General features: G+C 69.7%; 45 protein-coding genes, 6 pseudogenes and 1 riboswitch. Of the genes and pseudogenes, 29 read left to right on the top strand and 22 right to left on the bottom strand.

Annotated features, from left to right (window positions below):
* A partial coding sequence (locus BBK14_RS26185) for an NAD-dependent epimerase/dehydratase family protein (protein ID WP_116430158.1) occupies positions 1-520 on the bottom strand: 520 nt, incomplete at its 3' end.
* Positions 521-658: 138 nt separating this feature from the next.
* Here BBK14_RS26185 and BBK14_RS26190 point away from each other — a divergent pair.
* Positions 659-1,633, top strand: coding sequence for an AraC family transcriptional regulator (locus BBK14_RS26190; RefSeq protein ID WP_071065913.1), 975 nt, complete (start codon positions 659-661; stop codon positions 1,631-1,633).
* 9 nt (positions 1,634-1,642) lie between these two features.
* Here the strand turns inward: BBK14_RS26190 and BBK14_RS26195 are convergent, their stop codons facing one another.
* Positions 1,643-2,863, bottom strand: coding sequence for an ABC transporter substrate-binding protein (locus BBK14_RS26195; RefSeq protein WP_071065914.1), 1,221 nt, complete (start codon positions 2,861-2,863; stop codon positions 1,643-1,645).
* A 566-nt stretch (positions 2,864-3,429) separates the two neighbouring features.
* Positions 3,430-4,089 carry a choice-of-anchor K domain-containing protein gene (locus BBK14_RS41775; RefSeq protein ID WP_198541445.1) on the bottom strand — a complete coding sequence of 220 codons (660 nt, stop codon included), beginning with the start codon at positions 4,087-4,089 and terminating at the stop codon, positions 3,430-3,432.
* A 92-nt stretch (positions 4,090-4,181) separates the two neighbouring features.
* Between BBK14_RS41775 and BBK14_RS42425 the strand changes: the two genes are divergently transcribed.
* Positions 4,182-4,352 (top strand): LmrA/YxaF family transcription factor, encoded by a 171-nt coding sequence (locus BBK14_RS42425; protein ID WP_420849194.1) that lies wholly within the window; start codon positions 4,182-4,184, stop codon positions 4,350-4,352.
* Here the strand turns inward: BBK14_RS42425 and BBK14_RS26205 are convergent.
* Both BBK14_RS26205 and BBK14_RS26210 read right to left on the bottom strand, forming a co-directional pair.
* Positions 4,327-4,773, bottom strand: a complete 447-nt coding sequence (locus BBK14_RS26205; protein WP_071065916.1) for a DUF1003 domain-containing protein — start codon at positions 4,771-4,773, stop codon at positions 4,327-4,329. The genes BBK14_RS42425 and BBK14_RS26205 overlap by 26 nt on opposite strands.
* A gap of 171 nt (positions 4,774-4,944) precedes the next feature.
* The gene (locus BBK14_RS26210; protein WP_071065917.1) at positions 4,945-6,207 is read right to left on the bottom strand and encodes a serine hydroxymethyltransferase; all 1,263 of its coding nucleotides are present in this window, start codon (positions 6,205-6,207) and stop codon (positions 4,945-4,947) included.
* A 30-nt stretch (positions 6,208-6,237) separates the two neighbouring features.
* Positions 6,238-6,326: riboswitch (ZMP/ZTP riboswitch) on the bottom strand.
* Positions 6,327-7,014: 688 nt separating this feature from the next.
* Between BBK14_RS26210 and BBK14_RS26215 the strand changes: the two genes are divergently transcribed.
* Genes BBK14_RS26215 through BBK14_RS26245 form a run of 7 tightly spaced genes read left to right on the top strand, consistent with a single transcriptional unit; the run spans position 7,015 to position 16,255 of the window.
* Positions 7,015-8,574, top strand: coding sequence for an ABC transporter substrate-binding protein (locus BBK14_RS26215; protein WP_241831858.1), 1,560 nt, complete (start codon positions 7,015-7,017; stop codon positions 8,572-8,574).
* Positions 8,575-8,602: 28 nt separating this feature from the next.
* On the top strand, positions 8,603-9,643 hold the full coding sequence (locus BBK14_RS26220) for an ABC transporter permease (RefSeq protein WP_071065919.1): 1,041 nt from the start codon (positions 8,603-8,605) through the stop codon (positions 9,641-9,643).
* Complete coding sequence (locus tag BBK14_RS26225) at positions 9,640-10,575, top strand: ABC transporter permease (RefSeq protein WP_071065920.1); 936 nt, start codon at positions 9,640-9,642, stop codon at positions 10,573-10,575. The genes BBK14_RS26220 and BBK14_RS26225 overlap by 4 nt, the downstream gene beginning before the upstream one ends.
* Positions 10,568-11,596 (top strand): ABC transporter ATP-binding protein, encoded by a 1,029-nt coding sequence (locus BBK14_RS26230; RefSeq protein WP_071065921.1) that lies wholly within the window; start codon positions 10,568-10,570, stop codon positions 11,594-11,596. The genes BBK14_RS26225 and BBK14_RS26230 overlap by 8 nt, the downstream gene beginning before the upstream one ends.
* A complete protein-coding gene (locus BBK14_RS26235; protein WP_071065922.1) occupies positions 11,593-12,801 on the top strand; it encodes an ABC transporter ATP-binding protein in 1,209 nt (402 codons plus the stop codon). The genes BBK14_RS26230 and BBK14_RS26235 overlap by 4 nt, the downstream gene beginning before the upstream one ends.
* On the top strand, positions 12,798-13,877 hold the full coding sequence (locus tag BBK14_RS26240; RefSeq protein WP_071065923.1) for an LLM class flavin-dependent oxidoreductase: 1,080 nt from the start codon (positions 12,798-12,800) through the stop codon (positions 13,875-13,877). Before BBK14_RS26235 ends, BBK14_RS26240 begins: the two co-directional genes overlap by 4 nt.
* A 20-nt stretch (positions 13,878-13,897) precedes the next feature.
* Positions 13,898-16,255, top strand: a complete 2,358-nt coding sequence (locus tag BBK14_RS26245; RefSeq protein WP_071065924.1) for a molybdopterin-dependent oxidoreductase — start codon at positions 13,898-13,900, stop codon at positions 16,253-16,255.
* Positions 16,256-16,259: 4 nt separating this feature from the next.
* On the opposite strand, the gene BBK14_RS26250 is transcribed toward BBK14_RS26245, so the two are convergent.
* The 4 genes from BBK14_RS26250 to BBK14_RS26265 are packed head-to-tail and all read right to left on the bottom strand — an operon-like array spanning position 16,260 to position 20,415.
* Positions 16,260-17,156, bottom strand: coding sequence for a class II aldolase/adducin family protein (locus BBK14_RS26250; protein WP_071065925.1), 897 nt, complete (start codon positions 17,154-17,156; stop codon positions 16,260-16,262).
* A gap of 28 nt (positions 17,157-17,184) precedes the next feature.
* Positions 17,185-18,492, bottom strand: coding sequence for an acyl-CoA dehydrogenase family protein (locus BBK14_RS26255; RefSeq protein WP_241831859.1), 1,308 nt, complete (start codon positions 18,490-18,492; stop codon positions 17,185-17,187).
* A 58-nt stretch (positions 18,493-18,550) separates the two neighbouring features.
* Positions 18,551-19,231, bottom strand: coding sequence for a peroxiredoxin-like family protein (locus BBK14_RS26260; RefSeq protein WP_071065927.1), 681 nt, complete (start codon positions 19,229-19,231; stop codon positions 18,551-18,553).
* Positions 19,232-19,272: 41 nt separating this feature from the next.
* Positions 19,273-20,415: an LLM class flavin-dependent oxidoreductase gene (locus BBK14_RS26265; RefSeq protein ID WP_071065928.1), complete on the bottom strand. Its 1,143-nt coding sequence runs from the start codon at positions 20,413-20,415 to the stop codon at positions 19,273-19,275.
* Positions 20,416-21,585: 1,170 nt separating this feature from the next.
* Here BBK14_RS26265 and BBK14_RS26270 point away from each other — a divergent pair.
* The 8 genes from BBK14_RS26270 (at position 21,586) to BBK14_RS26305 (ending at position 30,495) form a co-directional block, all read left to right on the top strand.
* Complete coding sequence (locus BBK14_RS26270; RefSeq protein ID WP_071065929.1) at positions 21,586-22,365, top strand: SDR family NAD(P)-dependent oxidoreductase; 780 nt, start codon at positions 21,586-21,588, stop codon at positions 22,363-22,365.
* Positions 22,366-22,422: 57 nt separating this feature from the next.
* The gene (locus BBK14_RS26275; RefSeq protein ID WP_071065930.1) at positions 22,423-23,289 is read left to right on the top strand and encodes a TauD/TfdA dioxygenase family protein; all 867 of its coding nucleotides are present in this window, start codon (positions 22,423-22,425) and stop codon (positions 23,287-23,289) included.
* A 146-nt stretch (positions 23,290-23,435) separates the two neighbouring features.
* Positions 23,436-24,584 (top strand): MFS transporter, encoded by a 1,149-nt coding sequence (locus BBK14_RS26280; RefSeq protein WP_241831860.1) that lies wholly within the window; start codon positions 23,436-23,438, stop codon positions 24,582-24,584.
* Positions 24,585-25,102: 518 nt separating this feature from the next.
* Positions 25,103-26,041, top strand: coding sequence for an ABC transporter ATP-binding protein (locus BBK14_RS26285; protein ID WP_071065931.1), 939 nt, complete (start codon positions 25,103-25,105; stop codon positions 26,039-26,041).
* Between the two features lie 87 nt (positions 26,042-26,128).
* On the top strand, positions 26,129-26,962 hold the full coding sequence (locus tag BBK14_RS26290; RefSeq protein ID WP_083391269.1) for an ABC transporter ATP-binding protein: 834 nt from the start codon (positions 26,129-26,131) through the stop codon (positions 26,960-26,962).
* 48 nt (positions 26,963-27,010) lie between these two features.
* Positions 27,011-27,901, top strand: a complete 891-nt coding sequence (locus BBK14_RS26295) for a branched-chain amino acid ABC transporter permease (RefSeq protein WP_071065932.1) — start codon at positions 27,011-27,013, stop codon at positions 27,899-27,901.
* Positions 27,902-28,093: 192 nt separating this feature from the next.
* A complete protein-coding gene (locus BBK14_RS26300; RefSeq protein WP_071065933.1) occupies positions 28,094-29,077 on the top strand; it encodes a branched-chain amino acid ABC transporter permease in 984 nt (327 codons plus the stop codon).
* A gap of 173 nt (positions 29,078-29,250) precedes the next feature.
* Positions 29,251-30,495 carry an ABC transporter substrate-binding protein gene (locus tag BBK14_RS26305; RefSeq protein ID WP_071065934.1) on the top strand — a complete coding sequence of 415 codons (1,245 nt, stop codon included), beginning with the start codon at positions 29,251-29,253 and terminating at the stop codon, positions 30,493-30,495.
* 74 nt (positions 30,496-30,569) lie between these two features.
* Here BBK14_RS26305 and BBK14_RS40655 read toward each other — a convergent pair whose 3' ends face one another.
* On the bottom strand, positions 30,570-30,938 hold the full coding sequence (locus BBK14_RS40655; RefSeq protein WP_241831861.1) for a transposase: 369 nt from the start codon (positions 30,936-30,938) through the stop codon (positions 30,570-30,572).
* 4 nt (positions 30,939-30,942) lie between these two features.
* Positions 30,943-31,782, bottom strand: a pseudogene (locus tag BBK14_RS35920) (IS701 family transposase); the annotation flags it as partial.
* A 466-nt stretch (positions 31,783-32,248) separates the two neighbouring features.
* Between BBK14_RS35920 and BBK14_RS26315 the strand changes: the two are divergent.
* Positions 32,249-32,655: pseudogene (locus BBK14_RS26315) on the top strand (integrase core domain-containing protein); the annotation flags it as partial.
* Positions 32,656-32,831: 176 nt separating this feature from the next.
* Positions 32,832-33,944: a CapA family protein gene (locus tag BBK14_RS26320; protein ID WP_071065936.1), complete on the top strand. Its 1,113-nt coding sequence runs from the start codon at positions 32,832-32,834 to the stop codon at positions 33,942-33,944.
* Positions 33,945-34,014: 70 nt separating this feature from the next.
* Here BBK14_RS26320 and BBK14_RS40660 read toward each other — a convergent pair whose 3' ends face one another.
* Positions 34,015-34,284, bottom strand: a complete 270-nt coding sequence (locus BBK14_RS40660; protein WP_235014827.1) for a hypothetical protein — start codon at positions 34,282-34,284, stop codon at positions 34,015-34,017.
* A gap of 943 nt (positions 34,285-35,227) precedes the next feature.
* Between BBK14_RS40660 and BBK14_RS42430 the strand changes: the two genes are divergently transcribed.
* Together BBK14_RS42430 and BBK14_RS26330 are read left to right on the top strand one after the other, a co-directional pair.
* Entirely contained in the window at positions 35,228-35,428 is a 201-nt protein-coding gene (locus BBK14_RS42430) for a hypothetical protein (protein ID WP_083391265.1), read from the top strand.
* A gap of 102 nt (positions 35,429-35,530) precedes the next feature.
* Positions 35,531-37,441, top strand: a complete 1,911-nt coding sequence (locus tag BBK14_RS26330; protein ID WP_071065937.1) for an acyl-CoA dehydrogenase family protein — start codon at positions 35,531-35,533, stop codon at positions 37,439-37,441.
* Positions 37,442-37,552: 111 nt separating this feature from the next.
* On the opposite strand, the gene BBK14_RS38550 is transcribed toward BBK14_RS26330, so the two are convergent.
* Together BBK14_RS38550 and BBK14_RS26335 are read right to left on the bottom strand one after the other, a co-directional pair.
* Entirely contained in the window at positions 37,553-37,729 is a 177-nt protein-coding gene (locus BBK14_RS38550) for a hypothetical protein (protein ID WP_157904348.1), read from the bottom strand.
* 333 nt (positions 37,730-38,062) lie between these two features.
* Entirely contained in the window at positions 38,063-39,331 is a 1,269-nt protein-coding gene (locus BBK14_RS26335; protein ID WP_071065938.1) for an EAL domain-containing protein, read from the bottom strand.
* Positions 39,332-39,656: 325 nt separating this feature from the next.
* On the opposite strand from BBK14_RS26335, the pseudogene BBK14_RS41780 reads away from it, so the two are divergent.
* The 4 genes and pseudogenes from BBK14_RS41780 to BBK14_RS40665 form a co-directional block, all read left to right on the top strand.
* Positions 39,657-39,875: pseudogene (locus BBK14_RS41780) on the top strand (hypothetical protein); the annotation flags it as partial.
* A 411-nt stretch (positions 39,876-40,286) separates the two neighbouring features.
* The gene (locus BBK14_RS26340) at positions 40,287-40,514 is read left to right on the top strand and encodes a hypothetical protein (protein ID WP_198541444.1); all 228 of its coding nucleotides are present in this window, start codon (positions 40,287-40,289) and stop codon (positions 40,512-40,514) included.
* A 426-nt stretch (positions 40,515-40,940) separates the two neighbouring features.
* On the top strand, positions 40,941-42,227 hold the full coding sequence (locus BBK14_RS26345) for a cytochrome P450 (protein ID WP_071065940.1): 1,287 nt from the start codon (positions 40,941-40,943) through the stop codon (positions 42,225-42,227).
* 200 nt (positions 42,228-42,427) lie between these two features.
* Positions 42,428-42,813 (top strand): annotated as a pseudogene (locus BBK14_RS40665) (IS1634 family transposase); the annotation flags it as partial.
* Positions 42,814-42,903: 90 nt separating this feature from the next.
* Here BBK14_RS40665 and pspAB read toward each other — a convergent pair.
* Genes pspAB through BBK14_RS26365 form a run of 4 tightly spaced genes read right to left on the bottom strand, consistent with a single transcriptional unit; the run spans position 42,904 to position 45,491 of the window.
* On the bottom strand, positions 42,904-43,482 hold the full coding sequence (pspAB, locus tag BBK14_RS26350; protein WP_071065941.1) for a PspA-associated protein PspAB: 579 nt from the start codon (positions 43,480-43,482) through the stop codon (positions 42,904-42,906).
* Positions 43,483-43,493: 11 nt separating this feature from the next.
* Entirely contained in the window at positions 43,494-44,429 is a 936-nt protein-coding gene (gene htpX, locus BBK14_RS26355) for a zinc metalloprotease HtpX (protein ID WP_241831862.1), read from the bottom strand.
* A 7-nt stretch (positions 44,430-44,436) separates the two neighbouring features.
* Positions 44,437-44,715 (bottom strand): PspA-associated protein PspAA, encoded by a 279-nt coding sequence (pspAA, locus tag BBK14_RS26360; protein ID WP_071065942.1) that lies wholly within the window; start codon positions 44,713-44,715, stop codon positions 44,437-44,439.
* The gene (locus BBK14_RS26365) at positions 44,712-45,491 is read right to left on the bottom strand and encodes a PspA/IM30 family protein (RefSeq protein WP_083391266.1); all 780 of its coding nucleotides are present in this window, start codon (positions 45,489-45,491) and stop codon (positions 44,712-44,714) included. Before BBK14_RS26365 ends, pspAA begins: the two co-directional genes overlap by 4 nt.
* Positions 45,492-46,193: 702 nt before the next feature.
* On the opposite strand from BBK14_RS26365, the gene BBK14_RS26370 reads away from it, so the two are divergent.
* Together BBK14_RS26370 and BBK14_RS35945 are read left to right on the top strand one after the other, a co-directional pair.
* A complete protein-coding gene (locus BBK14_RS26370; RefSeq protein WP_071065944.1) occupies positions 46,194-46,406 on the top strand; it encodes a hypothetical protein in 213 nt (70 codons plus the stop codon).
* 67 nt (positions 46,407-46,473) lie between these two features.
* Positions 46,474-46,820: pseudogene (locus BBK14_RS35945) on the top strand (DDE-type integrase/transposase/recombinase); the annotation flags it as partial.
* A 302-nt stretch (positions 46,821-47,122) separates the two neighbouring features.
* On the opposite strand, the gene BBK14_RS26375 reads toward BBK14_RS35945, so the two are convergent.
* From BBK14_RS26375 to hpnR, 3 genes and pseudogenes are all read right to left on the bottom strand, one after another.
* Positions 47,123-47,326, bottom strand: a complete 204-nt coding sequence (locus BBK14_RS26375; RefSeq protein ID WP_007507818.1) for a cold-shock protein — start codon at positions 47,324-47,326, stop codon at positions 47,123-47,125.
* Between the two features lie 931 nt (positions 47,327-48,257).
* A pseudogene (locus tag BBK14_RS26380) lies at positions 48,258-48,875 on the bottom strand (SAM-dependent methyltransferase); the annotation flags it as partial.
* 33 nt (positions 48,876-48,908) lie between these two features.
* On the bottom strand, positions 48,909-50,393 hold the full coding sequence (hpnR, locus tag BBK14_RS26385) for a hopanoid C-3 methylase HpnR (protein ID WP_071065945.1): 1,485 nt from the start codon (positions 50,391-50,393) through the stop codon (positions 48,909-48,911).
* Between the two features lie 479 nt (positions 50,394-50,872).
* On the opposite strand from hpnR, the gene BBK14_RS26390 reads away from it, so the two are divergent.
* Positions 50,873-51,394, top strand: coding sequence for a DUF6191 domain-containing protein (locus BBK14_RS26390; protein WP_131802431.1), 522 nt, complete (start codon positions 50,873-50,875; stop codon positions 51,392-51,394).
* Positions 51,395-51,717: 323 nt separating this feature from the next.
* On the opposite strand, the gene BBK14_RS26395 is transcribed toward BBK14_RS26390, so the two are convergent.
* Complete coding sequence (locus BBK14_RS26395) at positions 51,718-52,359, bottom strand: DUF6328 family protein (protein ID WP_420849196.1); 642 nt, start codon at positions 52,357-52,359, stop codon at positions 51,718-51,720.
* A gap of 378 nt (positions 52,360-52,737) precedes the next feature.
* Between BBK14_RS26395 and BBK14_RS26400 the strand changes: the two genes are divergently transcribed.
* Positions 52,738-52,900: transposase (locus BBK14_RS26400; RefSeq protein ID WP_131802432.1), on the top strand; the 163-nt coding region annotated here is incomplete at its 3' end.

The raw sequence follows: 52,900 nt of genomic DNA on the forward strand, positions 1-52,900 counted from the left end.
GAACAGACGGCGCGACCATCAGGTTGAACATCGACACCGATCCGGGGCCGATGAAGTCGCCGGGTCGTACCTCGGCGAAACGGATCCGCCCCTGCTCGTGGGCGGTGATGGCGTCCTGCCACATCTGTGCCCGAACCCGGCCCTTGATGGTGGTCGGCGACAGGGGAAGGTCCTCGGTCATCGCCCCGACGACGGGGCCGTACCCGTAGATGTTGCTGAGRTTGACGTAGCGCGCGCCGCTGCGTTCGGCCGCGGCCAGCAGTGCGGCTGCCAACGCCGGAGTCTCTGTCGGCAACCTGTTGTAGGCCGGCGATGCGCAGTTGAAGAGCGTGGCRGCGCCCTGGGTCAGCCTGGTCAGGAGGGCGGCATCGCTGGCGTCCGCGGCGATCCGTTCGATCAGCGGGTGCTCTGGCCCGCCGCCGCGCCGGCTGAGTATGCGCACCCGGTCACCGGACTCGGCGAGCAGGCGCGCGGTGGCTGTTCCGGAGTGGCTGGCTCCGACGACAACGTGGAGTGACATCGAGATCCGATCGTGAGGCGCGGGCGATCCGCGGTCGGCCTGGACTTCGACCGTACGTTTCCCGCTGAAGACAGTGAATAGCTTGCTGTCTACAATTCATGTCCAATCATCTATGCAGGCTGCAGATAGGGTCTGAGCATGGATCTGCTCAGCGACCTGCTCTCCGCCATGCGCACCGGGCAGCCGTACGCGGGGCGGACCACGTGCAGGGCCCCCTGGGGAGTGCGCTTTCCGGTCGGCGACACGGCGGGGTGTCACGTGGTCCTGCAGGGTTCGTGCTGGCTCATCCCCCAGCACGGCGCCCCGGTGGCGCTCGGCGTCGGCGATGTGGTGTTCACTCCGCACGGAGACGCGCACGCACTGGTCGACCAGCCGGGCAGTCCCACGGTCGACTTTCACCCCGATCCCGGCGACGAGTCGCCGATCAGCAAGATGATCATCCCCGGTGCGGGCGCCACCACGGAGCTGCTCTGCGCCTCCTACAGCTTCGACCAGACCCGCCCGCACCCGCTGCTCCACGGCCTGCCCCAGGTCGTCCACCTACCCGCCCGGGTAGGGCACCACTCCGATCTTCGTGCCGCCGTCGATCTCCTGGGCAACGAGCTGCGACGGCCCCGCGCCGGTACGGAGGCCATCGTGCCCGCGCTCATCGACATGCTGCTGCTCTACGTCCTGCGCGCCTGGCTCGAAGAACAGTCCGGACATGCCCTGACCGGCTGGGTCATGGCGCTGAACGACCCGGCCATCTCGACGGCGCTGCACCACATCCATCGCTACCCCGGGCGCCCGTGGAGCGTCGAGGATCTGGCCAGGGAGGCCGGACTGTCACGCGCGGCCTTCGCCAAACGGTTCGCCAGCACCGTCGGTCAGCCCCCACTGGCGTACCTGACGTGGTGGCGGATGACGACTGCCGCGCGACTGCTGCGCGAGTCCAAGGCCCCRCTGAGCGCGGTCGCCGAACGTTGTGGCTACCGCTCGGAATTCGCGTTCGCCAAGGCGTTCAAACGTGAATTCGGCGCCGCACCCGGCAGGTACCGGCGCCAGGCACAGCCGCCTTCGGGAGAAAAACCCGTCCTGCCGGGACGACAGGACGGCAGGGGAGCAAGGGGCTGAACGACCGGCTCAGTTGCCTGTGCCGTCGGCGCAGAGGCGTTCGTGGACGACCTGGAATGCGTTTCCGGCCGGGTTGATCTTGACGAAGGCGTAGCAGTTGAGCGGCTGGCTGGCGTTGTTGCCGAGGTTTATCGGCGCGATCAGGCCGCCCGCGTCGTAGTTGGAGACCTTCCGTAGTGCGCTGATGAATCCCTCGCGGGTGGGGCAGGGACCGGCCAGTTCGAGGCCGCGAAGGAACATGTCGGTGTAGATGTAGGCGTGCATGGCGAACTGCTGTTCGGGGACGAACGTCTCCGGCGCAAAGCGGGTCATCGCCGCGCGGTAGCGGTCGATGGCCGCGCCCCCGGCCTCGAAGGGCCGGAAGTAGACGGGGAACGAGACACCGGAAAGTGCCGGGCCCAGCGTCGGCAGCAGGCCGTGATCGTACCCGGTGAGCGCGACACTGCTGGAGAGGTCCAGGTGCGCTGCGCGGGCGGCCTGCGCGATCGCGGCGAAGTCCCCCGAGGTCGTGAAACCAATCATGGAGTCGGCGCCGGCGGCCGATATCTGCTGGACCACCCGGGCCGGGCTGTCCGTGCTGCTCGCATAGGAGATCGCGTCGGTCGTACCGAGCCCGATCGCCCGGAAGGCGGCCTGGTATCGCGCCATGACCTGCAGCGTGAAGGCCGACGTCCCCGTGGTCACGAAGGCGACCTTTGTTCCACCGCTGGCCTGGATGTAGCGGCCGATGGTGTCGGGCGACGCCGCGTACAGATAGGTGAAGAAGTTCTGGTATTTACCCCAGTCCGGCTGGGCGAAGCCGACAACGGGGACCTGCTGCGCGGCAAGGCGGTCCAACGAGTCCCCGAGCGCGGCGGTGACCGTCAGCAGCCCGAAGACCGAGTCCTGCTGGACGAGGCTCGTGGTGACGTTGGCATTCTGAGAGGGGGAGTTCGCGTCGTCCCGCCACTCGTAGACGATCTGACGGCCGTGTATGCCGCCTTCCTGATTGGCCAACCCGATCCTGGCGTCAACACCGGAGCGGGCCGAGTCGAACGCGGCGCTGCCGGGACCCGAGTCGGTGACCACGAGGCCAATCTTCACCTGGTCGGCGGTGACGCCGGGGCTGTCGCAGGCGGCGGCCTCCGTCGTGCTGCCGCCTCCCGACGCCGAACAGCCGGTCACGGCAACCGCGAGAGCGGCGGCCGCCACGCCCCCCCACAACCTCGCCGATAATCTACCCAGGAACATCTGTTTCTCCACAGAAAATAAAGAGGCTGGTGGTGGGGTCGGCGATGTGCCAATCAGACTGGATCGCTCCCGGATCCGCCGCCATGCAAACCTTCGTTTCTCGTAGATCTTCTACTCAAACGCGATAAGTCCGGGTAGTCTACCTAATGAGTTTCGTCTAACGGATGTGCTGCCGCGGAACCGCAAGACGACACTGCCAGTCCTCGCCGAGCGCATTTCCCGCACACTGCCCGCGCGGATGAACCGTTCGCTGCCCCGACTTCTCCGCAGGCGCAGGCGCGGTCGACCGGGGAGCGCCACGACCCTTGCCGGACAGCCGTCGCGGCGCGGGCGCGCCGGTCGTGCCCGCCGGCGGGCGCGACCCGTCATCTGTCCTCGGCGATCTCGCTGCCGACCGTCCCCGACGGGCCCAGCCGCGCGCCCGTCTCGATCTCCCGGTGTCAGCCGCGGACCGCGTCGCCGGACGACGTCTGGCGGGTGGTGGTCACGCCGTTGAGCACGTACATCTCGGCGTCGGTGGCGTCGGCACCTCGGCCGGATGGACCACCCCACCCGCCCCGGGAGTATCAGGACCCGGGCGGGCTGGTCCGCTCGAAGCGCGCGGAGATTCCGGCGCTGATCGAACTGCCCTCGGGGACGTTGAAGGTGGAAACCCGCCTTCTCCGCGGCCCCTGGCCCAGCAGGAAACCGGTGATCGTCGCCCGGTACTCGACGCCGTCGACATGCACGAGGTCGTTCTCGTGGACCTTCGGGAGCCGGATCACGTCGTTCGGGTGCGTGCCCTGGTTCGGTCTCTCCTCGTGCCGGAAACGCAGGGCGAGGTCGTGCTCGATCCCCACGTCCTCGAAGTACACGCTGACCGTGAGGTACACCGAGAACTGCCACTGGGTAGGCAGCTGGATCGTCTGGTTGTGGGTGGGCGAACCTGCCCAGCAGGAAGTCCGTTCCGTCGAGGAGCGCGTCGGTGGTGTATCCCTCGAAGTCGTAGCCGCTCCTGGCGCCGCCGTCGAGCGGTTCGTCCCAGCGGACCTCGCTCCTGTTCTCAGTCTCCTGGTTGAACGTGAGGCTGGGCAGGTCGTCCACGCTGACGCGCGTCCACGTGCCGTTGGTTCTGACTGTGCCCACAGTGGAAGTACTCCGTTCCCCCGGCGCCGAACGATTCCCCTGTCTGTGGCCGTCGAATTCGGGAGCGCATCCCTCCGCGCGGCTCCGAAAACATTGCACAGTGGAAGGGGTTGAGTGCGGAGAACGTCTGGAGAGCCAGGTGAACGATGTGATTGGTGCTTTACGTATCTGCTGACCCACTAATCGGTGTCGATTGGCCGTCGGTCAGCCGCCGGCGGCAACCGGTCTGGCCACGCTGCTCATCGCCGCCGCGGAAGGAGCCGTGGTGATGAGCCGTGCGCAACAGAGCTCCGCGCCGTTCGACGCGGTGTACGCCCAGCTGCGCGCGCTCGCCGGAGCTACCGGCCCCCTGCCGGGGCGGTGACCTGCCGGGTGGACGTCTCCCCGCGGCTGATCGCCGCCCTGCTCTCGACGATGGCCTCGGCGGCGTGCTGTTCGATGGCCTCCGCGTCCAGACCCAGTGCCTTACCGATGTGCACCGACCACACCTCGGAGCGCAGGTTCGTCTCGAAGTCGACTTCGGCCCGGATGTCCTCGCGGGCGGCCTGCCGGTTCTGACTGATCATCACGAAGGTCGAGAGGAAGATCGCCTCCAGGCTGACAATCATCGTGAGCAGGCCGAACGGGTAGGGGTCGAAGACGGCCGCATCACCGAACACCCCTTTGTCGAGCAGAATCCAGATCGTGAACCACGCGGCGTGCAGGTAGACGAAGGGCAGTGACCCGGCGAACGCCGTGGTCGCGTCCGAGACCCTGTCCTGGGACGTCCGTGCCCGAGCGGCCAAGGCCCGCTCGTTGCGGACCCGAGGGTGCGGGCGCGGGCGTGGCCGCGGGGGCTGCGCCGGGTGCGGCTCGGCCCGGGTGCGGCGGGCGCGCCCGGGCCGAGCGGAGCGAGCCGTGGCGGCGCTGGGCCGGCCGGCTGGCTGGTGGTGCTGTGGGGTCTGGTGCCGGGTCGGTCAGACCCAGCCGGGCATCGGGTAGGCCGACATCAGGTCCCTGACCTCGCCCGCGATCCGCTCGATGGTCGCCTCGTCCGCGTCGCCGGCGGCCTTGACGGCCTCGTCGATCCAGGCAGCGAGGGTGGGCATCTGCTCCGGACGTAGCCCGCGGGTCGTGATCGCGGCGGTTCCCAGGCGCACCCCGGACGGGTCGAACGGCTTGCGCGGGTCGAACGGCACCGTGTTGTAGTTCAGCTCGATCCCGGCCCGGTCGAGTGCCTTCGCCGCCGGCTTCCCGGCGACTCCGCGACTCGTCAGATCAATGAGGATGAGATGGTTGTCGGTGCCGCCGGTGATGAGATCGAAACCGCGTCCGGAAAGCGCCTCGGCGAGCGCCTTCGCATTCGCGACGACCCGGTGCGCGTACTCCCGGAAATCTGGTGTCGCGGCCTCCCGCAGGGCGACCGCGACGGCGGCGGTGGTGTGGTTGTGCGGGCCGCCCTGAAGGCCCGGGAAAACGGCCTTGTCGAGTGCCGTCGCGTGCGCGGCGTCCGACATGATCATGGCGCCGCGCGGGCCGCGCAGCGTCTTGTGCGTGGTCGTCGTGATGACCGGAGCGTGCCCGACCGGCGATGGGTGGGCGCCGCCGGCGATCAGCCCGGCGATGTGGGAGATGTCCGCGACGAGCACGGCGTCGATCTCGCGGGCGATCGCCGCGAACCCGGGAAAGTCGATGGTGCGGGGGATCGCCGTCCCGCCACAGAAGATCACCTTCGGCCGGTTCTCGAGGGCGAGGTCGCGGACCTCGTCCAGGTCGACCCGCCCGGTGTCCTGGCGGACCCCGTACCGGACCCCGCGGAACCAGCGGCCGGTCGCCGACACCGTCCAGCCGTGGGTCAGGTGGCCGCCGGAAGGCAGGCCCATTCCCATCACCGGGTCGCCGGGCTGCAGGAAGGCCAGGTAGACCGCGAGGTTGGCGGGGGAGCCGGAATACGGCTGGACGTTCGCGTGCTCGACGCCGAACAGCGACTTCGCCCGGTCGATCGCCAGCGTCTCGATCGGGTCGATGACCTGCTGGCCCTCGTAGTAGCGCTTGCCGGGGTAGCCCTCGGAGTACTTGTTCGTCAGCACCGAGCCGGACGCCTCCAGCACGGCGGTGGAGACGTAGTTCTCGGACGCGATCAGGCGGATCTTCTCGTACTGCCGCCGGGCCTCGGCCTCGACGAGGCCGCCGATCTCCGGATCGGCGGCGGTCAGGTGGGTCATCGCGGGCTCATGCATGTGTACCTCCACGCGGACAGACGTCTACGTCGGAGGCGCCCAGGCGCACGGCGCCGCCAGCAGCTTCGTCGCTTCCCGGTGGTTGCTTCCACCCGAGCGCGCCAGTCACGACCCTTCGCCCGCCATCGTAGTGGCTCGGTCCCGCTTCCCGTCGGCGGGTGATCGGCGGCCCCTCCTCGGGCGCGCCGGCCCGCAATGGTGACGTTCGTCACGTCTGGGCTGTCGCTTCGGTTACGGATGGCATCCGAGCTGGCGGTTGAAGTCACCGGGATCGCTGCGCCGCCGCGGTGGTTAATGGCCGAAATGCCTGCCATCAAAAGGAATCTTTGGGAATCGGACATACCCGACAGATGGGATGGGGGCGGCTCCTTGCGGGTCATCGTCCCTGGTCAGCTGTTGACGCCGCCCCGGCCAATCGGGCATTGTCCACCTATGCGGTCGAGATTCCTCCCCGTGGCGTGTCGCTACGTGGACTACCGGCGGACGTCCAGCGCACTCTGTCGCTGACATTTCCGCTTCCGTATCGACCCCTCCGGCGGAAAGGTCCCAGCGGGAGACGCCGACCGCAGCCTGACCGTGCCATGTGATCGCGACCGCCGCTGCGGGTTTGCGGGGTCCAGCGTCACTGGCCAGGTCTCTCATCCCCGTTTCCACCCCACCCCTATCCATGTCTACCGAAGACATGTCCCAGGCGGAGCCCGAATTCAGGGCGTCGGTGACCGCTGATTGCGGCCTGCCTACGCATCGCTACGGGCCACGCCTGCTATTCCGCGCGCCCACTTTTCTGTGAAAGGACGACCGTCCCCCGTGAACGCACCTCTCCGAGCCGATTCGACGCTAATGGGCCGCCGTGGCTTCCTCGGTCTCGGCGTACTCGCTGGCTCCTCCCTGCTGCTCGCCGCCTGCGGCGACGACAGCGGTTCGGTCTCGTCCGCCGGCAAGGAGGGCGGGACGTTGCGCTGGGGCTGGTCGACCGTCACCTCCTGGGACCCGGTGACCTCGTCCGCGGGCTGGGACGTGCACGCGCTTTCATTGGCCTACGCCGCCCTCACCAAGCTCGACGAGAAGGGCAACCCGGTACCGGCGCTGGCCGAGTCGTGGAAGTACAACGCGGACGGGACCCAGGTGGCCTTCACCCTGCGGGACGGCCTGACGTTCAGCGACGGCACACCGCTGAACGCGACCGCGGTCAAGAAGAGTCTCGAGCGGGGCAAGAGCTTCCCGGGATCGCTCGTCGCCGCGCAGCTCGCCACGGTGAAGTCGGTGGCCGCGGACGACGACGCCCGGACCGTCACCATCGAACTGGCCGCCACCGACTACCAGATCCCGAGCCTGCTCGCCGGCAAGACCGGCATGATCGTCAGTCCGACGGCCTTCGAGAAGGACGCGAAGGGGCTGGCCACCAAGCCGGTCGGCGCCGGGCCGTTCCGGCTCACCGAGTACGTGCCGAACCAGTCGGCGAAGCTCGTCCGGTTCCCCGAGTACTGGGACAAGGCGAACATCCACCTCGACGCCTTCGAGCTGTACCCGGCGCCGGAGGCGGCGACGGCCGTCCCGGCGCTGCAGTCCGGGCGGCTCGACGTCGCCCAGATCCCGGGCAGCCAGGTCGAGGCGGCGAAGGCCGCCGGCCTTGAGGTCCAGGTCATCCCCTCGCTGGTGACGACGGTTCTCGACGTGAACATCACCGTGAAGCCGTTCGACAATCCGAAGGTCGTCCAGGCGTTCAAGCACGCCCTCGACCGCAAGGCGCTCGCCGACACCCAGACCTTCGGGCTCGGCGTGGTCAACTACCAGCCGTTCCCGCCGGGGTACGTCGGCCACGATCCGAGCCTGGACAACGCGTTCCCGTACGACCCGGCGAAGGCGAAGAAGCTGCTCGCCGAGGCCGGGTTCCCGGACGGCGTCGAGGTGCCGCTGACCACCACGGGCGTCAGCTCCGCTCTTGCCGAGCAGGTGCAGGCCCAGCTCGCCAAGGTCGGCGTGAAGCTCACCATCGAGACGATCCCGGCGGCGCAGGCCACCCAGATCATGTACATCCAGCACTCGAGGGCGCTGGCCACCGACGGTTTCGCCGGCCGTGACTCGGCCGTACAGGCCTTCCAGGTGCTGTTCGGCGAGCAGGGCCTGATGAACCCCGGCCGGCAGACGCCCCCCGAACTGACCGCCGCGCTGCAGAAGGTGCGGGAGACGCCGTTGGACGACCCGTCGTACCCGACGGTGCTCCGGGCCGCCACGAAGATCGCGGTCGAGAAGATGCCGAACATCTTCCTCTTCACCACGCCGCGTGTTCTCGCCCGCAAGAAGAGCGTCTCGGAGCTGGGCAGCTTCCTGGCGGTGCAGCGCTTCGAGGGCGTCCGGGTCGGGTAATGCCAGCCACCGACGGTGAGGGCACCAGATGACGACACTCGAGATCAGCCCGGCGGTCGAGCCGGCCGGCGCGGCGGCTGAGCCCCCGGCCGGCCGGCGGGCCGGCTGGGGCAGGGCATTCGCACGGCCGCTGCGCAGTGCGCTGTCGGTGGGCATTCCGGTGGTGCTGCTCTCCACCTTCATCACCTACGCGATGGGGGCTCTCACCGACACCAACCCGGCGGCCCAGGTGCTCGGCGAGACCGCGACACCGGCGGACATCGACCGGATGAACCACTACTTCGGGCTCGACCGGCCGCTGCTCGTCCAGTACTTCAGCTGGCTCGGCCACGCCCTGACCGGCGACCTCGGGCGGTCCTACTTCACCACGCTCCCGGTCACCGACAGCATCACCCAGGCGCTGCCGGTGAACGTGTCGATCGCAGTCCTGTCCGTGCTGCTCGCCGTCCTGGTCGGCGGCGGGCTGGGCATCGGGGCGGCGCTGTCGTCCGGCGGCTGGTTCGACCGGGCGGTCACCATGCTGTGCTCGGCCGTGGCCACCGTGCCGCCGTTCGTCGTCGGCATCGGGCTGATCGTGCTGTTCTCGGTGACGGTCCCGATCCTTCCCTCCGGCGGCTACGTGCCGTTCACCGAGGATCCGGGCCAGTGGCTGCGGTTCGCCATCCTGCCGTCGATCGCGCTGTCGGTGGACGCCGCCGCCGGCCTCGCCCGCCAGCTGCGTACCTCCCTCGTCGGGGAGCTGCGGGCGAACTACATCACCGGGGCGGACGTCCGCGGGCTGACGAGGCGAAGGGTCGTCTTCGGGCACGCCCTGCGCAACGCCGCCGGGCCGGCGCTCACCCTCCTGGGTTACTCCATCCCGCAGCTCATCGGGGCCATGGTCGTCGCCGAGGCGGCCTTCAACCTGCCGGGCCTGGGCAAGCTCGGGCTCGACGCGGCGAGCAAGGGCGACATCCCGGTGATCCAGGGCGTGCTGGTCACCATGATCGGGCTTGTCGTGGTCTGCAACCTCCTGGTCAACGCCGCCCTGCTGCGACTGACACCGCACGCGAAGAGGCAGGAACGATGACGCGGAAGACAGCGGGCCCGTTGCGGCGGGCCGTGCGGCTGCGGTCCACGAAGATCGCGCTGGTGATCCTCGGTGCGGTCGCCGTGCTCGGGTTCCTCGGCGGCACGCTGGCGCCGTCCGACCCGCTCGCCCAGGACACCTCCAACCTGCTGGCCGGCCCGAGCGGCGCGCACTGGCTCGGCACCGACTACCTCGGGCGGGATGTTCTCAGCCGGCTGATGGACGCCACCGGCCGGTCGGTGGTCGGCGCCGTGGAGGCGGTCACGGTGGCCTTCCTGCTCGGCGTGCCGGCCGGGCTGGGCTCGGTCGTCTTCGGCCGGGTCTTCGAGTGGGTGGCGCAGCGGCTGGTGGACGCGGTGATGACCCTGCCCTACATCATCTTCGCGATCGCCGTGACCGGGATCATCGGCAACGGCCGTGACCAGGCGATGCTCGCCATCGGGGTGCTGCTGGCACCGCTGTTCTTCCGGGTCACCCGCGCGGCGGCGCTCGCCTTCACCCGGGCCCAGTACGTCGAGGTCGCCGAGCTGCTCGGCGCGTCCCGCGGCTGGATCATCCGGACCCACATCTGGTCGAAGGTGCTCCCGACGGTCGCGGTCACCACCGCGCAGCTGTCCGCGGCCGCGCTGCTGGCCGTGTCCTCGCTGTCGTTCCTCGGCATCGGGGTGAAGCCGCCGGCCCCGACCTGGGGCGGGATGCTCTCCAGCGACCTGGGCTTCCTGGCCCAGCAGCCGTGGGCGCCGGCGATCCCGGCGCTGGCCATCATGCTGACCGCCGGCTCGCTGAACGCCATCGCCGACGCGATCCGCGACACCACGGGAATCGCGGTGGATCCGATCGGCCGTGGCGCGACCCGTCCGGACGCCGTGCCGGCGCTCCCGGGGGCTCCGGCCGTGGCCGTCCCCGAGCAGGAGGAGAGGATCCATGCCTGAGCCGGGAACCGGCCGGGGGGACCAGCTGCTGACGGTCGACGGCGTTCGGGTCGCCATCGGCGGCGGGCGGACCGAGGCCGTCCACGGGGTGTCGTTCGAGGTGCGGCGCGGCGAGGCGGTCGGGATCGTCGGGGAGTCCGGCAGCGGCAAGACGCTGGTCTGCCGGTCGGTGCTCGGGGTGCTCGCGCCCGGTTGCGCGGTGACCGCCGGCACGATCGACTTCGCCGGCACCTCGCTGGTCGGCCTGCCGCGCCGAGCCTGGGAGCAGCTGCGCGGTACCCGGATCTCCGCGGTGTTCCAGGACCCGGCCTCGTACCTCAACCCGTCCCAGACGGTGGGCCACCAGCTCGCCGAGCAGCTGCGGGTGAAGGTCGGCAAGCCGCGCCGGGAGGCCCGCACCGCCGCGGTGGCGCTGTTCGACGCGATGGGCCTGCACGAGCCCGAGCGGGTCTACCACCAGTACCCGCACGAACTGTCCGGCGGCATGCTGCAGCGGGTCGTGCTGGCCATCGCGGTGTCCGGCGAGCCGGAGCTCCTTGTCGCCGACGAGGCGACGACCGCCCTCGACGTCACCATCCAGGCCGAGGTGCTGGAACTGCTGGGCAGGCTGCGCAGGGAGCGCGGGCTGGCCGTGCTGGCTGTCTCGCACGACCTCGCCGTCATCGCCGAGCTCTGCGACCGGGTGCTGGTGTTCTACGCCGGCGAGCTCGTCGAGACCGGCCCGACGGCCGAGGTGCTCGACTCGCCGCGGCACCCGTACACCGAGGCGCTGCTGCGGGTCGCCTCGGTCGGCGACTGGGACCGACGCACCCCCGACGTCATCGACGGCGAGCCACCGCCGGTCGGCGCCGAGATCCGCGGCTGCCGGTTCGCCGACCGGTGTGACTTCGCCGCCCCGCAGTGCCGCTCCGGCCCGGTGCCGCTGACCGAGCAGGCCCCCGACCGGGCCGTCCGGTGCGTCCGGGCCAGCGAGATCGCGTTGAGCGGAGCAGGAGCTATCGGAGCAGGAGCCGCCGTATGACCAACACCGATCTCGCCGACACCGACCTGGCCGACACCGATCTCGCCGACACCGAACTGACTGACGACGGCCGTGCCACCACCGGCCGCGCTGCCACCGGCGTAGCTGCCACCGGCGTCGGCGACACCGGCACCGGCACGGTGGCGGTCCCGCAGACTGAGCTGTTGCGGGTCGAGGGCCTCGGGCTGTCCTTCCCCCGGCCGGGCGGTGGCCGTCGGGTCCGGGTGCTCGACGATGTGGACCTGAGCGTCCGCGCCGGGGAGCTCGTCGGTGTCATCGGCGAGACCGGGTCCGGCAAGACGACGCTGGCCCGGGCGATCGCCGGGCTCGGGGCCCCGGACGCCGGCCGGGTCCTCCTGGACGGCGTCGACATCTCCCGGCTGCGCGGCCGGGCCCAGCGGGACTTCCGGCGCAGCGGCGCGCTCCAGTTCGTCTTCCAGGATCCCCTGCGCGCCCTCGACCCGGACCTCACCATCGGGGCGAGCATCGCGGAGGGACTGGCGATCACCGGCACCGGAACCCGGGCGTCGCGGGCCGAGCAGGTGAGCGACGCGCTGCGTCGGGTTGGCCTCGACCCGGCGGTCGCCGACCGGCTCCCCGCGCAGATCTCCGGCGGCCAGCGCCAGCGCGCCTCGATCGCCCGCGCCGTCATCGGACGTCCCCGGCTGCTGCTGTGCGACGAGCCGGTCAGCGCGCTGGACGCGTCCAACCGCAACCACATCCTGCGGCTGCTCGACGGGCTCCGCCGGCAGCTCGAGGTCGGGATCGTCCTCATCTCCCACGACCTCAGCTCGCTCGCCGGTATCGCCGACCGGGTGGTCGTGCTCTACCGGGGACGGGTGGTCGAGGACGGCCCGATCGCGGACGTGTTCAGCCGGCCGCAGCATCCGTACACCGCGCTGCTGATCGCCTCCGCGCCGAGCGTCCGCCGCCAGGACCGGCTCGACCCGGCGTCGCTGCGGCCGGCCGCCGGCGCCGACCCCGGCGCCGACTCTGACTCCGACGGGGCGGCGCGGCGGTCGGCGGGCGGCTGCGTGTTCGCCCACCGGTGCCGCTTCGCCACCCACGCCTGCGCCGAGACCCCGCCGCGGCGGGCCGTCGCCGGCCGGCCGGCCGGCGAATGGGCCGCCGCGTGCCACCACGTCGAAACCTGGCGGGACCAGGTCACCGGCTCCACCGCCATCCTGAAGGAGTCCTCAGCGTGAGCATCGAGTTCATCGGTATCGCCAGCACCTTCGCCGGCAGCGAGTCGGAGGCGTGGTCCGGCCCCGTCGTCGACCCGGACTACCTGGAGCGCCTGGTGCGCACGCACGAGGATGCCGGGTTCGACCGGGTGCTCGTCGCGCACAGCTCCGCGACGCCCGACGGCTTCGTCATCACCGACCAGATCCTGTCCCGGACGACGACGTTGAAGGTGCTGCTGGCGCACCGGCCCGGCTTCACCGCGCCGACGATCGCGGCCCGCCAGTTCGCGACACTGGACGCCTTCCACCCCGGCCGGGTGGCGCTGCACGTCATCACCGGCGGTGACGACGCCGACCAGGCCCGCGACGGCGACCTCACCGACAAGGTGACCCGCTACCGGCGCACCGACGAGTTCCTGGACGTGCTGCGCCGCGAGTGGGAGTCGGCCGAGCCGTTCGACTACGACGGTGACTTCTACACGGTTCGCGGCGCCCGGTCGTCGGTCCGCCCCGAGGGCCGCATCCCCATCTACTTCGGCGGCGCGTCCGCGGACGCCGTCCGGGTCGGCGGCAAGCACGCCGACGTGTACGCGTTCTGGGGTGAGCCGATCGCCGGGATCGTCGAGCGGATCCGCGAGGTGCGGGCCGCCGCCGCGCCGTACGGCCGCGACCCCCGGTTCAGCGTCAGCCTGCGCCCCATCCCCGCGGACACCGAGCAGGCCGCCTGGCAGCGCGCCGCGGACATCCTGGAGCTCACCAGGCAGCGGGTCGGCGACCTGAAGAAGGTGATGAACGTCGACGGGTCGGCCCAGGTCGGCAGCCAGCGGCTGCTGCGCTACGCCGACCAGGCGGACGTCCACGACAAGCGGCTGTGGACCGCGGTCGCCAAGGCCACCGGCGCCGCCGGCAACTCCACCGCGCTGGTCGGCAGTTACGAGCAGGTCGCCGAGTCGCTCGTCGACTACGTCAACGTCGGGGTGTCGACGCTGCTCATCCGCGGCTTCGCGCCGCTGGACGACGCCCGGGACTACGGCACCCTGATCCGCCTCGTCCGCGAGCAGACCGCCGACCGCGAGCCCGTCGGCGCCTCCGCCTGACGACGGGCCCGGCCCGCGTTGTGACCGGCCTGCGGCCGACGACCTCGCACTGGGGCGCCTACGGCGTCCGGGTCGGCCCGGACGGTGGGATCACGGTGGTCCCGCATCCGGACGATCCGGCCCCGTCGCCGCTGCTCGGCAACGTGCCGGGCGGGCTGCGCCATCCGACCCGGGTGGCGCGGCCCGCGGTCCGCCGCGGCTGGCTGGAACACGGCCCGGGGCCGGCCGGCACGCGCGGGCGGGAGGAGTTCGTCGAGCTCGACTGGGACGAGGCGCTGGACCTGGTCGCCGCCGAGCTGGACCGGGTCCGCCGCGAGCACGGCAACCAGGCGATCTTCGGCGGCTCGTACGGCTGGGCGAGCGCCGGGCGCTTCCACCACGCGCAGAGCCAGCTCCACCGGTTCCTCAACACCATCGGCGGCTTCACCTCGTCCCGGAACTCCTACAGCCTGGGCACGTCGCTGGTGCTGCTGCCCCACCTCGTCGGCAGCGCGGACGAGGTGCTGCGGGCCGCCTCGTCCTGGCCGACGATCGTCGAGAACACCGAGCTGATCGTCGCCTTCGGCGGCATCCCGGCCAAGAACGTGTTCGTGACGCCCGGCGGCGTCACCCGGCACGGCACGCCCGGGTACCTCGCCGCCCTCGCGGCCAGCCGCGTCGAGATGGCGCTGGTCAGCCCGCTGCGTGCCGACCTGCCCGACGGCCTGGACACCCGCTGGTACCCGATCGTGCCGGCCACCGACGTCGCGCTGATGCTCGGGCTCGCCCACACCCTCGCCGCCGAGGACCGTCACGACCGGGCGTTCCTCGACCGGTACACGGTCGGCTTCGGCGAGGTCGAGAGCTACCTGCTCGGCCGCGCCGACGGGGTGGTCCGGGACGCCGCCTGGGCGGCGTCGATCTGCGGCATCCCGGCCGCGGACATCGTCGGGCTCGCCCGCCGGATGGCGGCCCGCCGGACCCTGATCACCGTGACCTGGTCGCTGCAGCGCATCGAGCACGGCGAGCAGCCGGTCTGGGCGGCGCTCACGCTGGCCGCGATGCTCGGCCAGATCGGCCTGCCCGGCGGCGGCTTCGGCCACGGCTACGGCTCCATGGGCGACGTCGGAGACCCCGGCCCGACCGGACGCATCCCCTACCTGCCGCAGGGCCGCAACCCGGTCAGCGCCTTCATCCCGGTCGCCCGCATCGCCGACATGCTGCTGCATCCCGGCGCGCGGTACGACTACGACGGCGACCGCTACACCTACCCTGACATCCGCCTGGTCCACTGGGCGGGCGGAAACCCCTTCCACCACCACCAGGACCTGTTCCGGCTGCGCCGCGCCTTCGCCAGACCCGACACGATCATCGTGCACGAGCCCTACTGGACGTCCACCGCCCGGCACGCCGACGTCGTGCTGCCCGTCACCACCACCCTGGAACGCGAGGACATCGGCGGCGGCCGCCGCGACACCCATCTGCACGCCATGCACCGGGCGGTGGCACCGGTCGGCGCGGCCCGCGACGACTACGACATCCTCGCGGGCCTGGCCGGCCGCCTCGGCGTCGTCGACGCCTTCACCGAGGGCCGCGACGCCCGCGGCTGGATCGAGCACCTCTACACGGCCTGGCGCGCGGACCTGGTCCGGCGCGGAACGGACGTGCCCGCCTTCGAGGAGTTCTGGGCCGCCGGCGAGTACCGGCTGCCCGGCGGGCCCGGCCACCACACCCTGTTCGAACGGTTCCGCGCCGACCCGGACGCGCACCCGCTCGCCACCCCCAGCGGCCGGATCGAGCTCTTCTCCGCGACCGTGGCGTCCTTCGGCTACCCGGACTGCCCCGGCCATCCGGTCTGGCTGGAACCGACCGAGTGGACCGGCGCGCCACGAGCCGCCGCCTACCCGCTGCACCTCATCGCCAACCAGCCGGGCACCCGGCTGCACAGCCAGCTCGACGGCGGCGCGGTCAGCCAGGCCGCCAAGATCGCCGGCCGGGAGGCGGTGCGCCTGCACCCCGCCGACGCCGCCGCCCGCGGCATCGCCGCCGGCGACGTCGTCCGGGTGTTCAACGACCGCGGCGGCTGCCTCGCCGGCGCCGTGCTGACCGACGAGCTGCGCCCCGGGGTCGTCCAGCTGCCCACCGGGGCCTGGTTCGACCCGCTCGACGAGGACCCGGCGGATGAGCACGGAGAAGGGTCCCCGCCAGGAGCGGGACTGTGCGTGCACGGGAACCCGAACGTGCTCACCGCCGACGTGCCGACCTCCCGCCTGTCCCAGGGCTGCGTCGGCCAGCACGCCCTCGTCGAGGTCGAACGCTGGACGGATGAGCCACCGCGGCTCACCGTCGACGCGCCGCCCCGGCTGGTCCCCCGACCGGGCCGGGGCGGCACCCTCTGACGAGCTAGTCGAGCAGGTCGGGCTGTTCCTCGACGATGATCTCGTAGAGGGCCTCGAAGGACCAGCGGGCGCCCTCGTCACCTCGTGCCTGGCTGGCGGTGGCGCTGGCGATCTCGTGGTCCAGGAGCCGCAGCGTCCCGGCCGCCGCCGCGACGAGCTGGGTCCGCGCCGCCCGCTCCGCGGCGATGTACCAGTACGCCGCCGCCTCGACGCTGGTGCCGACGGTGAGCAGGCCGTGGTTGCGCAGGATCGCCAGCTTGTGCGGGCCGAGCGCGGCGGCGATCTTGCGGCCCTCCTCCTCGTCCAGCACGACCCCGTTGTACTCGTCGAAGATCACGTGATCCTCGTAGAACGCGAGGGAGTCCTGGGAGATCGGATGCAGCGGCTCGCCGATCGCGGCGAGCGCCCGGCCGTACAGCGCGTGGGTGTGCGCGGCGCCGACGACATCCGGTCGGGCGGCGTGGATCTGCGAATGGATGGTGAACGCCGCCCTGTTCAGCGGCGGCTTACCCTCGACGATCTCCCCTTTGTCGTCGACCAGCAGCAGGTTGGAGACCTTGATCCTGCCGAAGTCGAGGCCGAGCCGGTTGACCCAGAAATGGTCGGTCAGCTCGGGGTCGCGGGCGCTGATGTGGCCGGCCAGTCCCTCGGCGATGCCGAGCTTGGCGAAGAGCCGGTAGGCGGCGGCGAGTTTGCGCTTGCGGTGCAGCCGCTCCTCCTCGACCGTCCGGACCGGCACCGGCCGAGGCCACTGCCCGCCCTCGGCCGGCGCGACCAGCCCGGCCCACGGGCTCGTCCGCTCACCGTCGGACGTTGCCGGGGCCACCGTTGCCGGGGCCACGTCCGGCGTCGGCGCCGGCGGGATCGCCGGTGCCGGGGTGTCATGGGTGGAAAGTGTCATGTCTGGGGTTGTCCTTCCTCATCGGGCCTCAGCGAGGACCGGCGGCGGGCAGACCGAGCGCCGTCCGGCCGGCCGTCGCGTAGACGACGTCGTCCTGCGGGGTGTGAACGCGGCTGCACAGCACGTCGCGCAGGTGGCGCTCCAGCGGATTGGCCCTGGTCAGCCCCGGGTTGCCGATCAGAGCGACGGCGTCCGTGACGGTCTTGACCGCGGCGGCCGTCACCGCGGTCTTCACCCCGTTGACCTGCGCCGCGACGTCCGGGTCGGCCGCGTCGGAACGCTGCGCGAACGCCCGGACGAGGCCGCGGGCGTTCGCCAGCGCCACCTCGATCTCGCCGACGGCGCTCTGGAACCGGGGCAGGCTCGACAGCGGCGCGCCCAGGTTCGTCGGGGTGCGTTCGTGCAGGTAGCCGACCAGCCAGTCGCGCGCGGCCTCGGCCACCCCCAGATAGATCGAGGCGATCGCCAGCGCGTTCCAGGCCGCCGCGGCCGGAACGAACGGAAGGGGCACCTCCCCGGCCGGCAGCCCGACGGCCGCGTCGGGGCCCACCCGCACCCGGTCGAACACCACGTCGTGGCTCTCGGTGGCCCGCATGCCCAGGTGGTCCCAGGTCCGCACGATCGTGATGCCGGGCGTGTCGGCCGGGACCAGGAACGAGCCGACCCGGGCCGCTCCCGAGGACGGCGGCCGCGGGTCGGTGGCGGGGTCGGTGGCCGCCCAGACCAGCATCCAGCGCAGCACCGGCGCGCCCGTCGAGTAGGTCTTGCGGCCGGTGATCTCCCAGCCGTCGCCGGTCCAGCGGGCGGTGGTGGCCGGCACCCCGCCGCGGGCGGGCGTGCCGAGGTCCGGTTCCACCCGCAGCGCGTTGATCAGCGCACCCTCGTCCAGGCAGCTGGCCACCACCCGTTCGTAGGTCCCCGCCGGCCAGCCGGGGGGATCGCCGACATGCGCGTGGAACAGCAGGTTCATCGCCAGGACGAGGGCGGTGGCCGGTTCACCCCGGGCCACCGCGCCCAGCACCTCGGTCACTGTGGCCAGCCCGGCCCCGGCCCCGCCGTACCGGCTCGGGACGGTCAGCGAGAGCAGCCCGGCGGCGTGCAGCGCCCGGATGTTCGCGACCGGGAAGGTGCCCGTCCGGTCGTGCTCGGCGGCGGTGGCCGCGAACTGGGCGGTGAGCTCGGGCAACAGATCCAGCCGGGGCTGGGGTCGCGGCTGCGGCTGCGGGTGTGCCAGCCCGGGGTCGGTCGCCGACCGCGCGGTCGGATCGGCCATACGGAACCTCCCGATGAACAGGCGCCGGGAATGCCCGGCGCGGGCGGTGGACACGGGGGACACGGGCCGGACCTTCACGGGAAGCCTGCCCGGCGGGCGCCGCCGCGGCTACCGGGCGCGGCTACTGACCGACGAGGGGCCGGACCGCCGCGAGAACGGCCGCGGACTCGGTGCGCACCATCCAGTCGGGATGGACGTCGGCGAACCGGACAGTCCGGTCGCGGTCGATGACGACGACCGTCGGGTACGGCAGCACCCAGTCCCCGGTGCCGAGAATCGCACCGAGATCCACGCCTCTGCCCCGGGACTCGTCGCGTGCCGCCTCCGCCGGCGCGAACCCGATACCGAACGAGTCGATCAGAACCCGGTCGGGGTCGCTGGCGACCAGGAACTCGAAACCGTGCCGCTCCTTGATCGCCGCCAGCCTCTCGGCGATCTGGGGGCTGACGATGACGAGGTGCGCACCCAGCTCGCGCAGGGCCGGCGCGAGGGTGAGCTGGTAGCCGCGCAGAGCCGTGTTGCACGCGGGGCAGCCCTCGAACCGGAAGAAGACGAGCACCACCGGCCCGTCGGCCAGCAGGTCGTCGAGGACGACGGAGCCGCCACCGACCTCGGCCAGCGCGAAGGGTGGCACCACGTCGCCCGGTCTGACGAAGCGCTCGCGGTCCGCGTTCTCCTCGAGGGACCGCCGCAGGTCGGCGTGGGCCCGGAGCTGTTCCGGCGCCCATTCCGCGTCCCGGGTGGCCTGCAGCTCGTCCAGGAAACCCTGGACGGTCACCGGCACCGTTCCGGTCTGGCTCATCTGGAGGCTCTCCTTCTTCAGGGCTTTACGCCGTCGCCGCTTTACGCCGTCGCCGGTACGGGTTGCCGGGATTCGGTTCGCCCGGCGGCCGCCGCGGCGAGGTCGCGTCGGCGCACCTCGTCCCGGACCAGCGGAATGAGCTGCCGGCCGTAGTCCACCGCGTCGTCATAGGGGTCGTAACCGCGGATGAGCAGCGTGCTGACGCCGATGTCGACGTAGTCCAGCAGGGCCTGCGCCACCGTTTCGGGCGTGCCGACCAGCGCCGTAGAGTTGCCGCCGGCTCCCGTCGCGGCCGCCAGCGCCGTCCACAGGGCACGGTCGTGCCGCTCGCCGCGGGACGCCGCCGCCAGCTGCCGGGTGGAACCCACCGACGCCTGGCCACCCAGTGGCCGCCAACCGCGCAGGGGCGCGCCGGCGGTGATCCGCTGCCTGGTCGCCGCGAGGATGCGCTCGGCCCGCTCCCACGCCAGCTCCTCGGTGGGCCCGAGGATCGGCCGGAAGGAGACGCTGATCCGCGGCGGCGTGGCCCGCCCGGCCGCGGCGGCCGCCGCGTTGACCTGCGCGATCTCCTCCGCGATCGCCTCCAGCGGCTGGGCGAACAGCGCGTAGACGTCCGCCTCCGCGCCGCCGACCCGGTAGGCCTCCGGGGACGACCCGCCGAAGTACAGCGGGATGTGCGGCTGCTGCGCGGGCCGGACGTGACTCAGGTAGTCCTCGAAGCGGTAGAACCTGCCCTCGAAGGAGAACGGCTCGGCCGAGGTCCACGCCGCCTTCAGGATCCGCAGGTACTCGCCGCTGCGTGCGTAACGGTCCTCCTTGAGGAGGTAGTCGCCGTCCCGGCGCTGCTCCCCGTCGCTGCCCCCCGTGATGGTGTGCAGCGCTATCCGGCCGCCGGTGAACTGGTCCAGCGTGGCGAAGGTGCGGGCCGCCACGGTGGGAGACACGAAACCGGGCCGGTGGGCCACCAGGAAGCCCAACCGCTCGGTGTGCGCCGCGGCGTAGGCGGCGACATGTGTTCCGTCCGGCGAGCCCGAGGAGTAGCCGATCAGCACCCGGTCGAAGTCCGCGTCCTCGTGGGCCCGGGCGAACCGGCGGACATACCGGTGATCGATCAGCGGCCCACCCCCGTCCCGGATCTCCGACTGCTCCGTGGTGCTGATCAGACCGATGAACTCGACCGGCATGTCATCTCCCTCAGTAGTTCTGCCCGGCCGGGACCGGATTCCCGGCCGGCCGGGACCGGGTTGGCGGATTGACGGACCGACGACCGCGGGTCGGGCTCCTGCCGTGCCGACGGCGCGCGCCGGAGGAGTGGCGGGTCCACGGCCACTCCGGCGGCGTCTCCGCGGCCCACCACGCCGCCCGTCGGCGGGGAATGCGGGCCGAGCCGCCAGCACCTCAGCCGGCCGAAGGGCGGGAGAGGACGCGAAAATCCGCTGTGGGCGCGGGGAATTCGGCAAAACCAAAAAGTGATTTCCGCGTCGAACGGGGTGGGTCGGCCAGCGGAATATCAGGTTCCGCGACAGCGGCCGGACCGCACCCGCGCGAAGTCCACGCACCGACGGCGGGTCAGCGCGGGGCGGACGTACATGCAGCAACAGTGCGGCAGACCTCGGCAATTGTCAAGTTTTCCGGTGTAGATAGCGGTGAAAGGGTGGATCGCCCGGCCGGCCGCGTGATCGATCCGGGAGCGTCGCCGTTCCGGCGCCTTGGGTATGTGATGCGGATCACTTTAAATGCGCACTTGACCGATCGACAAACTTTGGTCATGTTGGGTCCGTGTTGAGGACTGCGTACCTGGTCACGCGACAGCACATCGACCTGCTGCGAGTGACCTCCGCGAGCTGTCCGGACCGCCGCGGCGGGCTCTGACGCCCAGCGTCCGGGCCTGAACGGCCCGGCGGACGACAGGTCCGTGGTGGCCACGCCGACCTGGCGCGGTCACCGGGCCGCGGCGCCCTCGCGCGCCGACCTCAAGAAGCTACCCGGCGCCCGGCGCCCATGATCTGAGCGCGTCTGGCGTAGCTGGTCCGCCTGGTCAGCCTGGCACGTCTGGTCCGCGGAACGGCTGATCCGTGGCGCGCCCGGTAAAGGCGTCGGTCGCCGAGCCCCGAAGGGTCACCCGTGCTCGGCGTGCGCACCCCGCTCCACCGACCGTGGTGCCGCCCACCACCGGATCCCGGCGGGCAGGTGGTGCCCCGTCCACCGCCGACGAGAGCTGACGGACGGGCCGTCCGCACGGAAACGTCCGCACAGAAACGTTCGCCGCCCCCGGTGTTCCGGCCGGCGGCGGTCCCCGAACTGCGCCGCGTGGGCGGAGCGGCGGGGCATTGGACAGATGACAGGGAGCACGAGTGGATCTCCGACTTTCCGGCCGACGGGCGATCGTCACCGGCGGCAGCCGCGGTATCGGGCGGGCGATCGCCCGAGCACTGCTTGCCGAGGGTGTGCAGGTCGTCATCGCCGCCCGTGACGCCGACGTGCTGAAAGCGGCCGCGGCCGACCTGACGGCCGCGACCGGCGGGACGGTGCTGCCGGTGGTCGCCGACACCGGCAGCGACACGTCTGTCCAGGAGCTGGTCGAGACCACCGTCAGCGAGCTCGGCGGCGTCGACATCCTCGTCAACAACGCGGCCAGACCCGGGGGCGCCGGCGGTCCCGGCGGCGCGCGGGCGCTGTCCACCGCGGACGTCGCCGCCGACTTCAACGTCAAGGTGCTCGGTTACCTGCGCACCGCCCAGGCGGTCGCCCCACACTTCATCGCCCAGGACTGGGGACGGATCATCAACATCGGCGGGCTGGCGGCCCGTCAGGTCGGCCTCGCCTCCGGCTCCATCCGCAACGTCGGTGTTGCCGCCCTCACCAAGACCCTCGCCGACGAGCTCGGGGCACACGGCGTCACGGTGAACGTGGTGCATCCCGGACTGACCCTCACCGGTGACCATGGCGGCACGGTCGTCGTCCCCGACGAGTACCTCCAGGCCGCCGCCGCCCGCATCTCGATCGGGCGAGCCGTCACCGCCGACGAGGTGGCCTCGGTCGTGGCCTTCCTCGCGTCCCCGCTCGCGGTCGCGATCACCGGCGAGTCGATCGCCGCCGCCGGCGGCGGCACCCAGGGCCCCATCCACTACTGACATCCGCTGCTGACCGGCAGCACCCGACCCGGTAGCACCCGACCGAAGGGACACACAGTGACCACTGTCGTCGAACCGCCCGTCCGCTCGTCGTTGGCCGTCCAACCGCTGCAACCGACGATCGGAGCGGAGATCAGCGGCGTCGACCTCCGGGAGCCGCTCACGCCCGAGGTCCGCGACGAGATCAGGGCGACCCTGCTGAAGTACAAGGTCGTCTTCTTCCGGGACCAGGAGCTGACCCAGGAGCAGCACGAAGCCTTCGCCCGGCAGTTCGGCCCCCTCTACACCCATCCGGGTGCCGCCAGGCCCGACTCCGGCGCCGCCCCGGCGATTCACCGGATCGCCAGCGAGGACTTCAAGAAGTACGAGAAGGCACATGTCCCGCAGGCCGGTGACGACACGTGGGACCCCTACCACACCGACACGAGCTGGCGGCTCGTCCCGACCTGGGGAGCGGTGCTGCGGGCGGTCCACCTGCCCGAGGTCGGCGGCGACACCATCTGGGTCGACGCCGCGCTCGCCTACCAGGGCCTGTCCGACGACGTGAAGGCCCGGCTCGAGGGCCAGCACGTCGCCCACGACTACCGTGCCGCGCTGCACCAGTCCGGACACGACTATCCGGTGGTCGCCCATCCGGTCGTCCGCGTGCACCGGGAAACCGGCGAGAAGATCGCCTGGGTGAACTTCACACAGCGGCCGACCATCCTCGGGCTCGACCGTGCCGAGAGCAGGGAACTGCTGACGGCGGTCATCGACCAGTACCGCAAGCCGGCGAACCAGGTGCGGTTCTCGTGGCGACCGGGCTCGGTCGCGTTCTGGGACAACCGTGCCACCGTCCACTACGCGGTCCGCAACTATGGAACGTTCCCGCGCCTTCTGGAAAGGATCCTCATCGCCGACGAGACGCTCTACGCCGACCTTTAGGAAGACCCTGCCGCACCGGCTCGACCTGATGACCTGATGCCGCCGGCGCGACACCCGGTCGATGCCCCACTTCGGACCTGGCGGGTTGGGGGAAAGCCCTCGGCCCGCCCTCCGGACCGACCTGCATGCGTGGTGGCCAGCCAGCCATGGAGCGCGAAGACTCCGACTCCGGACGCGTCGACGCGCGGGAGACGGATGCAGGGCCGCGGCGCTGGTGGATCCTGGGAGCTCTCTGCCTCGGCCTGGTCGTCGTCGAGGTCGACGCGAGCATTCTCAACGTCGCGATCCCGTCCATCGCGGCTGACCTTGACGCCGATCCGGCCGACATGGCGTGGATCGTCGACTCCTTCGCCGCCACCTTCGCGGACTCACCCGCGGGCCTGGTCGCATGTCGCGCGATCCTCGGTATCGGCGCCGCGGCTGTCCTGCCGACATCGAGAGCGCTGGTCATGGCAGCGTTCCCCTCCGCCGAGCACCCCAGAGCCCTGGGGTACTGGACCGCGGCAATAGGAGTGAGCCTACCGCTGGGACCTTTGCTCGGCGGGCTGCTCCTCGACCATTTCTGGTGGGGTTCCGTCTTTCTCGTGGGCGGGCCCGCCTCGCTGCTGGCCGGTGTCATCAACGCGGTGGTGCTCGGGCGTCAGAGGGCTGGTGGGGGCGAAGGCGGATGGGATCCGCCTGGGATTGCCCTGTCCGCGTTCGGAACAGCGGCATTGATATTCGGCATCATCGAGGGCCCTCGCCTGGGGTGGCTCTCCGCCGCGATTCTGGCATGCCATGGCTCCGCGCTGGTGGCGCTGGCCGCCTTCTTCGCCTGGGAACGTCATTCGATGCACCCGGTGGTCGGACCGGAACTGTTGCGGGTGCGATCGTTCACCGTGGGCTCGATGGTCGCCGCACTCTCGCTGTTCGTGTTCAATGGGCTCCTCTTCGTGCTCACCCGGTACCTCCAGATCCTCGAGGGATACAGCCCTCTCCAGTCCGGTCTCCGAGTGATCCCGCTGGGAGCGGGATTCATGCTTGGCAGCGTCTCGTCACGCCGTGCGGCCCTGCGAATCGGTCAATGTGGCACGCTGGCCCTCGGGTTCGCGGCGGTGGGATCGGCCCTCCTGGTACTCCTGCTCGGTACCTGGTCCGACGGTTATCTCGTCACGGGTTTCGGTGTTCTGATCGTCGGCTGGGGAACCGGGCTGACAATGGCCTGCGCCGTCCATCTGGCACTGAGCGAGGTTCCGGCGTCCACAGTGGGCATCGTGCTTGTCGCCGCGGCTCTCAGGAAAGCTCGATCAGCCTGACGGGGGAGCGGCGTGGTCGACGTCGATGCCACGCTCGGCGAGCAGCGCCTCGACGTCCCGGCTGGGCAGCGTGAGCCGCAGACGGCGGCGCACCCGCCAGGGCGGCCACCTCCGGCGGAACCGGGGCCCGACGAACTCCGACACCGGCGCGACTGGACGAAGGCGGTAGCGCGTCCTCTGATCAGGCGGCGCGCCGACGGGGGCCGCGCAGCCCACGCGACAGCCCTCGTCCCCGCGTGCGCGGGCTGCTGTTGATCGATCCGGGTCGACCTGGGATCGGGCGTCCCGCGCACGATCGTTCCTTCGCGCCGAGGCGCGTGCGGCCGTGCCGGCCAGCCCGCATCCACTGTTCATCGAGGGCCCATCGGCAACCTAACAAAGTACTGGGAAAAAGCTACCAACGCTTGTGTCGTCGACTCGCGCGATACATGATCGGCCGCCTATGGCACATTCGTCCCGTCTTCACACCGGAACACGCCGATCATCCCCATCAACAAACAAGTCGACGGAGTGCGGTCTTGGAACTGGACGTCAGCGGTCTGCAGGTCACTTACGCGGGGGTCATTCGAGCCCTGCGGGGGGTTGACCTGCGTGTAGGGGCCGACGAGATCGTCGCTGTCCTCGGCAGCAACGGGGCAGGCAAGACCACACTGCTCCGCGCCGTCACCGGCTCGTTGAAACGCCACCGGGCCAAGGTTGACAAAGGGCAAGTGACATTCGGTGGGCGGCCCCTGGTGGGTGTGGACCCGGTCGACGTCGTCAACCGCGGCGTCGTTCTCGTGCCGGAGGGACGCCGCGTGTTCGGACGGCTGTCCGTGGAGGAGAACCTCAGGGCGGGCGCGATATCCGTCCGCGACCGCGCCGCCAGGGCCGAAGCCCGGAACAAGGTCTACGCAATGTTCCCCCGGCTCGCCGAGCGCCGCAGACAACGCGCCGCGCTGCTCTCCGGCGGCGAACAGCAGATGCTGGCCATAGGCCGGGCTTTGATGTCGAGCCCTCGGTTGCTGCTGCTGGACGAACCGTCGCTCGGTCTCGCGCCGCAGATCGTGGCGCACATCGGAGAGGTCCTGAAAGAGATCAACCGAGCGGGCACGTCGGTCATGCTCGTCGAGCAGAACGCGGCGATGGCACTCGGCGTCGCCGACCGCGGTTACGTCCTCGAGCTCGGCAGGGTGGAACTGTCCGGGCCGGCCGCCCAGCTGGCCGCGTCCGACAGCATCGCCTCCCTGTACCTCGGCCGGGGACCCCGCGACGACGTGAGCCGACGCGGGGCGGGCGACACCCCTGGCGGCCCGGACGGCCTGGACGGCCCGGGCGGGGGCCCTGGCGGTCTCGGCGGTGGTCGTGGGGGTTCCGCGAGCCCCGTCCCGGCGGCGACGTTGAGTCGTTGGGTCCCGCCCGAGAAGGGCCGCTTCGGCCTGCTGGGCGGCGCCGGTGCCGCGACCGGGGGCAGGTAGGCCGTGCCGATTCCGACGAGGCCCGGCCGCGGTGCCGGCGCTACCCGGACCGTCCGTGGCGAAGCCGCAGCGCTCGACGTCGAGGCCGTGACCGTGCGGTTCGGGGCCCTCACCGCGCTGTCCGAGGTGTCGCTGCGGGCCGAGCCCGGAACGGTGCACGCCGTGATCGGGCCGAACGGCGCGGGGAAGTCGACGTTGTTCAATGTCATCTCCGGCGTGTACAGCGCCTCGGCCGGCAGCGTCCGACTCGGTGGGACGACGTTGACCGGGCTGCGGCCACACCGGATCACCGCGCTCGGCGTGGGCCGGGCGTTCCAGAACATGGCGGCCTCGCCCAACGAGTCGGTCGAGGAGAACATCATGCTCGGCCGGCACCTGCTGACCCGGTCAGGCTTCGTCAGCGCCGGGTTGAAACTGCCGTGGGCGGTCCGGGAGGAACGGCTGCACCGTGCGCGGGTTGTCGAGATCGCCGAGTTCGTCGGCCTCGGCCACGTCCTCCACCTGCCGCTGGGAACCCTTTCCTACGGCGACCGTAAACGGGTCGAGGTCGCCCGCGCGCTGGCGACCGAGCCGCGGGTGCTGCTGCTCGACGAACCGGTCGCCGGAATGAACGCCGAGGAGACCAGGCGAATGTCGGAGATCGTGCTGGCGGTTCGCGAGTCGCTGGGCATCACGGTTCTGCTCGTCGAGCACGACATGTCCATGATCATGTCCGTTGCCGACCGGATCAGCGTGCTCGATTTCGGCCGGCTGATCGCCGACGGCACGCCCGCGCAGATTCAGAACGACCCGGCGGTCATCGCCGCCTACCTCGGCACTACAGCCGGCACCGACACCGGTGCGGCCTCGGTTCGCACCACGGCGAGTTCAGGCCACATATCGGCAGGACCAGCTCACACCACGGCACCATCCCAGCAGTAGCGACGAGCGCCTCGGCCGCGTCCCCGCCCCGACCGGAGAGCCCAAGCTGTGACCACCTTTCTTTCCTTCCTGATAAACGGCCTGTCGCTCGGGTCGTTATACGCCCTGATCGCGCTCGGTTTCGTCATCATCTACAAGGCCAGCGAGATCCTGAACTTCGCACACGGCGCCTTCCTGCTGCTCGGTGCCTATGTCATCGCCCGGCTGGAGCCGTCGGTCGGCTTCTTCGCCGCCGTCGCCATCGGCATCGTCGCCACCGCACTGGTCGCCTTCGTCTCCGAGCGGGTGCTGTTCTCCAGGGTGCGCAGTGCGCACATGGCATCCCTGACGATCATGACGCTCGGCCTGGACCTGATCATCACGACCGACCTGACCAGGCGGATCGGCTCGAGCGTGCTGTCGCTCGGTCAGCCGTGGGGTGCCGGCGTCGTCCGCGTCGGCGGCGTCAGCATCAGCGAGAACCGGCTGATCGCGATCGTCGTGGCGTTCGTCCTCATCGGCCTGCTGTTCGCCGCGTTCCGCTTCACCAGCTGGGGCGTGGCGCTGCGGGCGGCGGCCGAGGACGGTGAGGCCGCCGCGCTCATGGGTATCCGGCAGGCGCGGGTCGGCGCGGTCGCCTGGATCATCGCGGGCGGCCTCGCCGCGGTGGCCGCCGTGTTCCTGACCGGCAGTCCGACGCCGGGCCTCGAACCCAACCTCCGCACGATCGCGTTCGCAGCGTTCCCGGCCGCCATCCTCGGCGGCCTCGACTCGACGACCGGGGCGCTGGCCGGCGGCCTGATCGTGGGAGTGGCCGAGTCGCTGTTCGCCGGCTACAACGCCAGCCTGACCTTCCTCGGTGGCGGTTTCAGCGTCGTCGTCCCCTACGCGGTGATGATGCTGGTGCTCGTCGCCCGGCCAGCTGGCCTGTTCGGGACGAAGGAGCTGCACCGTGTCTGACCCGACGACGCAGAGCACGCCCGCCGCCCCGCCGCCCGCCGCGCCGCCACGCACCGCCACAGCGGCCGGTCGGGGCCGTCCGCCGGGCTTCCGCCGCCCAGCCGTGGGCAGCCTGCTGCTGATGGCACTCGTCGCGGTGCTGGCGTCCTGCCCTTCTACCTTGAGGAGTTCTGGCTGCGCACCGGCTTCGCGGTGTTCGGCGCGGCGATCGGCGCGATCGGCCTGAACATCCTGGTCGGCACCACCGGCCAGCTCTCCCTCGGGCACGCGTTCTTCCTGGCGGTCGGCGGGATCAGCTACTGCTGGCTGTCCGGCGAGTCCAACGACGCCGGCGCCCACCCGTACGTCGGTCTCGGGCTGCCGCCGCTGCTCGGCATGGTGCTCGCGGTCGGGATCTCAGGTCTGGCCGGTCTGCTCTTCAGTCCGATCGGTGCCCGGCTGAAGGGTCTCTACCTCGGTATCGCGTCGCTGGGCATGGTGTTCGTCGGCATCCACGTCTTCAACTCGGTCGACCAGGTCAGCGGCGGTCACAACGGACGCACCGTCCCCGAGTTCTCGCTGTTCGGGTTCACCTTCGACGACAGCGACCCCGAGCTTTACGTGCTCAACGTCGAGTTCGAGAAGTTCGAGCGGCTGTGGTATCTCGGCCTGGTCCTCGCTGTGGGCTGTTACCTGTTTGCCAGGGCGACGCTGAACGGACGTCCCGGCCGGGCGCTGCGCGCCGTGCGGGACAGCGAGATCGCGGCCTCGGTGAACGGCGTGAACGTCACCTCGTACCGGGCGAAGGCGTTCCTGCTCTCGTCGATGTACGCGGGCCTGTCCGGAGTGCTGTTCGCGCTGGCCATCGGCAGTGTGGCGCCCGAGTCGTTCGCGATAGAGATCTCGGTCCAGTATCTGGCGATGATCGTGCTGGGCGGGCTCGGTTCGGTGGGCGGTGCCTGCGCCGGCGCGGCGTTCGTCACCGCCCTGCCGTATGTGCTCGGGGAGTACGCCGCGTCGATTCCCGGCCTGTCCGAGCCTGGTACCGGCGGGGTGAGCTATTCTGAGGCCGCGCGTTATGCGTACGGTGCGGCCGTGATCCTGGTGATTATTTTCTGGCCCACCGGCCTGGCCGGGATAGCCCGTTCACTGAAGCTCGTGAGTATGAGACGCGCGGCCAGGAACGCGCCAACCTGACCACGGGCGGATCTACTTCTCCGTAGTTTCTCGTCCCGAGACGGTCGCCTTCAACTACCCGTGCTCTGAACTGACCGGCTGAGCCGCAGCGGTCCTCCGCGCGCATTTTCCGCTCACAAATGACACGAAAGGAAACCAGGATGCGTGGCAACAGAGTCAGACACCACAGGCTGATGCGCCCGGTCGCTGCGATCGCCGTGGCCGCCGCACTCGCCGCCGCCGCGTCGTGCAGCACGAAGGCCGACGAGGAACCACCGGCGGAGAGCACGAGCGGCCCCGTCAAAACCGGTCCGGGGATCGAGGGCAATGTCATCACCTTAGGGGTGCTGACCGACTTTACCGGCCTGAACGCCGCCAGCGGGAAGGAGGTCACCGAGGGCCAGCGGATCTTCTGGGACCAGGTGAACGCCGACGGCGGCATCTGTGACCGGTTCACCGTGGAACTCGAGGTCAAGGACCACGGATACAACGTCCAGACCGCGGTCTCGCAGTACGCCGAGATCTCCGGGGACGTCCTCAGCTTCGTCCAGGTCCTCGGTTCCGCGATGGCGACGGCGCTCATCCCCGAACTTGAGAAGGACGGCCTGATCGGTATTCCGCTCGCCTGGGCCAAGAACCTCGCCGCGAGCGAGAACTACGCGGTCATCGGGCCCACCTACGACGTCGAGACCATCAACGGACTCGACTACCTGCTCAAGGAGGGGCTGATCCGTGAAGGCGGCAAGATCGGCCACATCTTCCACGACAGCGAGTACGGCAACAACGCGCTCGAAGGCAGCAAGTTCTTCGCCCAGCAGCACGGCATGACCGTCGTCGAGCAGCGGATCGGCCCGGCCGAGCCGGACATGACCTCCCGGGTCACCGCCCTCGCCGCCGAGAACGTCTCGGCGATCGTGCTCACCACCCAGCCCAGCCAGACCGCCGGCGTCGCCGCCGCGGCAGTGGGAGCAGGGCTCAACGTGCCGCTGCTCGGCAACGGCCCGACCCACATCCCGTCCCTGCTCGACACACCGGCCCGCGACGCCCTGATCGAGCACTTCTATCTCGTCGGGCCGACCGGCGGTGTCGGCCTTGAGCCCGCGGCTGACCTGCTGAAGGCGTACCAGACGAAGTTCCCGGGCGTCGAGCCGTCGAACAGCGTCGTCACCGGCTATGCCACGTCCAAGGTCATGGAGCTGATCCTGGAGAAGGCCTGCGCCGACGGTGATCTCACCCCCGCGGGCGTCCTCGCCGCCAAGGCCGCCGTCAGCCCGGTCGACACCGGCGGGCTGACCGGCGAGCTGGACTTCTCCAAGCCTGGGTCGTCCCCGTCCAGGCAGGACTTCCTCGCCCGTCCGAAGCCCGGTGTGCCGGGTGGCACCGAAGGCGTCGAGGCGAGTTACGAAGGACCGACAGTCGATTCCTACGTCCGTAGCTGAAGCTGAGGAATCTGACAGGGCCGCCCGGTGGGTTTGCTCGCCCACCGGGCGGTCCCGTCAACCAGGCTGCCCGCTCAACCGAGCGGCCCTGTCATGTGCGCTCCTTCCCGCTGAGCCGGCCTTCGCCATCGACGGCCGTCGTGGGCTCCGGCCGGTTCGCGCCAGGACTCCGGGAAGGATTGGGCCAGCGAGGGCCGGGCCGGCGCAGGGGCTTCCGGGGCACGTCGCAGTCGTGTGCAGACGGCCTGGGCGATGCTGACGAGGGTGACGTGGCGGTGCCAGCCGGTCCAGGAGCGTCCCTCGAAATGGTCCAGGCCGAGGCCGTCCCTGAGCTCGCGGTAGTCCTGCTCGATCTGCTGCCGGATCTTCGCGAGGCGGACCAGGCCGCGCAGCGGGACATCGGTGGGCAGGGTGGACAGCCAGTAGTCGCTGGGTTCTGCCACGCCCGGCGGCCATTCGGCCAGCAGCCAGCATTCCAGCGGTGGTGACCAGGGCCCGGAGATCCCGCGGCGGGTCGGGCCGGGCGGGTGAGGGCGGCCGTCCACCGGCCGGATACGGCGCGGTGACCGGCACCGCGTCGGCGGGGTAGGCGGTCGCGGTCGACGTCACCGCCAGCAGGTAGGGGACACCCCGGTCGGTCAGCCCCTGCCGGAACGCGGCGACGTCACCGTAGCTGGCGTCCGCCACGACCGGGCGCACCGGCATTCCCCACCCGCGCAGCTCGTCGACCATGTCCAGGGCCAGGCGCCACTTCTCCTGATGCCGCTGGTCGTCCGGAATCGCCGCCCGTGCCCGCCGGGCCCAGGCCGCCGCGATCTGATCCGGATCGTCCAGGGCCCTGTCGTCCCACGAGGCGGGCAGGAACAACCGCCAGTTCAGCGCCGCCGAGGCCCAGTCGGTCGCCGCGTGCACCGACACCCCGATCTGACAGTTCCCGACCCTGCCCAGAGCACAGGAGTACATCCGGGCCACCCCGGGCGACGCCGGACCGTCCTTGGGGAAACTGCTGTCGTCCACGACGAGCGCGACCGGATCCACGAACCCGACCGCCCACCGGGTCAATCGCCGACGAACCTCAGAATGGCTCCAGGTCGAGCTGGTGATGAACTGCTGCAGACACTGATGATCAATCCCGAGCCGGTCCGCCATCGGCCGCATTGACTTGCGTTTCCCGTCAAGCAGCAGGCCGCGCAGATACAGCTCGCCCTTCTCTCGCTGGTCACGTCGCCGCAGCCCACCCAGCATCTGCTCGGCAAAGGCCTCGAGTACCGGGCCGACCCGCTTCATCTCCTCCGGACCCACGGTATCGATCCCACACCGTCGAGAGCGGTTCCTGAACCCGAAGACCAACAAAAAACCAACAAAATGTTACTGCCTGGTAGGGCAGCACCTGGTGGGTGGAGTGTGACCACATTTGCGCTGGGCGGGGGGCCGGTCGGAGATCCGGGTCGGGAAGCCCGCCCCATCGACGCTCGGCGGGAGAACAATCGGTCGAGTCCGGCCACATCGACTCAAGGCCCGACTTCGGCCGATGCGCGGATGGAAACAATTACGAACGAACCGCCTAAAACCCCAGGTCAACGCCGGTCACCCAGTTTTGGCACCCCGCTGGGACAGCGCCGTGCGTGGGATACCTGTGGGGTGCCAGAAGTCGGCCTGGGCCCGCGAGCTGGGGTRATGTGACGGTGCGGGTGGCGGCATGATGGTCAACTGTGTCCGTACGCCTGCTCTATCCGATCTTCGTTCGGGTATGCAGATCCGGAACCTTCTCATGGACCTCGGCGACCGGGCGGCCGACTTCCGGTTCCTGGTCCGTGACCGCGCCGGACAATTCACCGCCTCCTTCGACGCAGTCCTCGCCGACGCCAACATCACAGCCATCAAGATCCCACCCCGAACCCCCCGCGCGAACGCCTACGCAGAACGGTTCATCCGCATCGTCCGGACCGAGGTCACCGACCGCACGCTGATCGTCGGTGAACGGCACCTGCGCACCGTCCTGGTCGAGTACAYGGCCCACCACAACGGACGACGACCCACCGTGGCCGCGACCTTCAACCGCCACGGCCCGACCACCCCGTCGCAGACCTGACCAAGGAACGGATCAAGCGCCAACCCGTCCTCGGCGGCTTGATCAACGAATACGAACGAGCCGCCTGAAACCCAGGTCAAGGCCGGTGCCCGAGTTCTGGCACCCCACAGGCCTCTTGAGCCGCCCACGTTGCGCGACATTCAGCCCATCTCGCCGGAGTCGGAACTGTGGCCATCGTCTTGCCGTCGCTGCAACCGGGTCGCTCGGCTCGGCCGGCGGAGGTTGTCGCCCATAAGGTGGAACCGTGTGCGAGGGCGCGGTGAGGTTGTTCCTCTGCGGCGACGTGATGCTCGGCCGCGGTATCGACCAGATCCTGCCGCATCCCGGTGACCCGACACTTTCCGAGGGATACGTCTGGGATGCCCGCAGCTACGTCGAGTTGGCAGAGGCGGTGAACGGCCCGATCCCTCACCCGGTCGACTTCTCCTGGCCCTGGGGAGATGTGCTGCCAGCGCTGGACGAGGCTGCACCCGATGTCCGGGTGCTGAATCTGGAAACCACCATCACCCGGTGCGATGCCTTCGCGACGGGGAAGGAAGTCCACTATCGGATGAGCCCGGACAACCTGCCCTGCCTGACTGCCGCCCGACCTGACGTGTGTGTGCTGGCAAACAACCATTTGCTCGATTTCGGTCGCCGGGGGCTCATCGAGACGCTCGATGTGCTGTCCGGTGCCGGGCTGACGGAGGCGGGAGCCGGACACGACGCGGAAGAGGCCCGCCGGCCCGCGGTTGTGTCGATCGATGGCAGCCGGCGGGTCCTGATCTTCTCGTTCGGGCTGCCGTCCAGCGGCATTCCAGCGACGTGGGCCGTGACCGAGGACAGGGCCGGCGTTGACCTCGTCCCGGAGCTGTCGGACGGCTGGGCCGACGAGGTCGCGGGCYGTGTTCGGCAGGTGAAGCGGCCCGATGACCTCGCCGTCGCATCCATCCACTGGGGCTCCAACTGGGGCTACGACGTCGATGACGACCAGATCCGCTTCGCGCATCGGCTGGTGGACGGCGGTATCGACATCGTGCACGGACACTCGTCGCACCATCCACGGCCTGTCGAGATATACCGGGACAGGCTCATCCTGCACGGGTGCGGCGATTTCATCGACGACTATGAGGGGATCGCCGGCTACGAAAGCTATCGGGACGACCTGCGGCTGGCGTACTTCGTGTCGGTCGATCCGGGCAGCGGGAAGCTGATCGACCTGCGTGTGATGCCCCTGCAGGCACGGCAGATGCGACTCCGGTACGCCGGCCACGAAGACTCCGCCTGGCTACAGGAGATTCTTGACAGCATCAGCCGCGGCTTCGGGACACGGTTCGACCTTCAGGCGGACGGCATGCTCTCGCTCCGCCGATCATGAGCGAAGAGGATGAGGCCCCGTCAGCGGTCCCCGCTGATCGCGAAAAGGCCGGTGCGCAGGCCCCTGCTGGTCAGACGCCTGCCTCCTGCTGGTGCCCGTTATGCGACACATGCCAGACCTGTGGGACGGCAGATGCCTGCCTGCGGGTGTGCTGCGCAACGTAGGTGCCAGCAGCGATCGCCGCAGCCACCGGCCATTCGACGACCTCGCCCACCGCGAGCACGCCGAGCCCCAGGTAGTAGGCGCTCTTGCCGGGGGACGGCAGGCCGACCGGACCGAGACGCCAGCCCATGCGGCCAGCCCGCCGGCCGAACTCGAACCGGGCGGTCAGGAACGGCAACCGGACCGTAGCGGCCCGCGCGCGCGGCTGGCCAGCGTCCGGGGAGGCCGACGTGGCCTCCTGCGGCCCTGCCCGTTCGGCGGTGCCCGTAGTAGTTGAACGCCGCGGTCTCGCGGTCGAGCTACCCGTCCTCGTCGGTGTCGGCGGCGACATCGCACATCCCCCCCTCGGGGAACCTCTCCGTGTCAAGACCCTCGTAAACGGTGACAGGTTTGGTGTACCACAGGTGCGGCGCCGGCGCAGGGTAGCCACCGATGCACCCTCTGAACCGGTGGCCTCGCCGAATGTGGGGAGTCTTCGCGGATCGGGCGGTAACGGCTCGTCGGGCCGCGAAGGTCGGTCCGCCGCGTAGTCCTTGGCCTCGTCGAGCGTAGGGCGCGCACAGCCACGGCACAGGTAGATCATGCACGGACGGTCCGCGCGCAGGACGCTCTCCCGCCCACAGAACGGGCACGGGCCGCGGGCCGGCGGGCCGACGCCCACCGGCTGGCCTTTCTCGGTCGCCGCGCAAGCGGGTGTACCCCCTCACACTGCGGGGCGGGCGCCCCGCGCGGGACGCTCCAAACGCCAACCCACCGTGCGGGGTCACCGGCCCGGCAGGGGACCTCTCGACGAAAGGCGAGCCAAAGGCAAGGACGCGAAGCGGACCGCAACCACCATTGCACGGACGGGACGTCCCCGACCCACTCGGCGGCGTCCGCAGCCAGTCGGAGCTCCTCCCCGGCAGCCGCCTTCCCTCCGGCGAATCCGACCTTCCGGTCCGAGTCGGGTCTCTGACCGCCGGAGGAGACCCACGGACCCGGCGGTTCCCGGACCAGGTGCGGTGGGGCCGGCGAACTGCTGATGAGCGGCGCCGACCGGGTTTCCCTGGCCGTGTGGGCGGCGATGCCTTGGCGAGAGACCGAACGACTTCGAAGGAGCAGGCTGATGCCCCACCCTAACGATGTCGGGACGCTGCACAGTGCGGCCTTCAGCGACTCGGACCTCATCCCGCGGCGACAAACCACACCGTTACGTCTTCCGCCTCCACGCCCTCGACGAACCGCTACGCCCACCATCCGGGGCGCGCGTCGATGACGTGCGTCGGGGCCTCGCCGCACACCAGGTGGCGAGCGGCACCCTCGTCGGTCGGTACGGACGCTGACGGCGCGCGAACGAGCGCAGCCTGGGCGTGAGTGCCAGCTTCGTGCGGGTGGACGCCGTGTGGGCAGGAGGACCACATACCGCCGACAGATCGGGAGGCGACGTGGCACAGGTGGCAGAACGCGAGGCGCGCAGAGTCGCTGAGGCGGCCCGGGAGGCCGAATGGAAGCTCCCCTCGTTCGGCAAGGAGCTTTTCCTCGGTCATCTCCGACTCGATCTGATCTCCCCGCACCCGCGGCCGAAGGAGGGCGACCGGCATCGAGGGGAGGCGTTCCTGGTCCAGTTCGAATCGTTCCTGCGGGACACGGTGGACCCTCTGCAGGTCGAGCGGGACGGGCGGCTGCCCGGGCAGGTGATCGACGGGCTGCGGCGGATAGGCGCCCTCGGCATGAAGATCCCCGAGGAGTACGGCGGACTCGGGTTGACCACGGTGTACTACAACCGGGCACTTGAACTGTCCGGTTCATGGCATTCGAGCATTCCCACGCTGCTCTCGGCGCACCAGTCGATCGGCGTGGCCGAGCCGGTCATGGGTTTCGGTACCGAGGAGCAGAAGCGGACGTATCTGCCGAAGGTGGCACGCGAGGAGATCAGTGCGTTCCTGCTGACCGAGCCCGACGTGGGCAGCGACCCGGCCCGGATGAGCAGCCAGGCGGTGCCGGTCGAGGACGGCGCCGCCTACGAGCTGAGCGGCCGCAAGCTATGGACCACCAACGGTGTGATCGCCGACCGGCTGGTGGTCATGGCGGTCGTCCCACGCTCGGACGGTCATCGCGGTGGCATCACGTGTTTCATCGTCGACGCCCACGCACCCGGCGTGAAGGTGGAGCACCGCAACGAGTTCATGGGTCTGCGCGGCATCGAGAACGGCGTCACCAGTTTCGATCGAGTCCGGGTCCCTGCCGCGGACCGCCTCGGGCGGGAAGGCCAGGGGCTTAAGATCGCCCTGACGACGCTGAACACCGGCCGCCTCGCCCTGCCGGCGATCTGCGCGGGCCATGCCAAGTACGCGCTGCGCATCGCCCGGGAGTGGTCGCGGGACCGGGTCCAGTGGGGTCGGCCGATCGGCCGGCATGACGCCATCGCCCAGAAGGTCGCGTTCATCGCCGCCACCGCGTTCGGGCTGGAGGCGATGCTGGAGCTGTCCGGCCTGATGGCCGATGAGGGACGCGAGGACATCCGGATCGAGGCAGCCCTGGCCAAGCTGTATGCCAGCGAGATGGCCTGGCTGATCGCCGACGAGCTGGTCCAGATCCGCGGCGGTCGCGGGTACGAGACCGCCCAGTCCCTGGCCAACCGGGGGGAACGACCGGTACCGGCCGAGCAGATGCTGCGCGACCTGCGCATCAACCGAATTTTCGAAGGTTCCACCGAGATCATGCGGTTGCTCATCGCGCGGGAGGCCGTGGACACCCACCTCGCGGTGGCCGGCGACCTCATTTCCCCGGAAGCGCCGTTCGTGGCGAAGGCCCGCAGCGCCGGACGGGCGGCCGCCTTCTACAGCCGCTGGCTGCCCGGCCTCGCCGTCGGCAGCGGTACGTCGCCGCGCTCCTTCGTCGAATTCGGCCGGCTCGGCACGCACCTGCGCTTCGTGGAGCGCTCGGCGCGCAAGCTCGCCCGGTCAACCTTCTACGGGATGGCTCGCTGGCAGGGCGGACTGGAGAAGAAGCAGGCGTTCCTCGGACGTCTCGTCGACATCGGCGCCGAGCTGTTCGCGATCAGCGCGGCGGTCGTGCGGGCCCGAATGCTCGACGAGGACGGCGAGCCGATCGCGACCGACCTGGCCGACCTGTTCTGCCGGCAGGCGCGACGCCGTGTCGAGGCATCCTTCTCGGCGCTGTGGCGCAACGACGACACCCGCAACTACACGGCGGCGCAGGAGGTGCTCGCCGGCCGCTTCATCTGGGTCGAGGCCGGCGTGATGGACCCGAGTGGAGAAGGGCCATTCCTCGCCGCGGAGCGGCAGAAGGCAGCCCCGGCACGACCGGCCGTCGACGTGTTCGCCGCAGGCTGACCACTCGTCGGCGCTGGGTGCCGAAGGCAGGCCGGGATGACGCCGGGAAAACGCCGAAATTTCGAGCGGAGGCGCAGCCGCGCGGTGATGCGACAGTGTCCGATCGATCAGTCAGTCCTCGTCATCGCTGATACCGTGCTGGGCCAGATGTACCCGTATCGCCCGTTCAAGGGCGTCGGTGTCGAGGCAGGCCGTCGTTCCCTTGGGGGAGACGACCGCCGCGAGGTGAATGGGCCAGGGGCAGACCGGGCAGACCGCGACGAGCCTCGCCATCGGCAGAGCGGTCACCAGGCCAAGGTCACCATTGACGGGTTGCTGCCACCACACCCTCTAGTACTACCCCACTGGCAGGCGGCATCCCAGTTACTGGCGCCTGCGTTCCGATCCGGCGAGCCAACGGCTGCAGGAGTCCGGCCGCAGGTCACCCCTCCTCGCCGAGGCTGCGGGGACGTCCGCAGCAGGCCGGCCCGGGACCCGACGCCGACGAGTGCTCGAACCCACCGCGCCACAGGGGGGTCAGTGTTCAGGAGTCGCCGACAGCACCAGCCGGGACCGCCGCGTCCCACCACCCCTCAACGCAACAAAGCCCTCCATTCCCGGCGGCATGCAACAGTCCCGGCGCTACCCGTTTCTCGGACGCTCCCTTTGCTGGCACCTCGGCCGTCTCGAGCACGCGTCGTGGATGTCGGGGGTGGGACGGCCGAGGAGATAACCCTGGGCGTATCGGATGTGCGCGTCCCGGAGGGCTTCTACTTCAGAGTGTGATTCGACGCCTTCGGCGACGATCTTCGCGTCGATCGCGGCCGCCACTGTCGTCAAGCCGGCGGCGACTGCCCTCCGGGCCGGATCACGGTCGATACCGTGAGTAATAAACCGGTCGATCTTGATGATGTCCGGTCGTAGTCGTAGGAGCTGTTCAAGGCCGGCGTAACCGGTGCCGACGTCGTCAACGGCGATGTGGGTGCCGTGGCCGCGCAGCGTGTCGAAGGCCCGTGCCAGGTTGTCGCTGTCCACCATGTACTCGTGCTCGGTGATCTCGACTGCCAGGCGCTCGGGTGAACCGGTCGACAGGATCAGCTCAACCGCGTCGTCGGCCAGCGCCGCGGCCGACAGGTTGATCGCCAGCGTGATCCCGGGCGGGATGTCGGGCAGTGACTGAACGGCCCGGCCCAGTGCGGCCAGTTCGAGTTCGGGGCCCAAGCCGACCGTCGTCGCCTTCTTGAACACGTCCTCGGGTGAGCTGTCCAAGACGGGGAACGTGGTCAGTGCCTCGACCGCGACGACCCGGCCACGTCGGCCCGCGTGCAGGTCGACCACCGGCTGGAAGGTGGTCCGCAGCGCGGCGCCGTCCAGCGCGGCACGGATCTCGCGCCAGGTTCGGCTCTGTCTGTCCCAGAGGTCGCGAACATCGATGACGAAGTCGGTGAGGAACCGCGCGAGCAGGCGCAGGAAGCCGCCATCGTGCTGGGGCAGCGCCGGGATCGGCTCGCTTCCCATACAGCCAATCATGCCGATCGGCTCGCCCTCGCTGTCGGTGAGCATCGCCGCGGCGAAGGCACGCACACCCAGCTCCCGCGCCCCCGCCAGCTCAGCGGCACGAGGATCCGCGCGGGTGTCGGGCACCAGCGACGGCAGATCGCCCCGCTCGACTGCTCCCCACAGTGACCCCGGGCGTCGCACCGTCGAGTACGGGCTGAGCCCGAACCGCCCTGCGTCCCCGCACAGCACCTCGAGAACCAGAAGATCGTCGACGAACCGGCCGAGCCAGCCGACGTCCATCCGTAACCGGCGGCGCAGAACCGCCACCAGGTCGGGGAGTATCGAGCCCGGTTCGGAAACATTGATCCGCGGGCCCAGACAGGACCCCTTGGACGCCATCCGCGTTCCCATACCGTCAGACCTACCCGGCTCGGTGTGGGTGCCCTCACCGGGCCCGGCATGAAGTCTCCGGAGCAGCCAGACGGGTCGGGGTCCGCTCCGTCGATCGCCGGGCGCGGAGATGACCTGCACCCCGACATGATCCACCAGGCAGCTCCAGGCCCCGGCGCCCAGATTACGGAACAGCCCTTGAACGGCACCCGAGAAGCTACTCACCCACCTCGCTCCCGACGCCTCCCGTCGCGACCGCTGAGCCCATTGAGCGTCCCGGGCGGCCAGCCCCGGTAGCACCGTTCTGGCACCCCACAAGGCCAGTCGGACACTCCCCAGCGTGGGTACCCAGCGGGCCAGGAACCTGTCGATGGACCTCGAGGAGCACAGCCACCGGTTCCTGGTTCCTCATCCATGACCGCGACACAAAGTTCACGGCCTCATTCGACGCTACCTTTGCCGGAGCCGGTATCGACGTGGTGCGCACACCTCCGCAAGCCTCGCAGGCGAACGCGATCGCGGAACGCCGAGCGGACCCGCCCGCCGCGAATGCACCGACAGACTATCGAGCGACCGACTTCCAGTTCCTGGTCCGCGACCGGGCCGGACAGGGCGGATTCAACCGGATCGTCGCGGCCCGCGCCGCCGGCCCCTCCACACCCTCCGACCCAGGCTTGGGCTGGTCATGATTGGTCTGGTGTGGCCCCTCGGCCCCTCGTGGTCGACGTGGCCGTGCTCCCGCGTCCCGCACCCGCTGAGTAGACCGRCACCGACGCTTCGGGCGGACCGGTGGCCTTGCCCGTGACCGGGGAGCGCCCAGGTGGTAACGGTGCCCAGACCATACAGCCGCCGTTCGCGGCATACGCTCCCCATGGGACGGAAGTCGCCGTCACGTGAAGAACGTCCTGATCGTCTGTCGACGCATGGCGACGCCCGAGGAGGACACCTAAAGTCACCGAGCATGGTGCTGTCTGACGTGACGCTTGCGATCCTGGACGACGGGCCCTTCCACGGCGGCACCTTCGTGGTCCGCCCTGGCCAGACGCTCACCTTCGGCACGTCATGGCTCAACCCGCACACGGTGGTGTACCGGCCCACCGGCGAGGTCATCGAGACCCCGGAAGGTGAGGCGGCAGTCCTACGCTGCGAGGTGATCCCACAGGCCGCCACGGCCGGCGATCGAGGGAGTGCATCCCTCGGATGATCAGGACATGAGCGTCCGCAAGATGCTCGGAGGCCGGATGCTCAGTCCTCAGACGGGAAAGGTCCGGTCAAGATCGGCCGGTAGCGGTGGATGCAKCTCTGCCTCAGAGCCGATGTGACAGCGACGCATTTCTACCCGGCCTTCCCGATCAACGCGCCGGCTGGCTGCAGCACACCCTCCGTTGCCGTTGTGGAGCGGGTGGTCACTGCTGGTCGGTGGGCTGGCCCACCGCGGAGGGATTGGATCGTTCGATAGCGGGTGCTGATTCGCCGGGCTGGGGGAACCCGGGTCCGGGCAGTGTACGAGAGGCAAAGGGCCAGCTTGTTCCCCTCGCCCGGCTGATCGCTGATGTCTGTTGTGCGAGGGTGTTGCCGGGCGGGCGGCGGGATGTCGGGCGGGCGACGACGCGAGGAGACACCGAGGACGATGCCTGCCCCCGACCCGATCCAGACGGTCTTCGCCATGCTCAGCCCCGAGAACCGCGCCAACCCGTATCCCTACTACCGTGCTGCCCGCGAGCTGGGTCCACTCGTCCCGACCCCGCTCGGCGCTCACCTGGTCACCGGACACGACGACTGCATGACGGTCCTGAGCGACCCCCGATGGGGCCACGGATACTCCGCTGGGATCAGTCCCATCCGGCCGGGGGTCGCGGCCGATGACATTCCGGGTTCCTTCATCCGGATGGACCCACCGGACCACACCCGCCTGCGCGGGCTGGTCAGCAAGGCGTTCACTCCCCGCGAGGTGGTCCGGCTACGCCCGCTTGTCGAACGGACCGCCGAGCACCTGGTGGACAGGGCCCTCGGCAGCGCCGAGTTCGACCTTGTCAGTGATCTCGCCGCGGTCGTGCCCATCACGGTGATCTGTGAGTTGCTCGGCGCTCCGATTGAGGACTACCAGCGGTTCGACGCCTGGGCTCGGGCGCTGGCCAGGGGCCTCGACCCGGATGCGCTCCTCTCCGCGGATGAGCTACGCGACCGGGCGACCGCCGCGGCGGCCTTCGGTGAGTACTTCCGCGGACTGGTCGCCGAGCGCCGCGCACGGCCCGGCCCGGACCTGATCAGCCAACTGGCCGCGATCGACGATGCCGGCGATCGCATCACCGAGACGGAGCTGCTTGACATCTGTGTGCTGCTGCTCTTCGGCGGCTACGAGACGACGGTGCACATGACCGGGAACATGGTGCTGGCACTCAACCGTCATCCCGACCAGCTCGACCTGCTTCGCGAGCGGCCTGACCTGATCCCCGCGGCCGTGGACGAGCTGCTCCGGTTCGATCCCCCGGTCCAGTTCACCAACCGGGTCGCGCTCCGGGAGCGCCGCCTGGCCGGCCGGGTCTTCGCCCGTGGCGAGGCCGTCGTCATCCTGATCGCCGGCGCCAACCGGGACCCGCGGGTGTTCCCTGACCCGGACCGGCTGGATGTGACCCGCTTCGCCGGTCCCGGGTCGGCTCCTCGCCATCTGGCGTTCGGGCTTGGCGCGCACTTCTGCCTCGGGGCACAACTCGCCCGGATGGAGCTCGAGATCGTCCTGGCGACGCTGTTGCGCCACGCGCCGGGCCTCACCGTGCTGGATCCGGCGCCGAGTTATCGCGAAACCCTGACCATCCGCGGCCTGCGAAGCCTGCGAGTCCGGTTGGAGGCTGCAGGCACCCGGCCGGATGCGAGCCCGGCGGACCAGACGGAACAGGCGGGCCGATCGGTCGGATGAGACCGAAGCACCGGGCGCGGTCGGCGCCGCCCGGGCGTCGGCCGCCGCCCCGCGGAGGTCCGGAGTCCGGTTTCCCGCCGGACATGATCATTGTGGTCTGCGCCCGCGTGCACAGCCCCTGTGGGGTGCCGGAACTCGGCCACCGGTGTTGACCTGATCGGCAAGGCGGAAAAAGTCGTCGCGGGGAAAACCCCTGTGAACTGGAAGCGAAGAACCGCGCCCTGGCGGGGATCAAAGGCTACGCCGCCAACCTGGCGAACCCCGACCCCGACCAGGTGATCACCGCCTACAGTCGGCTGCTAAACGTTGAGAAGAGTTTCCGGACGAGCAAGTCCGACCTCGCCGCCCGACCTGTCTACCACCATATCCGCGAGTCGACCGAGGCGCACCTGACCATCGTGTTCGCCGCCCTCGCCGTCAGTCGGTGAATCGAGAACACGACCGGCTGGTCCATCAAGAAGTTCGTCACGACCGCCCRCCGCTACCGCACCATCACGATCCAGGCCGGTGACCCACCATCACCGACGCCGACCCCCTCCCCGAAGACCTCCACACCGCCCTTGGCGCGATCCACGGCACGCACTAAATGGCCTAGGAACTGGTTTCGGAATGATCCTCGGACCGCTTTCTGGAGCAAGCGAACGGGTCATGTGTGCGGTGCGACCCCTCCGGGGACCTACGGCCGCGGTGCGTCGAGACCGGGCGAGCCCCAAACCGGGAACCAGCGTGACAGATCGGGCTCGATCGGGAGGTCGTCCGCCAGGATTGCCCTGACCTCGAGTTCCAGCGGGTTGTCGCGACGCTCATCGTCGAGTGGCGCGAACGGGTACCAGGTGCCCCGCTTGTACAGGTAGATCAACCCCAGCGGCCGGGTGTCGTCGGTGAACGCTACGACGGTGCATAGCAGCGCCGCGCCGAAGCCGGCGTCGGTCAGCGCGGCGTTGACCGCATGGAGATCGGTGACCAGCCCGGCGAGATCCTCGGTCGCCGTCCGCCGGATCAACCAGACGTAGCCGTACGCGTCGGTCCGACGCTCGTACCGGCCGCCGTCGAGCGCGAGCAACCGGTCGATCTCCCCCTGCAGGCCGGCGAACGCGCCGCCCTCCGCGGGTTTGACGCATACCGATCCGACCCCGGTGGGTCGCCATTGCGACCGCACCTGCAGGGTCACGGCCGCAGCAGGCAGCGCGAACAGCCGGTCCAGGTTCGGCTGGACCGGTCGGGACCGGCCGAGCAGTACGTCGAGGATCCGCATCCGGCGACCTGCTATCTGGCCTCGCCGAGTTCGGCCGACAGCAGGGCGAGCCGCGTCAGCCGGGTGTCCAGGGGTGGGTGGGTGGAGAACAGCGAGGACAGGCTGAACCCGCCTGCCACCGCCGGCGCGAAGAAGAACGCGTTGAATGGTTCGGCTGCCCGCAGGTCGCGGGTCGGGATGCGGGACATATCGCCGCTGATCTTGGTCAGCGCGGACGCGAGCGCGGATGGCCGGCCGGTGAGCAGCGCCCCGGACCGGTCCGCGGCCAGCTCGCGGTAGCGGGAGAGTGYCCTGGTCAGCACGAACGACATTGCATAGACCATGGTCGATACGAGTACCACCACGAGAACGACGAGGGTGCCGCTGTCCTCGTCGTCGTCGTCGTCCGTGTGGCCGAGTCCGCCGGACATTCCGGAATAGAGGCTAAATCTGGTGATCAGCCCGGCGAGCACCCCCAGGAAGGACGCAACCGTCATCACCGCCACGTCCCGGTGCGCGACATGAGACAGTTCGTGGGAAAGCACCCCTTCGAGCTCCTCGGCGTCCAGCCGCCGGAGCAACCCGGTCGTGGTACAGACAACGGCCCGCTTGGGGTTCCGGCCGGTCGCGAACGCGTTGGGCACATCGACGTCCGCGACGGCAACGGCCGGTTTGGGTGTGTCAGACAACGCGCACAGCCGGTCGACGACACCGTGCAGCTGCGGCGCCTGCTGCGGGGTGACGACCCGGCCGCCCATCGCGTACAGCGCAATCCGGTCGGAGAACCAGTACTGGGCGAACAGCAGGCCCCCGGCGATCACGATGACCAGGACCGGCGACAGACCGATACCGATCAGGACGGCCACGAAGGCGACGTAGACCAGCCCGAGTAGGAAGACGGTCACCAGCATCCGGACCGTCAGCCCGCGGTCGGCGGAGAATCGTCGCGGCGCACGCACGACCATCATCGACTCCTCAGCCTGGGACCAGACCCTCGTCGCCGAGCAGGCCGCGGACCTCGGTTAGCGTCGTGTCGGCGGCCGGGAGCACCAGATCGGACGGCGCCAGCCGGTCCGCCGGCGGCGTCGAGCCGAGTTCGCGGACACGGCCCAGCAGTGCGTCGACCGCGGCGTGGAAGGCATCCTCGTCGTCCGACCCGATGGCTGTGACCAGCCGTTCGTCCAGGACGTTCAGTGCATCCAGTTCGCTGTCGGGAACGTCGAACTGTCCCTCGCCGAGGATGCGTATGATCATGACCTTCCCTCCAGCGGCGGAGCCTCCGGCTCGGCGCCCGGCGACGCGGTCCCGATCGCCCGCGGCGGCCCCGCGGCGGGCAGCGTGCCCTTGATCGTGGCCAGCTCGCGATCGACGTCGGTGGTCGCCGACAGGCGGTCCAGCTCGGCCTGAATGTCGTCCCTCGGCCCGGTCGCCGTCGCGTCGTCCAGTGCACCGGAGGCGAGCAACTCGTCGATCGCACCCGCCCTGGCCTGCATCTGCTGGGTCTTGTCCTCGGCTCGCTGGATCGCCAGCCCGACGTCGCCCATCTCCTCGGAGACGCCGGCGAACGCCTCGCCGATCTTCGTCTGCGCCTCGGCCGCGGTATAGGTCGCCTTGACCGTTTCCTTGCGGGTCCGGAACGCCTCGACCTTCGCCTGCAGCCGCTGCGCAGCGAGCATCAGCCGGTCCTCCTCCGCCCGTAGCGACGCATGCTGCCGCCCGAGGTCCTCGATCTGCCCGGTCACCCCGCCGCGCCGGCTCAGCGCCTCCCTGGCGAGGTCGTCGCGGCCCGCAGCGACCGCCTGCYGGGCCTGCTCCGACAGCTTGCCGCCGGATTCCTGCAGCTGCCGCACCTGCAGCTCCAGCCGCTTGCGGCTGGTAGCGACGTCGGCGACGCCGCGGCGTACCTGCTGCAGGAGTTCGAGCTGGCGCCGGTAGGAGTAGTCGAGAACTTCCCGTGGGTCCTCCGCGCGGTCCAGGATCTTGCTGGCCTTGGTCCGGAACACCAATGCCAACCGTCGGCTCAGGCTCATCGGTGCCTCCCTCCGCCGGGTGGCCCATGGTGGGCATTCCCCGGGCGCCGCCGGCAACCCGGGAGCGGGTCCATCTGTTTCCGCACCGGCGTCGTCCCCGCCCGCGCGGGGGTTCTTCCCAACACGAAAGGAGACATGACCATGTCAACGTCGCGCCGGGTAGCTTATTAGCGGTGACAGTCGTTTTCAATAAGGTCGTGGGGCGACGGCGACCGGGTAACCCGGGGGGATCTCACCCCCGGGCTACCCGACCGGCAGTCGGACACACTCCCTCCTCGTCCCGTCACTGGTCATCCAGCTGGTCAGGGTCGACCGGGGTGGGCAGCGAGGCGGGCAAGCAGCTTCTCCGGGGCTGTTCACTCCCACAACGCATCCCGTTCAGACGTCTTGGCCGGATCACACCCACGGGTGTGGGGAGGACTGGTGCCCATGCCGCCAGACCTCCCGCTCGAAGCCGTCGCCCGGCCGCGAATGACGATCTTTGCCTGCGCGAAACCCCAGCTCGGCCCCGACGCAACCCCGCGAACGTCCTGCGTTCAGCCGTAGACGGAGGAACGGGGTGATTCGGATAGGGGGAGCTTGGGTAGGTACCTGAAAGGCCCTCAGATTCAGTAGGGAGCCAGCCGCTGGAGGGCGCTTGCCGGAAGGTCTCGTCCTATGACCAAGTGTGACTATCTAGCATGTAATCGAACCGAAGGGGTCATGACGGTCGAGACCGCGCTCGGGCCTACCGATCTATGCCCCTCGTGTCGGCCGGTAGCCTTGGAGCTCTTCGCGGAGCTTGCGGCGGCGATGCCGTTCAAGAACGATGACGAAATTGACCACCTGGTCGAACAAGTGTACGAACGGCTAGCGATGGAAGGCGTGGTCGAGGTGTCCGTCACCCCGGGCGGGACCCTGGTCTTTGTCCACTAAGCTGGCCGGATGTCTGTTGCGTTGGCGAAGTCCGCCCTCGCGGCTGTCGATCGTTCATGATCGAGCGGTGCGTCGACGTCGTGTCTGTCCATCGGCTCCGAGGTCGGAGTTCGCGGGGTTCCGGTTCCCGCCGGAGGTGATCGTGCTGGCGGTGCGGTGGTACCTGCGGTTCGCGCTGTCGTACCGGGACGTCGAGGAGCTGCTCGCCGAGGCCTCGACGTCGACGTTCTCGCCAGTACTCGGCGTGACCGGGCGGCTGCCCGGCGGTTCTTCGCCCGGGCGCTGGCGTATGGACGTCGGCCGGTCGAGGTCACCACGGACAAGGCCCCGGTCTACCCACGGCTCCTTGACGGGCTGCTGCCCGAGTCCTGCCACGTCGACGCCGCCCGAGAGAACAACTGGACCGAGGCCGACCTGTGGGGCTCCGCAATCCGGGTTTCGGCCTGTGAGCTGGCCTGTTTCGGTTGAGGTGGTCGTCGGTGGGAGTCCCCAGGGGTTCGGTCGCTACCGGTGCGCGGGACGAAGGCCAGCGGAGGAGCGCCGGACGCCCGAATCTGCCGCTTCCCCTTCACGTTCACACGCCGCGATCATGGCCTGTACGGACGTGCCGTCGACACAACGACAGCTGCGCGGGTCGGATACCGACCCGCGCAGCTGTTCAGTGCATCTAACGATCAATGCTGGGCGCCCGAGACGCAGACGTCTGCGGGTGCGCGTCAGACCGGGCGGACGTGCTCCGCCTGCGGGCCCTTCTGGCCCTGCGTGACGTCGAACTCCACGCGCTGGTTCTCGTCCAGGCTACGGAAGCCCGCGCTGTCGATCGCCGAGTAGTGAACGAAAACGTCCGGGCCGCCGCCGTCCTGCGCGATGAACCCGAAGCCCTTTTCGCCGTTGAACCACTTAACAGTGCCCTGAGCCATGTGCTTCTCCTCCGTGGGAGCCGAACCGGGGCCGCCTGGTGCGGCCGGGGTGCCGCAGCGTGATCGCCCCCACTGTCGAACTGGTCGGAATGCAACAAACGCCCGCTGTCGGAATCTGCGGGCGTCCATACGTTCGAGGAACCTACAACTGCAACAGGACTAACCTACCACTCATCACGCCAACCCGTTGCCTGCCGTCGGGAGGCCTGCCGCGGCGGAAGTCACGGGGTTGGGAACGGAACCAGACGCTGGGGACCGACGTCAAAGGCGCACGAGGCACCGGCGGAGCGGGAAGCGGTGTCCAGACGGGGTCTGTCGCCGCGGTCCTGGTTGTCCACGGCTCGCTGGTCGAGCTGCGGATCAGTCTACCAGCGCCGGTGTCGCTCGTCGCCGCAAGCATCCCCGACGTTCTGCTGCTGGGGTGGCGGGATCACCGCTGGCACGCTACTGAAGGCCGACGCAGGGCTGCGGGAAAAGAATCGGACCGCGCGGGAGGGGCTGCTACCACCGAGGCCCTGAGACGGCATAGATCGTCGGGCTGCCCTCCGTCTGAGCCATCGATTATCGAACGTAACTCGGGCCCATCAATGTCATGTGGGCATCGATATGTATATCTGTTGCATCGCCAGCTAGTTTCCTGGACCTGAGTTCGCTGATTAAGTACGGCTGGGTCCGTGGCGAGGACGGGGCGGCCGATGGTCAACCTGGTGCTGGCGGAAGAGGAGCGGGCGACGCTGACCCGCTGGATCCGGCGGGCGAATTCATCGCAGGCTCTGGCCTTACGATGCAAGATCGTGCTTTCGTGCGCTGGTGGCGCATCGAGTGGGCAAGGCCGGTCGGAAACGGCACGTCGACGCATTTCTCGCTCATGTCCAGTAGCCGGATCTCTGTCATGGCCAGCGACACCAGGCTGACGCTGACAGCGCGCATCCTACGGTTTCCGGGCGACTCCGCCGTACATGTACACGTGGGCGTCGTCCAGCGCAGCCGCCTCGTCGTCGGGATGCCAGTGGTGGACGAGCGCGACGCCGGGGTCGAGGAGTTCCATCCCGTGGAAGAAACGCTCCACCGTGCTTTTGTCGCGCGCGATCAGCGGAATTCCGTTGGCCCTGTACGCGGCCTCGCCAGCGTGAACTTCCTCGGGTGCGCTGTCGGCGGTAGTGGTGGAAAGCGCCAGGAAACTGCTCGCCGGGAGCGGACGCATGATCCGGTTGATGAGGTCCCGCACGACCGTGTCATCGGCGATGAAGTGCACGATCGCGATCAGACTGGCCGCCACGGGCTGGCTCAGGTCGAGGGTTTCCCGCAGCTGCTCGGACTCCAGGATCCCTTCTGGGTTGTGGAGGTCGGCATCGAGATAGGCGGTCTGCCCCTCGGGGGTGTTGGTGAGCAGGGCCCGCGCGTGGACCAACACTATGGGATCGTTATCGACGTAGACGATCCGCGATTCCGGCGCGACCTTCTGGGTGACCTCGTGCAGGTTCGGTGCGGTCGGCGGCCTGGTACCGATGTCCAGGAACTGGCGGATACAGTGCTTCGCGGCCAGGACGCGGGCCCTCCTGACCCGACACGCCGCCGTTTATCAGTCTTTGTGAAACGAGGTGTGAATAGGCTGGTGAATGTACAGCTCGCGTCGCCGGTGGCTCACCCCTGCGTGGGTCGGTGCGGGCAGACAGTAGTGGGCGGGCTGGCCGTGTTCGGCGTGGAGCCGCGCGGCGTTGTAGACCCGTGGGAACTTCCAGAGCATGCGCAGGAAGTTCGTCTGACCGTGGGTGAGATGCCCGGCGACGATACGTGCGGTAGCGGCCAGTGCCTTGACGCCGAGATGCTTGCGGTTCAGTACGGCCTGGGTCGCGACGAGTTCGCGGTAGAACTCGTCGAGGGGAAGGCTGGTCGGGGTGACCGCGTGCTGGATGTCGAACAGGCGGTAGTCCAGCGTGGTCAGTTTCTGGGACTGGGTGTGCCAGATCTCGGTGCCCGGGTAGGGCGTCATGACGGTCAGGTGGACGATTTCCGGTACGGACAGGGCCCATTGTCGGACCAGCCGGAACTGGTCACGGCTCCAGGCGGGGTCGGCGATTAGGTTCACCGCCACGGTGATGCCGATCTTGCGGGCGAGTTCGAGGGCCTTGATGTTCTCGTCGGGGGAGATGCGCTTGTGGAACAGGTCGAGTCCCTCGGCGTCGAGGGCCTCCATGCCGAGGAACATGTAGGTCAGGCCGAGCCGGCGCCAGCGTTGGAAGACCTCGGGATGGCGCAGCAGGACGTCCGCGCGGGTCTCCAGGTAGTAGCGCTTGCGGATGCCGCGGCGTTCGATTTGGTCGGCGATGGCGTTGCCGTGGTCGGGCTTGATGAAGGCCACGTCGTCGACGAGGAAGACGTTGGGCTCACGGATGGAGGCGAGCTCGTGTCCGGCCGCGTCCGCCGACATCCGCCGGTAGCTGCGCCCGTAGAACGTCCAGGCACTGCAGAACGAGCAGTCCCAGGGGCAGCCGCGGGTGAACTCCACCGATGCACACGGGTCGAGCTCGCCGATGAAGTACCGGTTGCGGCGGGCGAGCAGGTAACGGGCCGGTAGCGGCTCGTCGAGGGTGGGCAGCATGGTCGGTGGGGGCCCGGACCCGGCGCGGGTGACGGCTCCCGGGACCTCGGTGAGGCTGTCCCAGTCGGCTTCGAGGATCCGGGGAGCGACGACCTCGCCCTCTCCCCGGGCCACCGCGTCGATTGCTTCGTCGCAGTTCTCGAGGAGGTGCTGGGCGATGAACGAGACGCTGTGACCACCGGCGATCACCAAACATCCTGGTCGGGTGATTTTAGCCTGTTTCGCGAGCATGATGACTTCTGGGACGTTGGCCAGGTAATTCAGGCCGAACATCACGGTATGCGGCCGGAAATCCGCCAGCGCTCGGGTGTAGTCCCGTATGTCGGCGGTCTGCAGATCGATCAGGCGGACCTCGTGCCCGGCCACGAGCAGCGATGCGGCCACGCGTTCAAGACCCAGAGGCTCGAGTCGCAGAAAGATCTCCGAATACATCAACGCACTGGGATGGACCAGCAGCACACGCATGGCATCGCCTCGTTCCGTTGGCCGTGTCTCCGGATTACCCCGGAGCCCGTCCACATACCGCTGTTGCGCGATCGGACGCGGTCCGTGGGGTGGTGAATCCCCCCGGCGTGTCCGGAGACTCATGACACACCGGGGCGGTTCAACACGATCGTCTACCAGACGAGTGGGATCAAGGATCGCCTCGCCGGACGGCCCTCATGGCCGACGGCGTTCACAGGCAACGTCTCGGCTGGCTCCTTGCCCTATCCGCGGAACAGATCCGCCATGCCAGTGCATTTTATGCGAGCCGATGTCACGGTCACCTCGATCGTGAAGCTGCTCGGGCCCTACCTGCTGCAGCACCCTGCCCGCCCACGTACGGGAGTGTCGCAACAGCTCCCGCTCCGAGCAGCGTCGCGACCCTCGTCAGGGTTTGCGGCCGATTCCTCCACCGATCAGATTCTCGGTGGTGGAGCCGAGGCGGATAGGATCATGACAGTGTGCGCGAGGGCATCGCCGAACACCGCGACGCTCTTGATCGCAGTGTTGGCGATGCTGGCGCCACCCACATCCTGAACAACCTGCCCGGAGGAGCACCGGCTGGCACCAGCGGCAGTAGGTGCGGGCAGCAACCGGAACCAGACGATCGCGGGGATCGTCTTCAGGCTGTGGCGCTCCTATGGTTCATGACTATTCCCGGACTCGTCTGCGCCCTGATCCTGCTTGCCGCCGTCGACCGCTTCACCGCGTGGGCAACCACCCGCAGCTGGCTTCCGTGGCAACGACGGCCTGGAGGCCGCAGCGTGTCCACGATCGCGCTCGACGAACTGGAAGCCAGCTTCTACGCCGGCAAGCGGCACCAGATCGAGCAGCGCCGCACCGAAGAGATCCTCCGCGACGACGACTCCGAGAGCGCTCCTCCTCACAAGCACCTCGAGCCCGGTCAGGCGATCGTCCGCCTACCCGTTGTGGCGGCGCCAGCTGCCTCGCCCACAAAGCCCGGTGTCCGGGAGGCCGACTGATGGGTGCATTGCTTCCGCAGCCGAACCGCTGACCAGACCGACGTCCTCGCAGTTCGCGGTTTCGAGGTTCGATGTCGCCCCTGCCCGTAACGACCGTTGCGGTCTGCGGCGGCGGGCGCGATGTGGTGTGCACAGCCAACCATGAAGGAGAGGCTGATCGGAACCATCCGGCGCCCGGTCGAGCTCCTGACCGCGATGGTCGACCGGGCACACCGGCTCCGGGCAGCCCGCCACCCGTGATCGGGCTGGCTCCCCGGCGCCGGCGTCCTCCTGGCGGAGTAGTGGTCCTGCCCGCGGCACGAACCGGCCCTCAGGTCCGCCGGTCAGTGCTCAGGGGTCGGCGCGGGTCGCAGGGCGGCGGGAACCGCGACCCACAGCGTCGCGAACAGCATCAGTGTGAGCACTCCGGCGATGATGCCGACGGTGAAATTCTTGGTCACGTCGAAGATGAGAACCGCGACGCCGGACACAGCCACCGAGAACACCGCCAGGCCTGCCTGCGCCAGCCGGTTCGCCACGACGACGAGGGTTTCCTTCTCCCTTTTGCGGAACATCGCCCGGTGCAGGCTCACCGGCGTGATCAGCAGGCCGGTGGCCAGGATGGACAGTGCCACCACCGCGAGGTAGAGCCACTCTTGATTATTGCTTAGCGTGGCGAACCTGTTCTGGAACGGTAACGCAAGCAGGAACGCGGTGAGCAGCTGCACCCCGGTCTGCGCGACCCGCAGCTCCTGAAGGATCTCCGCCCAGTTCCGGTTGAGGCGCTCCTGCGCCGACTCGCGCTCCTCTCGGCCGTGGCCCTCTCGACCGCGGTCCTCCTCGTCAACCCCGTCCTGATGGTCCTGTTTGACCGTCGTCCCCGCAATCTCACCCATGATCTTCCAGCTACCCGATTCGGCCGCATTGATACCGCTCAGGCGGCCGCGGGCAGAGACGAGCGGCCCTCCGTCGCGATCAGCCGTCATGATCAGCACCGGTATGATCGGTGTCGTCACCGCTCGCTACGGGTGCAGGATGACCTTCACGACGCCGTCCTGCCTACACGGGCACCCCGCCCATCCGGGTTGCGGCCAACTCCCGCCGACAAGCGGTGCCCGCTCTCACTGGATGTTTACGTAGTCCTGGTGACGATAAGTCGCCTTTGATGCCGACGGCTTTTGTGCCTTTCGCCCTGTAGGGGCATGTCCGTGCGTCCCGAAACTGCGATCACAGCATCCATCGAGCGTGGATATGCGGCTCGGTGCCCGTCTGGTTCGGCGATGGCCCGGAAAATCCCTCCCGGCCGGGAGACCGGTGTCCGCTCCTGCGGTTGAGGGCCCACCGGGCAGGTAGGAGCATCTGACATGAGCAGCCCCCGCAAGCCCTACCCCAGTGACCTGTCCGACGCCCGCTGGGAGCTGATCGCCCCGGCTCTGCACGCCTGGCGGAAGGCCCGGCTCGACCGCCGGCCCACCGGCCAACCCGCCTCCGTCGACCTCCGTGAAGTCTTCAACGCGATCCTCTACC

The sequence above is a fragment of the Parafrankia soli genome, from assembly GCF_001854695.1.
In the GTDB taxonomy this organism is placed as follows: Bacteria; Actinomycetota; Actinomycetes; order Frankiales; family Frankiaceae; genus Parafrankia; species Parafrankia soli.

Bases quoted from the DNA above. Each gene is read 5' to 3' on its own strand.
- BBK14_RS26375 (WP_007507818.1), bottom strand. From the start codon at position 47,326: ATGGCTCAGGGCACTGTTAAGTGGTTCAACGGCGAAAAGGGCTTCGGG.
- BBK14_RS26250 (WP_071065925.1), bottom strand. From the start codon at position 17,156: ATGACACTTTCCACCCATGACACCCCGGCACCGGCGATCCCGCCGGCG.
- hpnR (WP_071065945.1), bottom strand. From the start codon at position 50,393: ATGCGTGTGCTGCTGGTCCATCCCAGTGCGTTGATGTATTCGGAGATC.
- BBK14_RS26395 (WP_420849196.1), bottom strand. From the start codon at position 52,359: ATGACGGCTGATCGCGACGGAGGGCCGCTCGTCTCTGCCCGCGGCCGC.
- pspAB (WP_071065941.1), bottom strand. From the start codon at position 43,482: ATGCGGATCCTCGACGTACTGCTCGGCCGGTCCCGACCGGTCCAGCCG.
- BBK14_RS26230 (WP_071065921.1), top strand. From the start codon at position 10,568: ATGCCTGAGCCGGGAACCGGCCGGGGGGACCAGCTGCTGACGGTCGAC.
- BBK14_RS26235 (WP_071065922.1), top strand. From the start codon at position 11,593: ATGACCAACACCGATCTCGCCGACACCGACCTGGCCGACACCGATCTC.
- BBK14_RS26195 (WP_071065914.1), bottom strand. From the start codon at position 2,863: ATGTTCCTGGGTAGATTATCGGCGAGGTTGTGGGGGGGCGTGGCGGCC.
- BBK14_RS26345 (WP_071065940.1), top strand. From the start codon at position 40,941: ATGCCTGCCCCCGACCCGATCCAGACGGTCTTCGCCATGCTCAGCCCC.
- BBK14_RS26260 (WP_071065927.1), bottom strand. From the start codon at position 19,231: ATGAGCCAGACCGGAACGGTGCCGGTGACCGTCCAGGGTTTCCTGGAC.
- BBK14_RS26225 (WP_071065920.1), top strand. From the start codon at position 9,640: ATGACGCGGAAGACAGCGGGCCCGTTGCGGCGGGCCGTGCGGCTGCGG.
- BBK14_RS26335 (WP_071065938.1), bottom strand. From the start codon at position 39,331: ATGGGAACGCGGATGGCGTCCAAGGGGTCCTGTCTGGGCCCGCGGATC.
- BBK14_RS42430 (WP_083391265.1), top strand. From the start codon at position 35,228: ATGTCGGGACGCTGCACAGTGCGGCCTTCAGCGACTCGGACCTCATCC.
- BBK14_RS26280 (WP_241831860.1), top strand. From the start codon at position 23,436: ATGGAGCGCGAAGACTCCGACTCCGGACGCGTCGACGCGCGGGAGACG.
- BBK14_RS26370 (WP_071065944.1), top strand. From the start codon at position 46,194: ATGACGGTCGAGACCGCGCTCGGGCCTACCGATCTATGCCCCTCGTGT.
- BBK14_RS26220 (WP_071065919.1), top strand. From the start codon at position 8,603: ATGACGACACTCGAGATCAGCCCGGCGGTCGAGCCGGCCGGCGCGGCG.
- BBK14_RS26210 (WP_071065917.1), bottom strand. From the start codon at position 6,207: ATGCATGAGCCCGCGATGACCCACCTGACCGCCGCCGATCCGGAGATC.
- BBK14_RS26265 (WP_071065928.1), bottom strand. From the start codon at position 20,415: ATGCCGGTCGAGTTCATCGGTCTGATCAGCACCACGGAGCAGTCGGAG.
- pspAA (WP_071065942.1), bottom strand. From the start codon at position 44,715: ATGATCATACGCATCCTCGGCGAGGGACAGTTCGACGTTCCCGACAGC.
- BBK14_RS26305 (WP_071065934.1), top strand. From the start codon at position 29,251: ATGCGCCCGGTCGCTGCGATCGCCGTGGCCGCCGCACTCGCCGCCGCC.